The 55,759-nt window shown below is 69.5% G+C and carries 49 protein-coding genes and 6 pseudogenes (1 of these 55 cut by a window edge); 24 read left to right on the top strand and 31 right to left on the bottom strand.

What is annotated here, in order from left to right; all coding sequences use genetic code 11:
- Positions 1-342 precede the first annotated feature (342 nt).
- The gene (locus ACFXJ5_RS31430) at positions 343-906 is read left to right on the top strand and encodes a dihydrofolate reductase family protein (RefSeq protein WP_384638563.1); all 564 of its coding nucleotides are present in this window, start codon (positions 343-345) and stop codon (positions 904-906) included.
- 269 nt (positions 907-1,175) lie between these two features.
- Here the strand turns inward: ACFXJ5_RS31430 and ACFXJ5_RS31435 are convergent, their stop codons facing one another.
- The gene (locus ACFXJ5_RS31435; protein ID WP_384638566.1) at positions 1,176-1,391 is read right to left on the bottom strand and encodes a hypothetical protein; all 216 of its coding nucleotides are present in this window, start codon (positions 1,389-1,391) and stop codon (positions 1,176-1,178) included.
- A gap of 385 nt (positions 1,392-1,776) precedes the next feature.
- Positions 1,777-2,055, bottom strand: a complete 279-nt coding sequence (locus ACFXJ5_RS31440) for a hypothetical protein (protein ID WP_384638569.1) — start codon at positions 2,053-2,055, stop codon at positions 1,777-1,779.
- A gap of 54 nt (positions 2,056-2,109) precedes the next feature.
- Here ACFXJ5_RS31440 and ACFXJ5_RS31445 point away from each other — a divergent pair, with 54 nt between their 5' ends.
- Positions 2,110-2,841, top strand: a complete 732-nt coding sequence (locus tag ACFXJ5_RS31445) for a MerR family transcriptional regulator (protein WP_384638571.1) — start codon at positions 2,110-2,112, stop codon at positions 2,839-2,841.
- A 184-nt stretch (positions 2,842-3,025) separates the two neighbouring features.
- Here the strand turns inward: ACFXJ5_RS31445 and ACFXJ5_RS31450 are convergent, their stop codons facing one another.
- Positions 3,026-4,474, bottom strand: coding sequence for an IS4 family transposase (locus ACFXJ5_RS31450; RefSeq protein ID WP_459253995.1), 1,449 nt, complete (start codon positions 4,472-4,474; stop codon positions 3,026-3,028).
- 632 nt (positions 4,475-5,106) lie between these two features.
- Between ACFXJ5_RS31450 and ACFXJ5_RS31455 the strand changes: the two are divergent.
- Together ACFXJ5_RS31455 and ACFXJ5_RS31460 are read left to right on the top strand one after the other, a co-directional pair.
- Positions 5,107-5,499: pseudogene (locus tag ACFXJ5_RS31455) on the top strand (transposase); the annotation flags it as partial.
- Between the two features lie 76 nt (positions 5,500-5,575).
- Positions 5,576-5,899, top strand: a complete 324-nt coding sequence (locus ACFXJ5_RS31460; protein ID WP_384638574.1) for a transposase — start codon at positions 5,576-5,578, stop codon at positions 5,897-5,899.
- On the opposite strand, the gene ACFXJ5_RS31465 is transcribed toward ACFXJ5_RS31460, so the two are convergent.
- The 8 genes from ACFXJ5_RS31465 to ACFXJ5_RS31500 all read right to left on the bottom strand — a co-directional run bounded on the left by ACFXJ5_RS31465 (position 5,817) and on the right by ACFXJ5_RS31500 (position 12,277).
- The gene (locus ACFXJ5_RS31465; RefSeq protein WP_384638577.1) at positions 5,817-6,470 is read right to left on the bottom strand and encodes a hypothetical protein; all 654 of its coding nucleotides are present in this window, start codon (positions 6,468-6,470) and stop codon (positions 5,817-5,819) included. The genes ACFXJ5_RS31460 and ACFXJ5_RS31465 overlap by 83 nt on opposite strands.
- 109 nt (positions 6,471-6,579) lie before the next feature.
- Entirely contained in the window at positions 6,580-7,014 is a 435-nt protein-coding gene (locus ACFXJ5_RS31470) for an NUDIX domain-containing protein (protein WP_384638580.1), read from the bottom strand.
- Positions 7,015-7,170: 156 nt separating this feature from the next.
- Entirely contained in the window at positions 7,171-8,409 is a 1,239-nt protein-coding gene (locus tag ACFXJ5_RS31475; protein ID WP_384638583.1) for a SpoIIE family protein phosphatase, read from the bottom strand.
- Positions 8,410-8,732: 323 nt separating this feature from the next.
- The gene (locus ACFXJ5_RS31480) at positions 8,733-9,104 is read right to left on the bottom strand and encodes a fic family toxin-antitoxin system, toxin component (RefSeq protein WP_384638586.1); all 372 of its coding nucleotides are present in this window, start codon (positions 9,102-9,104) and stop codon (positions 8,733-8,735) included.
- On the bottom strand, positions 9,104-9,358 hold the full coding sequence (locus tag ACFXJ5_RS31485) for a hypothetical protein (protein WP_384638589.1): 255 nt from the start codon (positions 9,356-9,358) through the stop codon (positions 9,104-9,106). Before ACFXJ5_RS31485 ends, ACFXJ5_RS31480 begins: the two co-directional genes overlap by 1 nt.
- Positions 9,359-9,899: 541 nt before the next feature.
- Positions 9,900-10,961, bottom strand: a complete 1,062-nt coding sequence (locus tag ACFXJ5_RS31490) for a threonine aldolase family protein (protein ID WP_384638592.1) — start codon at positions 10,959-10,961, stop codon at positions 9,900-9,902.
- 18 nt (positions 10,962-10,979) lie between these two features.
- Entirely contained in the window at positions 10,980-11,555 is a 576-nt protein-coding gene (locus tag ACFXJ5_RS31495; RefSeq protein WP_384638594.1) for a helix-turn-helix domain-containing protein, read from the bottom strand.
- Positions 11,555-12,277: a metal-dependent hydrolase gene (locus ACFXJ5_RS31500; RefSeq protein WP_384638597.1), complete on the bottom strand. Its 723-nt coding sequence runs from the start codon at positions 12,275-12,277 to the stop codon at positions 11,555-11,557. The genes ACFXJ5_RS31495 and ACFXJ5_RS31500 overlap by 1 nt, the downstream gene beginning before the upstream one ends.
- A 135-nt stretch (positions 12,278-12,412) precedes the next feature.
- On the opposite strand from ACFXJ5_RS31500, the gene ACFXJ5_RS31505 reads away from it, so the two are divergent.
- Positions 12,413-13,291: a GNAT family N-acetyltransferase gene (locus tag ACFXJ5_RS31505; RefSeq protein ID WP_384638599.1), complete on the top strand. Its 879-nt coding sequence runs from the start codon at positions 12,413-12,415 to the stop codon at positions 13,289-13,291.
- Positions 13,292-13,451: 160 nt separating this feature from the next.
- On the opposite strand, the pseudogene ACFXJ5_RS31510 reads toward ACFXJ5_RS31505, so the two are convergent.
- Together ACFXJ5_RS31510 and ACFXJ5_RS31515 are read right to left on the bottom strand one after the other, a co-directional pair.
- Positions 13,452-13,803, bottom strand: a pseudogene (locus tag ACFXJ5_RS31510) (IS701 family transposase); the annotation flags it as partial.
- A gap of 86 nt (positions 13,804-13,889) precedes the next feature.
- Positions 13,890-15,500, bottom strand: a complete 1,611-nt coding sequence (locus tag ACFXJ5_RS31515) for an FAD-dependent monooxygenase (protein WP_384638602.1) — start codon at positions 15,498-15,500, stop codon at positions 13,890-13,892.
- 56 nt (positions 15,501-15,556) lie between these two features.
- Here ACFXJ5_RS31515 and ACFXJ5_RS31520 point away from each other — a divergent pair, with 56 nt between their 5' ends.
- The gene (locus tag ACFXJ5_RS31520) at positions 15,557-16,279 is read left to right on the top strand and encodes a TetR/AcrR family transcriptional regulator (protein WP_384638605.1); all 723 of its coding nucleotides are present in this window, start codon (positions 15,557-15,559) and stop codon (positions 16,277-16,279) included.
- Positions 16,280-16,522: 243 nt separating this feature from the next.
- On the opposite strand, the pseudogene ACFXJ5_RS31525 reads toward ACFXJ5_RS31520, so the two are convergent.
- Positions 16,523-16,615: pseudogene (locus ACFXJ5_RS31525) on the bottom strand (alpha/beta fold hydrolase); the annotation flags it as partial.
- Positions 16,616-16,750: 135 nt separating this feature from the next.
- Between ACFXJ5_RS31525 and ACFXJ5_RS31530 the strand changes: the two are divergent.
- Positions 16,751-17,158 carry a YciI family protein gene (locus ACFXJ5_RS31530; protein ID WP_384638608.1) on the top strand — a complete coding sequence of 136 codons (408 nt, stop codon included), beginning with the start codon at positions 16,751-16,753 and terminating at the stop codon, positions 17,156-17,158.
- Positions 17,159-17,166: 8 nt separating this feature from the next.
- Positions 17,167-18,312, top strand: a complete 1,146-nt coding sequence (locus ACFXJ5_RS31535; RefSeq protein WP_384638714.1) for an RNA polymerase sigma factor — start codon at positions 17,167-17,169, stop codon at positions 18,310-18,312.
- A 286-nt stretch (positions 18,313-18,598) separates the two neighbouring features.
- On the opposite strand, the gene ACFXJ5_RS31540 is transcribed toward ACFXJ5_RS31535, so the two are convergent.
- Positions 18,599-19,357, bottom strand: a complete 759-nt coding sequence (locus tag ACFXJ5_RS31540) for an alpha/beta hydrolase (protein ID WP_384638611.1) — start codon at positions 19,355-19,357, stop codon at positions 18,599-18,601.
- Between the two features lie 643 nt (positions 19,358-20,000).
- On the opposite strand from ACFXJ5_RS31540, the gene ACFXJ5_RS31545 reads away from it, so the two are divergent.
- Positions 20,001-21,641: a PucR family transcriptional regulator gene (locus tag ACFXJ5_RS31545; protein WP_384638614.1), complete on the top strand. Its 1,641-nt coding sequence runs from the start codon at positions 20,001-20,003 to the stop codon at positions 21,639-21,641.
- A gap of 130 nt (positions 21,642-21,771) precedes the next feature.
- Here ACFXJ5_RS31545 and ACFXJ5_RS31550 read toward each other — a convergent pair whose 3' ends face one another.
- The 4 genes from ACFXJ5_RS31550 to ACFXJ5_RS31565 form a co-directional block, all read right to left on the bottom strand.
- The gene (locus ACFXJ5_RS31550) at positions 21,772-22,809 is read right to left on the bottom strand and encodes an aldose 1-epimerase (RefSeq protein ID WP_384638616.1); all 1,038 of its coding nucleotides are present in this window, start codon (positions 22,807-22,809) and stop codon (positions 21,772-21,774) included.
- An 84-nt stretch (positions 22,810-22,893) separates the two neighbouring features.
- Positions 22,894-23,667, bottom strand: a complete 774-nt coding sequence (locus ACFXJ5_RS31555) for an ATP-binding cassette domain-containing protein (RefSeq protein ID WP_384638619.1) — start codon at positions 23,665-23,667, stop codon at positions 22,894-22,896.
- Positions 23,664-24,698, bottom strand: coding sequence for an ABC transporter permease (locus tag ACFXJ5_RS31560; protein ID WP_384638622.1), 1,035 nt, complete (start codon positions 24,696-24,698; stop codon positions 23,664-23,666). Before ACFXJ5_RS31560 ends, ACFXJ5_RS31555 begins: the two co-directional genes overlap by 4 nt.
- 160 nt (positions 24,699-24,858) lie before the next feature.
- Positions 24,859-25,812, bottom strand: coding sequence for a substrate-binding domain-containing protein (locus ACFXJ5_RS31565; protein WP_384638625.1), 954 nt, complete (start codon positions 25,810-25,812; stop codon positions 24,859-24,861).
- A gap of 335 nt (positions 25,813-26,147) precedes the next feature.
- On the opposite strand from ACFXJ5_RS31565, the gene ACFXJ5_RS31570 reads away from it, so the two are divergent.
- Both ACFXJ5_RS31570 and ACFXJ5_RS31575 read left to right on the top strand, forming a co-directional pair.
- A complete protein-coding gene (locus ACFXJ5_RS31570; protein WP_384638628.1) occupies positions 26,148-27,206 on the top strand; it encodes a LacI family DNA-binding transcriptional regulator in 1,059 nt (352 codons plus the stop codon).
- Positions 27,199-28,221: a carbohydrate kinase gene (locus ACFXJ5_RS31575; RefSeq protein WP_384638630.1), complete on the top strand. Its 1,023-nt coding sequence runs from the start codon at positions 27,199-27,201 to the stop codon at positions 28,219-28,221. Before ACFXJ5_RS31570 ends, ACFXJ5_RS31575 begins: the two co-directional genes overlap by 8 nt.
- Positions 28,222-28,559: 338 nt before the next feature.
- On the opposite strand, the gene ACFXJ5_RS31580 is transcribed toward ACFXJ5_RS31575, so the two are convergent.
- The 4 genes from ACFXJ5_RS31580 to ACFXJ5_RS31595 all read right to left on the bottom strand — a co-directional run bounded on the left by ACFXJ5_RS31580 (position 28,560) and on the right by ACFXJ5_RS31595 (position 31,981).
- A complete protein-coding gene (locus ACFXJ5_RS31580; protein WP_384638633.1) occupies positions 28,560-28,817 on the bottom strand; it encodes a DUF6624 domain-containing protein in 258 nt (85 codons plus the stop codon).
- Between the two features lie 35 nt (positions 28,818-28,852).
- Complete coding sequence (locus ACFXJ5_RS31585) at positions 28,853-30,325, bottom strand: dihydrolipoyl dehydrogenase family protein (protein ID WP_384638636.1); 1,473 nt, start codon at positions 30,323-30,325, stop codon at positions 28,853-28,855.
- 106 nt (positions 30,326-30,431) lie between these two features.
- Positions 30,432-31,208: a maleylpyruvate isomerase family mycothiol-dependent enzyme gene (locus tag ACFXJ5_RS31590; RefSeq protein WP_384638639.1), complete on the bottom strand. Its 777-nt coding sequence runs from the start codon at positions 31,206-31,208 to the stop codon at positions 30,432-30,434.
- Entirely contained in the window at positions 31,205-31,981 is a 777-nt protein-coding gene (locus tag ACFXJ5_RS31595; RefSeq protein ID WP_384638642.1) for an enoyl-CoA hydratase/isomerase family protein, read from the bottom strand. The genes ACFXJ5_RS31590 and ACFXJ5_RS31595 overlap by 4 nt, the downstream gene beginning before the upstream one ends.
- A 166-nt stretch (positions 31,982-32,147) precedes the next feature.
- On the opposite strand from ACFXJ5_RS31595, the gene ACFXJ5_RS31600 reads away from it, so the two are divergent.
- Positions 32,148-33,047 (top strand): LysR family transcriptional regulator, encoded by a 900-nt coding sequence (locus tag ACFXJ5_RS31600; RefSeq protein WP_384638645.1) that lies wholly within the window; start codon positions 32,148-32,150, stop codon positions 33,045-33,047.
- Between the two features lie 230 nt (positions 33,048-33,277).
- Positions 33,278-33,897: pseudogene (locus tag ACFXJ5_RS31605) on the top strand (SDR family NAD(P)-dependent oxidoreductase).
- A gap of 146 nt (positions 33,898-34,043) precedes the next feature.
- Here the strand turns inward: ACFXJ5_RS31605 and ACFXJ5_RS31610 are convergent.
- Positions 34,044-35,258 carry an RNA-guided endonuclease InsQ/TnpB family protein gene (locus ACFXJ5_RS31610; RefSeq protein WP_384638648.1) on the bottom strand — a complete coding sequence of 405 codons (1,215 nt, stop codon included), beginning with the start codon at positions 35,256-35,258 and terminating at the stop codon, positions 34,044-34,046.
- Positions 35,259-35,337: 79 nt separating this feature from the next.
- Between ACFXJ5_RS31610 and tnpA the strand changes: the two are divergent.
- Positions 35,338-35,559, top strand: a pseudogene (gene tnpA, locus ACFXJ5_RS31615) (IS200/IS605 family transposase); the annotation flags it as partial.
- On the opposite strand, the gene ACFXJ5_RS31620 reads toward tnpA, so the two are convergent.
- Positions 35,551-36,744: an ISL3 family transposase gene (locus ACFXJ5_RS31620; RefSeq protein ID WP_384638717.1), complete on the bottom strand. Its 1,194-nt coding sequence runs from the start codon at positions 36,742-36,744 to the stop codon at positions 35,551-35,553. The pseudogene tnpA and the gene ACFXJ5_RS31620 overlap by 9 nt on opposite strands.
- Between ACFXJ5_RS31620 and ACFXJ5_RS31625 the strand changes: the two genes are divergently transcribed.
- The 5 genes from ACFXJ5_RS31625 to ACFXJ5_RS31645 all read left to right on the top strand — a co-directional run bounded on the left by ACFXJ5_RS31625 (position 36,695) and on the right by ACFXJ5_RS31645 (position 42,466).
- Complete coding sequence (locus ACFXJ5_RS31625) at positions 36,695-37,210, top strand: hypothetical protein (protein ID WP_384638725.1); 516 nt, start codon at positions 36,695-36,697, stop codon at positions 37,208-37,210. The genes ACFXJ5_RS31620 and ACFXJ5_RS31625 overlap by 50 nt on opposite strands.
- Before the next feature lie 448 nt (positions 37,211-37,658).
- Entirely contained in the window at positions 37,659-38,495 is an 837-nt protein-coding gene (locus ACFXJ5_RS31630; protein WP_384638720.1) for an SDR family oxidoreductase, read from the top strand.
- Positions 38,496-38,501: 6 nt separating this feature from the next.
- Positions 38,502-39,842, top strand: a complete 1,341-nt coding sequence (locus ACFXJ5_RS31635; protein ID WP_384638651.1) for an NAD(P)/FAD-dependent oxidoreductase — start codon at positions 38,502-38,504, stop codon at positions 39,840-39,842.
- 96 nt (positions 39,843-39,938) lie between these two features.
- Complete coding sequence (locus ACFXJ5_RS31640) at positions 39,939-41,426, top strand: cytochrome ubiquinol oxidase subunit I (RefSeq protein ID WP_384638654.1); 1,488 nt, start codon at positions 39,939-39,941, stop codon at positions 41,424-41,426.
- Positions 41,426-42,466 carry a cytochrome d ubiquinol oxidase subunit II gene (locus ACFXJ5_RS31645; RefSeq protein WP_384638657.1) on the top strand — a complete coding sequence of 347 codons (1,041 nt, stop codon included), beginning with the start codon at positions 41,426-41,428 and terminating at the stop codon, positions 42,464-42,466. Before ACFXJ5_RS31640 ends, ACFXJ5_RS31645 begins: the two co-directional genes overlap by 1 nt.
- Before the next feature lie 24 nt (positions 42,467-42,490).
- Here ACFXJ5_RS31645 and ACFXJ5_RS31650 read toward each other — a convergent pair whose 3' ends face one another.
- Positions 42,491-44,071, bottom strand: coding sequence for a GMC oxidoreductase (locus tag ACFXJ5_RS31650; RefSeq protein ID WP_384638660.1), 1,581 nt, complete (start codon positions 44,069-44,071; stop codon positions 42,491-42,493).
- 235 nt (positions 44,072-44,306) lie between these two features.
- Between ACFXJ5_RS31650 and ACFXJ5_RS31655 the strand changes: the two genes are divergently transcribed.
- On the top strand, positions 44,307-45,269 hold the full coding sequence (locus ACFXJ5_RS31655) for a 2-hydroxyacid dehydrogenase (protein WP_384638662.1): 963 nt from the start codon (positions 44,307-44,309) through the stop codon (positions 45,267-45,269).
- Between the two features lie 24 nt (positions 45,270-45,293).
- On the opposite strand, the gene ACFXJ5_RS31660 is transcribed toward ACFXJ5_RS31655, so the two are convergent.
- Positions 45,294-46,238 (bottom strand): cyclase family protein, encoded by a 945-nt coding sequence (locus tag ACFXJ5_RS31660; protein ID WP_384638665.1) that lies wholly within the window; start codon positions 46,236-46,238, stop codon positions 45,294-45,296.
- Positions 46,239-46,241: 3 nt separating this feature from the next.
- Complete coding sequence (locus ACFXJ5_RS31665) at positions 46,242-48,062, bottom strand: glycoside hydrolase family 15 protein (protein ID WP_384638668.1); 1,821 nt, start codon at positions 48,060-48,062, stop codon at positions 46,242-46,244.
- 465 nt (positions 48,063-48,527) lie between these two features.
- On the opposite strand from ACFXJ5_RS31665, the gene ACFXJ5_RS31670 reads away from it, so the two are divergent.
- Both ACFXJ5_RS31670 and ACFXJ5_RS31675 read left to right on the top strand, forming a co-directional pair.
- Positions 48,528-49,448, top strand: a complete 921-nt coding sequence (locus ACFXJ5_RS31670; protein WP_384638671.1) for an aldose 1-epimerase family protein — start codon at positions 48,528-48,530, stop codon at positions 49,446-49,448.
- Positions 49,449-49,782: 334 nt separating this feature from the next.
- Positions 49,783-51,561, top strand: coding sequence for a cation:proton antiporter (locus tag ACFXJ5_RS31675; protein WP_384638673.1), 1,779 nt, complete (start codon positions 49,783-49,785; stop codon positions 51,559-51,561).
- A gap of 186 nt (positions 51,562-51,747) precedes the next feature.
- Here ACFXJ5_RS31675 and ACFXJ5_RS31680 read toward each other — a convergent pair whose 3' ends face one another.
- Entirely contained in the window at positions 51,748-52,710 is a 963-nt protein-coding gene (locus tag ACFXJ5_RS31680) for an NAD-dependent epimerase/dehydratase family protein (protein WP_384638676.1), read from the bottom strand.
- 50 nt (positions 52,711-52,760) lie between these two features.
- Between ACFXJ5_RS31680 and ACFXJ5_RS31685 the strand changes: the two are divergent.
- A pseudogene (locus ACFXJ5_RS31685) lies at positions 52,761-52,871 on the top strand (LmrA/YxaF family transcription factor); the annotation flags it as partial.
- 43 nt (positions 52,872-52,914) lie between these two features.
- On the opposite strand, the gene ACFXJ5_RS31690 reads toward ACFXJ5_RS31685, so the two are convergent.
- Positions 52,915-53,655, bottom strand: a complete 741-nt coding sequence (locus tag ACFXJ5_RS31690; RefSeq protein ID WP_384638678.1) for an SDR family NAD(P)-dependent oxidoreductase — start codon at positions 53,653-53,655, stop codon at positions 52,915-52,917.
- Positions 53,656-53,768: 113 nt separating this feature from the next.
- On the opposite strand from ACFXJ5_RS31690, the gene ACFXJ5_RS31695 reads away from it, so the two are divergent.
- Entirely contained in the window at positions 53,769-54,434 is a 666-nt protein-coding gene (locus ACFXJ5_RS31695) for a TetR/AcrR family transcriptional regulator (protein WP_384638680.1), read from the top strand.
- A 269-nt stretch (positions 54,435-54,703) separates the two neighbouring features.
- On the opposite strand, the gene ACFXJ5_RS31700 is transcribed toward ACFXJ5_RS31695, so the two are convergent.
- A protein-coding gene (locus ACFXJ5_RS31700; protein ID WP_384638682.1) for an RICIN domain-containing protein crosses the window boundary here: on the bottom strand, positions 54,704-55,759 show its 3' portion. It continues 1,728 nt past the right edge of the window; the window shows 1,056 of its 2,784 coding nt (coding positions 1,729-2,784); its start codon lies beyond the right edge, outside the window; its stop codon occupies positions 54,704-54,706.

Genomic DNA, 55,759 nt, shown 5'->3' on the forward strand with positions numbered 1-55,759 from the left:
TCCCCCCACCCCCCCCGTGCGGGGGGGGGGGGGGGCCCCCCGCCCCCCCCCCCCCCGGCGTGCCGGTCGTCGGCGATGTGCTCAATGCCGCCGGCCCGCGGCCGGGCGTCCTTCGAACTTCTCAGGGCCCGGGTTCTCACCCAGTCATGGCCTTCACCGCCCAGCTGATTGCGTGCGTGTTCCTTTACTCGCTCGACGGCCTTCTCGCCGACGAGGGCACTGAGGTTTTCTCAACGAAATGATCTCGTGAGGTGACTCGGCCCAGGGGATCCCGCGAACCGCGATGAGTCCTGCGGCGTCCGGCAGTCGTACTGTCGAACCCGTTAGCGAGGAGGACTTCTGATGCGCAGCGTGACCTATTCGATGGGCGTCTCACTTGACGGCTACATCGTCGGGCCGGACGGCGATTTCGACTGGACGGCGCCCGACGAGGAGGTCTTTCGCTTCGTCACCGACGAGATGCGAGAGGTCGGCGTCCACCTGCTGGGACGACGGCTGTACGAGACGATGCTGTACTGGGAGACCGCCGACCAGGATCCATCGCTCGACGACTCAATGCTCGAGTGGGCCGCGATCTGGAAGCCGCTCCCAAAGGTGGTGTTCTCCACCACGCTGTCGGCGGTGCAGGGCAATGCCCGCCTGGCCTCCGGCGGCCTGGCGGGGGAGATCGAGCGGTTGCGAGACGAGCCGGGGGAGGGTGACATCGCGATCGGCGGCGCGACTCTCGCCGCCGAGGCGGCCGCGTTGGGTCTGATCGACGAGTACCGGGCCAGGGTCTACCCGGTGCTGGTTGGCGGTGGCCTTCCGTTCTTTCCCCAGCGCGAGCGCCGGGTGGATCTCGAACTCGTCGAGACCCGCACCTTCAGCTCGGGAGTCGTCTACCTCCGCTACCGCGTGGCGCGTTAGCCGGCATGTCCGCGAAACCTAGGAAGAACGGGCCGGCCGGTGACGTTTTCTCAGCGAAACGACCTGCGCGAAGCGATGTGAACTACCGCCTGGCGAAGGCGAGTCGGACGGACCACACCCGACCGCAGACGGAGGACATCAGGTGTATCGGTCGGCGTTGGCCTTTGGTCCCGCACGGTGTGCCTGGGGGCGCTCTCCCGCGTCTGCGGAGGAGCGCCCCCAGGCTCTGCTCGATGGGGCTGTGGGCCGGCCGTCACGCCGGCTCAGTGTCAGCGGTAGTGACGGTTACCGTAGTGGTGGTGACGATGCCCGTATCCGCGGTGGTGGTGACGTCCGTGGTGGCCGCGGTGGCCGTGGTCCTTGTACGTAGCGTGAGTGCCCTGAGCGCGGGCCACGTCCGGTGTGACGGCGCCGGCACTTGCGGCACCGCCCAGGACAACGGCGACCGCGACACCGAGTGCTGCCGCGAAGCGGGATACACGCATAGATGATCTCCTGTCTCGGCAGGCGCATGCGGCGCCTGCTGGGTTGGGCACGGCAAGCGTCCGCCCGGTGCGTGCACCGGAAGTCGCGGCGAGGCCGTAATGTCACCCAATTTGCTGGAATACCAGGATCTACGGAACGGGGAGGCGTAGGCGATCCGTGAGCGTCCATCCGGGTGTAAACCGCCGTCGGCTGGGGAGAGAGCCCAGCTCAGGTGCTACGCAGCAGAAGTCGCCCGCCGTGCCCGTATCCGCAACCATTGAGCCGTTTCAGCATGGCCACTGATCGGGTGACGGCGTCGATGTTGTTGGCCTCGGCCCAGTCCACCACCCGCGGGCAGCGCTTGGTGGTCAGGTGCGGCGAGAAGCACCGGCCGCAGCCTGATCTTCAGTCCCGCTGTCCGTCGGCCGGTGCCTTCAGCAGCCGCTCCAGCTCGTCCCCTGCCTCGTCGTACCCAGCGTCCGAGATCCGTTGCAGCTCGCGCAGGTCGCCGGCCGCAACGGCGCGTCGCGTGAGTAGGAATCCGGCGCGCATGGATCCCTCGTCCAATAGCTCGCTCAGCTCCCCGAGGTCGCCGTCTGCGCCGGCCAGCCGGTCCAAGGCGGTCTCGTTGCCCTCGTCGGCCAGCTCGCGAAGGGTCACCCGATCGAAATTCCTGTTCGCCATGACGCCATGCTGCACCCCTGCCCCAGGGGAAAGGTCAAGTGGGACGATGGCCGGGTGATCGCCATCGGGCAGCCGGCCGGGTATGTCGGAGTGTCGACCAAGACCATCCGTGTCTATCACGACAAGGGACTGCTCCCCGAGCCCGACCGCGACGCGTCCGGCTACCGGCGGTACGTCGCACGTGAGGCCATCGACCTGATCAAGATCCGGACCCTCGCCGAAGCCGGCGTCCCCCTGGCCCGCATCCGGGACCTGAGATCAGCGACCGACGACGAGTTCCAGCAGGCGCTGCGCGAGATCGACGACGAACTCATCGCCCGCATCCGTGGCCTGCGGGCGACGCAGAGGCGCCTGCGCCAGCTCGCCGCCGGGCGTCTGGCACCGCTACCCAGCGATGTCAGCGCCCATCTGGAGCACCTGGCCCGCTGGGGATTCACGCCTCGATGGCTGGACTTGCAACGTGACCTGTGGATCCTCGTGTTCGCCACCCACCCGGACCTTGCAATCACGCTGTTCCACGACCAGGCCGAGGCCCTGGCCGACCCGGCGCTCCGGCAGCTCTTCCTCGACTACGACCACGCGCACGACCTCGACGCCAACGATCCCCGCATCGACGACCTCGCCCACAGGATCGCCGAGGCGACCCGGCAACGCTACGGCCTCGACGACCTGCCCGGGCCGGACGCGGACTCCGAGATCCCGGCCCTCGTCCAGAGCACGGTCAATGCCTCGTCCCCGGCATGGCAGCGACTCGACACCTTGATTCGCGCACAACTGGAAGCCTGAGGAGACGTGTGCGGACGCAAGGTCCCGGCTGCGTGCGGAATTCGGTCAACGCGTGCCGGGGCGTTACCACAAGGCCGGGTAGTTAGCGTTTTCGCAGGTCACGCAAGTGGGGCTGGAGACCATGGTGTTGCGGCGTAGAGGCCGGGGCCGAGCTTGTGGATGAGGCCGCTGGCGGCCCACCGATTCAGTTGTCTGTACATGGTCTCCAGGGTGACGTCGCCGAAGTGGGCAGCGATTTCACGGGGTTGCCAGAGGCGCGTGGGGTCTTCCTGGAGGAGTGCCAGGATGCGGTGTCGGCGCCGCGCGGCAGGGGTAGCGTGCCGGTCGTCCCGGGAGGCTGTGGGCAGCGCGGGTGACTGATCCACGGGTTCGAGGACGGTGACGTCGAGGCGGGTAACGGTGCGGCTGGTATCGGGCCGGCGTCGGCGTGGCGAACGCTGTAGCGGGACATCGGTGACTTGACCTTGCGGGTACTGACCCGTTGCCGCCGGGGAGGGAGCAGGCCAGCCAGGATCCGGCGGCCGATCGTCCCGAGAAGAGTGTTCCGATCGGTGTCCGCGCTGACGATGCCCGTGGCCTGGATCACCTGGTCCCGGGCGGTGTGGAACGCGATGCTGAAACAGCAGCGGTCCGGGTCGGTGCCGGGGACGGACTCGGCGGCGTCGACCATCACGGTGCGCAGGGCCTGGTAGAGCGTGAGCAGGGACCACATCTCCTGCTCGATGCCTGCCGGGTCGCCCGAGCGCAGGTTGCGCCCGTTCATGATCGTGTGGCGGAGTGCGTAGTACGCCGATTCGTGCTCCCACCGCTGGTGATAGAGACCCACCAGCGCGGCGGCGGGGTAACGGCGGGCGTCGATCAGGGTCGTGACCAGTCGGTAGGACCCGGTGAAGGACGTGCCGTCCGCGCAGGTCACGGCGATCTGTGCGTCGATGACCCGCACTTTCACGGCGCCGATCACCGGCAGGTAGGAGCCGTCGACGAGGCGGGTGAGGACCGGCGTGCGCCGGTTGCTGCGGAGTCGGCCCAGGACTTGGGCGCCGGTGTCGGTGACCGCCGCGAGGAAGGCGTTGCTGTCGAATCCCTTGTCCCACAGCACCAGCATGTCCGGCCCCAGCAGATGCAGCAGCCGGCTGGCGTAGCCTGTCTCGCCCTCGGCGGTGGGGCCGAACACCGCGCCGACCGGGGCCCGGGTGCTGGTCTCGATCAGCGTCATCAACTCCAGCGTCGGATAGCCATGATGCGAAGTCCTGCCCAGCCAGGCACGGTTCCGCTCGGAATCGGGAACCCTCAGCGAACTGCAGCCGTCGAACGACACCGTCCGGTACGCACCGAAACGCACCCCCGGCGTCGTCGGCCGGGCCAGCAACCCCGTCAGCACCTCGAACAATGCCCGCACCGGTGCGCTGCCGATCCGTCGGCGCAGGTCACGCAATGCCTTCGCCGACGGACAGACCACGGGCATCCCGGACAGACCCGCAGTCAGCTTGTCCCAGACGAGGCGATAGCCGACCTCAGGGAACAGGCACATCGCCAGCAGGAAGTAGACACCGACCCGCGACGGCAGATCACGCAGCCGTCGCTGTACTGCTCTCGTCTTCTCCAGCACCGCGTCCACGAGCTCGAACGGCACGACCACCGTCAGCTCCCCCAGATGCCCGGGAGCAAACCGGCCCGCGGCCACGGTAACCGTGCGGGTGATGGCCGTCAGAGCAGACGGCAGGACACAATGACGGGGCAACGGAGCTCCTTCGGGACAAGCTGTCTTGGTCGACTGCCTGTACCAACGAGCTCCGTTGTCCTGCGTCGGAAATCCTTCAACTGGCTTGCGTGACCTGCGAAAACGCTAACTACCCGGCCTTGGGCGTTACCCCTTGATCGTGGACACCCTGATCATTGGATCGTGAAGATCCGAAGGATGGGAGTTCCCGTTGGGGACGTCGAAGTACGCGCCTGAGAGCGTGGTGGTGAAGCGAGTGGCGTTCGGCTATCTCGGTGTGGGTGATGCCTCGCATGCAGGTGCTGGTGACGGGGTGGGCATGAAAGAGCGGGTCCCTCGGTAGAGACGTGGTTGTCGAGACCCGGCTCGTTCAAGGAGACCCGCTGCGCACTCAGTTGACCACTTCCGATGCCGCGTGGTCCATTCCGGCCACTCTTCCGTGTGACTGCTACGTGCACCTGTACGGGGCGATCGCTGCGGGGCGGCGTGCTGAGCGCTATCCCACCGACATGACCGACGCGCAGTGGACCCAGATCCGTGCGTCGATGCCGGTCCCGGCCTGGCTGGAGGGCCGCGGTGGGCGCCCGGAAGCGTTCTGCCACCGAGAAATGATCGACGCGGTCCGCTACGTCGTCGACAACGGGGCGAAGTGGCGCGCTATCCCCGCCGATTTTCCCTGGTGGCGGGCGGTATACGACTTCTTCCGACGGTGGTGCCGGCACGGCTACGTGCGCGAGCTGTACCAACGGCTGCGGCGCATCGAGCGACAGCAGCGGGGACGGCCCGCCGAGCCGAGTGCCGGGATCATCGACGCGCAGTCAGTGGACGGCGCGGACACCGTCACCGGCGACAGCCGCGGCTATGACGGCGCAAAATCGCGCGACGGCAGGAAGCGCCACATTCTGACCGACACGCTGGGCCTGCTGCTGGAAGTCACCGTCACCGCGGTCAACGTGCACGACTCGGTGGCCGCCCCGGACCTGCCGGAGCGGTTCATGGCCGCCGGGCCGGCTATTGAAGCTGGTCTGGGCCGACAGCGCCTACCAGGGCCAGGCCCTGGCGCAGGCGTTCGCCCGGCACGGCGTGAAGGTCGAGGTCGTGCGGCGAAGCGACGGGCAGAGGGGGTTCGTGGTGCTCGCGCGCCGGTGGATTGTGGAGCGCACCCTGGGGTGGCTGTCACGGGCCCGCAGGCTCAACCGCGACCACGAGCGCCGCCCCGATCACCACCAGCAGATGGTGTGGTGGGCCGGCCTGCTCACGCTGACCCGGCGGATGGCGCGGCAGCGGCTGCACTGGCCGGAGCGGCGAGCCCACCGGCTGGACCCGCCACAGCCCTGAACACCCCGCCGCGCTCGCGCAGCAGCCAGCCCCGCGCCTCCAGCGCATACGCCCGGTGCCGCACCTTCTCCACCTCGTTCATCCGTGCCGCGTCCCGGCCCAGCGCCCGCGTCAGCTCCTGCACGGTCACCGGCCCCAACGCTGCCGCGGCCACTGCGAAGACCTGCCGGTAGACCCCCGACAGCACCTCCTCGCCCAGACCGGCCCGCCAGGCCGGCGGCCGCGGATCACGGTCAGTACCCCCACCCGTCCCGGCGGGCACCGCCTGCTGCACGGTCACCGGCACCGCCGTCACCGTCCCGACCGGTCCCGCTACCGATCCTGACGGCACGTCATCCTCCCTACTCTGCGCGGATGCCGTTCCCAGTCCCTTCTCCGCGCGCCGGGTGGCGCCTTCGCCTTCCTCGGCCAGCGCACGCAGCACCTCTTCACGGGCGATGCGCGCGTGGTCCACACGCTGCCGGGCCGCGACAGCGTGCTCCTCGGCCTCCCGCACCGCCTCCAGCCAGGACTCGAGCTCTTCCCGCGCCCGTGCCTCACGGCACTCCAGCAAAGCGATCACCGACGGCACCAACACACCTCCCGGACAGACAAAACCGACCGTCCGCTGACTGCCCTGCCCCGGCCCCCACCACACCCGCCAGGCCATAAAACCGCAGCTCATCGAGCTACAGCACGGTTCACCACCACGCTCTCAGAGGATCGAACTCATCAGCCGCTGCCCACATGAGCTCAAAGCTGTTGTCCGGGCCGTGCTCGTGGGCCTCCGGTCCGGACAGGACCGGGGTGCCGGTGACGTCGGTCATGAGAAAGTACGACGCTGGCCGACCATTGTGCTGACCGGTCCACAGCAGCCGATCAATCCGCGCTACCAGAGCGGTCTCCTCATTGAGCTCACGCAGAGCCGCCGCTTCGGCGGTCTCACCCTCCTCCACATGACCACCGGGCAGGACCGCGTAGTGATGTCCGAGGCATGTCGGGCCCGCTGAGCCACCGACCTCGCACATGACGCAAGCATCGGCCGACCCGTGCCGAAGGAAGCGCTTGATGACCAGCGCACGAGATCCATCGACGACCACATCGACCGCTCTGGGAATCAGCATGCCGAAGAGCATGACAGCCCCCTCGGACAGCGGCGCCTCACCACCCCGGCCGGCCGGGAGACGGCTGGCGCTCCAGCGAATATCGTTAGCGATCTTGAACTCGGGCCCGCTGGAAGGTAACTAAACGTATCCGCCGCGTGCCGTGAGCTGCCGAGAGGCCGCGCAGGGTTAGAGGCGGATGACGATGAGGGCGATGTCGTCAGCGGCGCCCCCAACAACGTCGAGGCGGGCCAGCAGTGCGTCGGCCAGTTGCTCGGGGGCGAGGGTGCTGTTCTGGGCAAGGGCTGTGGTCAGGCGTGCCAGGCCGGCGTCGATGTCCTCGTCGCGGCGCTCGATGAGGCCGTCGGTATACAGCACGAGGGTGTCCCCCGGGGTGTATGTGAGGCCGGCCTGAGGGCGGGGGACATGGTGGGGGCGGGCGCCGAGCGGCGGATCGGTCGCCTGGTCCAGCAGTTCGCAGGTCCCGTCGCAGTGGAGCAGGACGGGCGGTGGGTGTCCGGCGCTGCTGTAGATGATCAATCTGCTGCGGGTGTCGATGAGTACCTTGACCGCGGTTGCGGCCGTCGCGCCGTCCAGGGAGCGGGCGTACAGACCGAGGACTTCCAGGGCCTGGGCGGGACTGGGAGTGGCGCGGATGACTGCGCTCAGGGCACTGCGGAGCATCCCCATGACGGCCGCGGCGTGCAGGCCGTGGCCGACAACGTCTCCGACCGCCGCAGCGAAGCGGTCGGGTGGCAGGTCGACGACGTCGTACCAGTCGCCGCACACGTTCAGTGATGTGGTCGCCGGCAGGTAGCGCACGGCGATGTTGTCGTTGTGCCGGTCCAGGTCGGGGACGGAGAGCATCGCTTCCTGCAGGGTGATGGCGACCTGCCGTTCACGGGCGTGGGCCTCACGCAGTTCCTGGTTCAGCCGGTGCAGCTCACGGGCCCGCGCGTACAGCTCGGCTGCCATGCCCTTCTCCCGCTCGGTGAACTCCTCGGCGAGCTGGCGTGCCCGGCCTGAGTGGACGAAGGCGGTGACATCCTCGGCCCGTTGAACGATCCACTTCACCTTGCCGTCAGGCCCGGGAATCGGGGTGTGGATCTCGGACCACCATCGCTCCTCGAACCCGCCTGACTGGTCGAGGGCGGGGATGTCGTACCGCTGCAGCACCAAGGTGTCCGGTTTCCCGGTGTCCAGGACCCGGCGCAGTGACGCCTTCAGGTTCTGTTGTGTGTCGTCGGGGGTGCCGGGATTTTCCGGCAGGGCGTCGAAGAAGTACTCCCCGACCAGCTGGTCTCTGGTCCGGCCGGTGGTCTGCAGGTATGCCGTGTTGACGTAACAGATCACCAGGTCCGTGTCGATCATTAGGTACGGGCTTGGTGTGGCGTCGAAGAACGCCGTGAAATCATTGTCCGCTGTCATCACGCGCTCTCCGTGGCCTGTGAGCGCCGACTGCCTGCACTCCCAATCTACGCGCGATCCAGCGTTGCGGCGGGCTCGCATGATCCACGACAGGGACCGTTCCACGATCCAGCGGCGGGGCAGCACGATGAAGCCGAGGTGTCCGGGAGGGCGGGAGACAACGTTGATGGTCAGCCCAGCTCACGCTGTTCCAACGGCCCGACCACCGACGGCATCCACGACCTCCCGGGGAGTGACAGCACGACAGGCCACTACTCCCACGAGATTTCCGACCCTGCGCCCGACCAGCGAAAACGCAGCCCTCAAGTTCGGACAACAGCTTCTCAGGTCGGCCAGGTGCGCAGCAGTTCGACGATGCGGGCGGCGGTGCTGCGGGGGTCGTACAGTTCCTCGGCGAGGGTACGCAGGTGCTGTTTGTCGGGGTGAACTGTGGTGCCGCTGGCGGCAAGGTACATGGTGGCGGCCGCGCAGGCGACGGTGAGGTTAGAGCGTTCCAGCCAGCGGCAGCGGCCCAGGGTGTGGGTCAGGGCGGCGGCGCGTGCGTAGGGGCCGCCGTAGACCGGGGTGTCGAGCAGTTCGGCCTGGTGGCGGGCGACGGCCGCGACCGGGACGCCGAGGTCCTCAGGTGCGGGGTCGCTCTGCCCGGCGCGGTGAGCGACCTCGAGGATCCACGACAGGTCGACGTGCAGCTCCATCAGGCGGCGGCGCTCCCGCCGGCAGGGCGCGGGGTGCGCTGGTCGAGTTCCTGCTCCAGGTCGTCCAGGAAGGGTCCGAAGTTGTCGATGATCTGCTGTGCTGCGGCCATGCCGCGGCCGCGGGCACCGGAGGTGTCCTCGACGATGAGGCGCTCGACGTACTCGTTGAGGTTGAGGCCGCGGGTGCGGGCTGCTTCCCTGGCGGCGTTGAGGGCTTCCTCGGCCAGCCGCAGGTTCGTCTGGGTCTTCGCCATACCCACACGGTAGCAGGGTGCTACCAGGGTGCGCCGTAGTTCACTGGTTCCCGGGCGCCGCAGCTCAAGCGCTGCTGTCCACCCAGTCAACGGCGAGCGCTGCCCGGCGGCGCGGGAGGTCGTCCAGGAGTCGCTGCAGCTTCGCCACGGGTGTACGCGGCCCCGCTGTTGCCCCGCTCGGACAGCACCAGGGAGCTCGTCCGCCGTCGGCTCCTGGCCCTGGTCTTCGACGATGCGCTGTCAGGCGGCATAGGCGCGAAGTTCCGGCCGCATCAGTGCGCGGGTTCGTTTAGGGCAGGCTGTCGGCCGTGCTTCAGGCTGATGCCTGTTCGGCACCCGGCAGCGGTGAGCGGATCGTGAGCTGAGCAGGTGCGTGCGGCTCGGGTCGATGCGCGGGTGTCGATCGGGGGGCAGAAGCTGGAGCGGCAACGGTCGCAGGACCAGCCGCCGGCGAACGGGTTGCAGATTGTCCAAGTTCGCCATGGTGGCGAGCAGGACCGACCCGCAAGACCTGACACGCCTGGTTTCTCCCGGTTGTCGGTCAGCGGGTGTGGCGGCGGACCGCGTCGAGGAGCTGGTCGATGTCGTCGGCGCTGTGGGAGAAAGCGGTGACGAACCGGACGATCCCCGGTTCCCAGCGGTCGTGGTAGAAGGCGTAGCCCTCGGCGAGGAGTCCTTCGGTGACCTGCTGGGGCAGGCGGCAGAAGACGATGTTGGCCTGCGGCGTGGCCAGAAGGCCGGTGCCGGGGATGGCCTTGAGGCCGTCGCCTAGCCGGGTGGCCATCGCGTTGGCCTGGCGGGCGTTGTGCAGCCACAGGCCGTCGGTGAGGTACGCGTCGATCTGGGCCGCATGGAAGCGCATCTTGGAGGCGAGCTGGCCGGCGCGCTTGGTGCGGAAGGCGAGCTCGGTGGCGAGTGCGGGGTCGAAGGAGACGATGGCGTCGGCGGTCATCGCGCCGTTCTTGGTGGCGCCGAAGGACAGGACGTCGATGCCGGCCTTCCAGGTCATTTCGGCAGGGGTGGCGCCGAGATGGTCCAGGGCGTTGGCGAAGCGCGCGCCGTCCATGTGGACGCGCAGTCCTGCGTCCTTGGCGATGGCGGACAGGCGGCGGATCTCCTCCAGGGTGTAGACGCTGCCGCTCTCGGTGGCCTGGCTGATGCTCACCGCGGACGGCTGCACGCTGTGCACGTCACCGGCCCGGCAGCGCGCCGCCGCCTGCAGCGCTTCGGGGTCGATCCTGCTGTCGGGGCCTGGGACACCGACGAGCTTGGCGCCGCCTGTGAAGAACTCCGGCGCGCCGCATTCGTCATGGTTGATGTGGCTGTCGGGGTGGGAGAGCACGCTGCCCCACGGCGGGGTGAGGGCGGCCAGGCTCAGGCCGTTGGCGGCGGACCCGGTGGAGACCGGGAAGACATCGACGTCCCGCTCGAAGATCTCGCTGAGCCTGCGGCGGGCGCTGTCGGTGAAGGGGTCGTTGCCGTACGGCAGGACCTGCCCGGCGGCCGCTTCGGCGACGGCCTGGGCTATCTGCGGCGATGCCCCGGCCATGTTGTCGCTGATGAAGGCACGACTGGAGGGGGTGATGGCAATGGTGGTGCTCATGAGGGGTCTTCCTTGGTCTCAGGTGCTGATGGGGGAGGCGAAGACGACGGTGATGTCCACTTCCTCGGCGCCGGTGCGGTAGAAGTGCGGGGCGTCCCCGGCGAAGGCGAGCATGTCGCCGGCGCCCAGATCCTGCGGGGCATCGACGGGGCCGGCGGTGACGTGCCCGGTGGCGATGAGCAGGTGCTCGATCGTGCCGGTGGCGTGAGGGACGCCGGGCAGCTCCGTCTCGGGCGGAATGCGCAGCCGCCAGATCTCCAGGCTGTTGCCGCTGCTGATGCGGCGCAGCAGTTCCCGGGAGACCTCGCCGGGCTCGATGTCCGTGCCCGGCCGGAAGACCGGCCCGGTGTCGGCGTCACGCGCCAGCAGGTCGGCGATCGGGATGCGCAGGGCGATGGCGATCGCATCCAGGGTGTCGATCGTCGGATTGCCGTTGCCGGCCTCCAGCTGCGACAGCGTGGCCTTGCTCAGCCCGGCGCGCCGGGCCATCTCCGCGGCGCTCATGCCGCGCTGCTGGCGGCGCAGGCGGATCTTCGCGCCGACCGCGGCTGCGGTACTGCTCACCGGCTGGCGGCCGGACGGCGGCGGCGTCATCAGCGGCTCCGGTGCGTTGCGGTGTAGGACACGCGGATGCGGCCCTTCTTGACCTTCAAGGTCGGCAGCACCACTTCGGCCAGGTTGCCGAGGCTGCGTACGTGCGTGCCCCCGCACGGCGCAGCGTGCAGCGCGTCCAGGTGCACCACGCGCCGCCCGCCTATGAGGCACCGTGCGAAGACCGGCAGATCGTCGGCGAGCGCGGCTGCCGCCGCGGCGCGCAGCGCGGCGGTCACCTCCTCCCGCCCTTCCGGGTCGGCCAGCCGCGCGTCCGTCCGGTGCGCCTGGAACTCGATGCGCGCCTGACCGGGGAAATGGTTGCTGCCGACCATCTCCCACCCCTGCATCCGCCCGACCGCTTCGACGAGGTGTCCGGCCGTGTGCAGCGCGGCGTGAGCTGTCCGGGTCTGAAGGTCGATCCGGGCTCGCACCTTCTGCCCCTCGGCGAGGGGCAGAAGGCCGCCGCCCTCGGGCGCCATCGCCACGACCAGTCCCGACTCGCGGTCCCGGACCGGGATGATCTCCGTGTCCTCCAGCCACCCTCGGTCGGCGGGCTGGCCCCCGCCCTGCGGATGAAACAGGCAGTACTCGACGGCCGCCCATGGCCTCCCGTCCCTGTCGCCGACCGCGATCACCCGCGTATCGACCTGCTCCAGGTAGGTGTCATCGAGGTAGGTGCTGCACTGTGTGCCTACCCCAAGAGTCTCGATTGAATAAACCATGCGTTCACTATACCGAACTATCGAAGTAGTGAACCCATCATTCGTTTTGGCGAACGAACCTGATCGTGATCGGTGGCGCCGGCTCATCTCAGGGCAAGTGCTCCCCCAAGTCGAGTACAGCAGGGATCATGAAGCATGCGCCCGGATGACTGGCACCTCACCGAAGACGTCGAAGACTTTCTCTCCCGAGCCGGAGCCTTCCGGCGCTCGCGCCCCGTTATGCACAACACGCCGCTGACGGTGCTCGAGAAACTGCGAACACGCGGTGCGGACGCATACGGCGCCGAAGCCACCCTCTTCGGCCGACTGGAGTCAGGGGGCGAGGTCTGCGCCATCTTTTACCGCACTCCGCGCGGCCGCCTGACCCTCACCACCCTCTCCCCCGAGCAGGCCGCCACCCTGGCCGCCCACCTGGCCAGCCTCGGCCACCCCTTCTCCGGCGTCACCGCGGACCACGACACTGCCACCGCTTTCGCCGAGGCATGGCAGCGGCACATGGGCGCAGCGCCGGTACGCGACTGGCGGGGCCGTCTCTACCGACTCGGCACGCTCACCCCGCCGGAGCCGGTCCCAGCGGGCCGGGGCCGACTCGTGGGCGAGCGGGACCATGAACAACTCATGTGCTGGTGCCGTGAGTTCGCCGCGGACGTCGGGGAAGTCGTCTCCATTGACGCCGCTTCCTGGGCCAGCACACGCTTCGCCGAGAAACGCTATACCTTCTGGGAGACCCCGGACGGCACGCCCGTCTCCATGGCGGGCGTGAACCCGATGGTCGCCGGCCAGGTCCGGGTGGACCCCGTCTACACCCCAGCCCACTTCCGGGGTCGCGGATACGCGGGTGCTGCGACGGTCGAGGTGAGCAGGGCCGCACTGGCCGCAGGCGCAACGGACGTCGTCCTGTTCACGAACCTGGCCAACCCCACCAGCAACGCCCTCTACCAGCGCATCGGATACGTCCCGGTCACCGACTTCACCGGGTACAACCTCTCCTACGACGCACCAGAAGCCGGTTAGTACTCCAGCGGTAGTTCGCTATTCCCGCTGGTCAGGGGCAGCTTTTTGAGTGCAGCGGGCTGACGGTTCGTCATGTGGTGGCAGTTCGTGACCGGCGGTGCGGCGGCGTAGTGGCAGCGTTTGGCGATGGTTTGGCGGCGTCGTCCGCAGCGGGACCAGATCAGTGCGCGGTCGGAATGCCGGTGGCGCGCCGAGCTGGGATGGAGAGCGCCCAGGAGTCTCCGGATTTCTGCCAGGGTGAGGGGCGCGAGGGCGGGGTCACGGCGGCCATCGCGCCGAGGAAGGTGTGCGCGAGCACGGCCAGGGTGATGTGCCGGTACCAGCCGACGTAGCGGCGAACTTCGTACTGGTCCAGGCCGCATTCGTTCTTCGCGGCCTGGAAACACTCCTCGATCGCCCACCGCGATCCGGCGATGCGGACCAGGCCCTGGACGGTGGTGCCGTTGGGTGCGTAGGCCAGGTAGTGGGCGATCTCGTCCGGCCTGGGCCAGGCTGCGGCGGGCCAGCACCCAACGCCGGTGGGTCAGCGTGTCGCCGTCGAAGAGGATCATCGACGTCATCCCGCAGTACATCGGGTGAGGTCGACGCGGACAGGGGTTCAGCCCGCCGGCTCGTGCTCGGGTGAGGACGACGGCGCGCCGGTCCATCGGTGCAGGGCGGCTTCGAGGCCGGTGACGGCGGCGATGTCGGTGGTGTCGGAGGCCCAGGCGACCACCCCGTCCGGGCGTACCAACACCCCGGTCGGCGTCGCGTGGTCGTCGGTCACGCTGCTCACTCGCCCGGCCCAGGCCGCGGCGAGGCGGGCGAACGCGCCGTCCGGAGTGCGGTCGAGCAGCAGGAACCCGCCGCCGTGACCGTGGTCGACCAGACGGGAGCCGTCCCTCAGCCGCAGGTCGGGGACGAACCGCCCGACCAGTGGATGGTCGCCGGGCAGGTCGATGCGCTGCGTGACGCCGGAGATCTTCTTGACCGCGTAGGTCGTGCCCGCCCGAGTGCTCAGCAAATCGCCGACGACCTCCCGGAGCGCGGCCGACTTGGCGTCCCCGCGCATCACCCCGATCTGGGCCCGCGTCCAGTCCAGCACCCAGGCGCCAAGGGGACGACGCTCGGCGTCGTAGGTGTCGAGCAGCCCTTCGGGTGCCCACCCGGCGACCACGGCACCGAGCTTCCAACCGAGGTTCATCGCGTCGCCGCACCCGAGATTGAGTCCCTGACCGCCGAACGGCGAGTGCACGTGCGCGGCGTCGCCGGCCAGAAGCACCCGCCCCGACCAGTAGGTCGCGGCCTGGCGGGCGTTGTCGGTCCAGCGGGTCGCGGCCCCGCGCAGCGCGGTCAGCGTGACGTCGGTGCCCGAGACCCGGCGCAGGCTGGTCTGCAACTCCTCAAGGGTCACCGGCGCCATGGGGGTCCCCCCGCGCGAGCGAAGCCGAGCGTGGGGGAGGTCGGCGGGAGCGCCGTCGAACTCCACGGTGACCACCCGCCCGGGCTGTGGCCCGTAGCGGTACGCCCCCCGGGTCGACCACGCCCATCCGTTCGCGAGCTTCTCCGGGTCGGCGATGTCGACGACCGCCAGGTGTCCGGTGAGTTCGGGGTCGGTGCCGGGGAAGTCGATGCCCGCGAGGCGGCGTACGGCGCTGCGCCCGCCGTCGCACCCGACCAGCCACCCGGTGCGCACCGTGCCGGCAGTAGTGCCGACGAGCACGCCGTCGCCGGTGTCTTCGAGCGCGGTGACCTCCACCCCGCGACGCACCGGTATGCCGAGTCGCGCGACATGGTCGGCCAGCAGCTCCTCCAGCTCACGCTGCGGCACCATCCTCGCTCCGGCGGCCGTGGCGTGCGCGGCGAGGTCGGCATCGGACCAGTCCACGAGGTCGGCGTCGAGGATCATTCCCGCGAAATGCCCGGTGAACCGCGACTCGTGCGCTCGCCGGCCGCCACCGGGCTGCTGGTCGTCGGCCATGCGAGCGAACGACCCCACCCGCTCGAGCGTCTCTCGCTGCACCTTTTCGGCGGCAGGCAGCAGGCCGCGGCGGTCGAGTGCCTCGGCCGTCGGCACGTTGATCGACCCCGCCTTCATCGCCTCGTCCGGCTCGGCCCGTCGCTCGAGTACCTGCACAGTCGCCCCGGAGAGCGCCAGCTCCGCGGCGAGCACGAGGCCCACCGGCCCGGCTCCGACCACGGTCACGTCCACATCCTGGTTCGCATCCATATTCACGAACAGTGTTCTATATACGAACGACGTTCGTGTCAAGTTATAGTGGTTGGGTGAACCCGAGAGAGCGACGCGCGGCGCGCCACCAGCCGCCGAACCCCGAGGCCGAAGCCGCCCCCAGGCCGAGGCGCCGCAAGGCCCCGATCACCGTGGAGCAGGTCATCGACACCGCGCTGGGCGTCATCGCCACAGAGGGCTACGAGGCACTGACCATGCGCCGGCTGGCCGGCGCGCTCGACACCGGACCCGCCTCGCTGTACGCCCACGTGGTCAACAAGGCCGACCTCGACGAGCTGCTCATCGGGCGGCTGTGCGCCGAGCTCGTACTACCCGAGCCCGCCCCCGCGGCCTGGCGGGAGCAGATCCGCGGCGTGTGCACCCAGATACGCGACCAGTACCTGAAATACCCCGGAATCTCCCGCGCCGCGCTCGCCTTGGCCCCCACCGACCTCGAGACCGTGCGCGTCACCGAAGGAATGCTGGCGATCCTGCTCGCCGGCGGCGTCGCCCCGCAGGCCGCCGCCTGGGCCATCGACGCCCTCTTGCTGTACGTGGCCGCCTACTGCCTTGAGGCATCGATCGTGCGCCAACGCTCAGCACATGATGACGCTGCTTGGGTCCTCGACCGCGACGCACTGCTACGCCGGTTCACCGCCCTGCCTGCCGAGACCTTCCCCCACACCACCCGCCACGCCGCCGAGCTCACCGCCGGCGAGGGCCACGACCGGTTCGACTTCACCCTCGCCCTGATGATCGACGGCCTTGCACGCCCCTAGCCCGACGTCGCCCTCCCACCTCGTTGGGCAGGTGAGCGGCAGGTCGGTCAGATGTCGTACCGCCTGCCATCAGCTGCGAGAACTTGGCACCGCACGGCCGTGACCTGAGCCGGCGGGATGTTGCAGAGATCCTGGCGCTGTGCTTCTTCGGGCCGCTGGGCTCGAGCCTGGGGCGACTGCCTTGGCGGCTCACCAGCCGAACCGGTCTCATCATCCATAGACGGCGACCGGCTTCCAGAGGCTTCAGGCGGGCAGGGAGGCGAGCCAGTCGGTCAAGAGCCGGTTGATCTCGGCGGGGCGCTCCTACTGGATCCAATGGCCGCAGCCGTCAAGGATGACTCATCGGTCCGAGCGCACCACGACGCGTCAGGACCAAAAAAATCGGACGGCGATGTCGAGAACCCGTGGCTGGCTCCGTCCCCGAGGTGAACGCGACCACAATGGGTCGCACCAGCACCGAGGAGAAACACGATGGCCAAGTACTTGCTGCTCAAGCACTACCGCGGCGCCCCCGCTTCGGTCAACGACGTGCCCATGGCCCAGTGGACGCCGGAGGAGATCTCGGCCCACGTGCAGTACATGAACGACTTCGCGGCCCGGCTCGAGGGGACCGGCGAGTACGTCGACAGTCAGGCACTCGCCCCCGAGGGGACGTTCGTCCGATACGACGGCGAGGGGCGCCCGCCGGTCACCGACGGCCCGTTCGCCGAGACCAAGGACCTCATCGCCGGCTGGATGGTGATCGACGTCGACAGCTACGACCGCGCCGTCGAGCTGGCCGGGGAGCTGTCGGCCGCCCCCGGGGCAGGCGGGAAACCGATCCACGAGTGGCTCGAGCTGCGCCCGTTCTACGGCGTGTCGCCCACCATCACGGAGTGACCCCGCAAGTGAACGAGGTTCTGCTCCGGAGCCTCACGCCGAGCGTGCTCGGGATCCTCGTCCGCCGCGGAGCCGACTTCGCGGCGGCCGAGGACGCCGTGCAGGACGCGCTGGTCGAGGCGGTCCGCGTCTGGCCGGCCGAGGCGCCGCGGGACCCGAGGGGCTGGCTGGTCACCGTGGCCTGGCGCCGGTTCCTCGACGCGACCCGGGCGGACGCCGCCCGCCGCCGGCGCGAGGACCGCCACGACGAGGAGCCGGCGCCCGGGCCCGCACCCGCGGTGGACGACACGCTCCAGCTCTACTTCCTGTGCGCCCACCCGTCGCTGACGCCGTCGTCCGCGGTCGCGCTCACGCTGCGCGCCGTCGGCGGGCTGACCACCCGCCAGATCGCCCAGGCCTACCTGGTGCCCGAGGCGACCATGGCGCAGCGCATCAGCCGGGCGAAGCGCACCGTCTCCGGCGTGCGGTTCGACCAGCCCGGCGATGTCGCCACCGTTCTGCGCGTCCTCTACTTGGTCTTCAACGAGGGCTACTCCGGCGACGTCGACCTCGCCGCCGAGGCCATCCGGCTCACCCGGCAGCTCGCGGCCCAGGTCGACCACCCCGAGGTGGCGGGGCTGCTCGCCCTCATGCTGCTCCACCACGCCCGGCGCACCGCCCGGACCGCGCCCGACGGCAGCCTGGTGCCGCTCGCCGAGCAGGACCGCGGCCGGTGGGACACCGAGTCGATCGCCGAGGGCGTCGAGATCCTGCAGGCGGCCCTCGCCCGCGACCGGCTGGGCGAGTTCCAGGCCCAGGCCGCTATCGCGGCACTCCACGCCGACGCGCCCACCGCCGAGGAGACCGACTGGGTGCAGATCGTCGAGTGGTACGACGAGCTCGCGCGCCTGACCGACAGCCCCATCGTCCGGCTCAACCGCGCGGTGGCCGTCGGCGAGGCCGACGGACCGCGCGCAGGCCTGACGGCACTCGCGGCGCTGGACGACTCACTGCCCCGCCACGCCGCGGTGGCGGCGTACCTCCACGAGCGCGACGGCGACCTGGCGACGGCGGCACGGCTGTACGCCGAGGCCGCCCACAAGGCACCCAACCTCGCCGAACGCGACCACCTGACGCGCCAGGCCGCCCGGCTCAACGCCCGCCGGTGTCGCTGACGGGTCGCGCCCGGATCTGCCCGCAGCACTTGGCGCGGCCCCGTGGCCACAGCGGTCGCCTCACAGTGACCAGGTGACTTCCTTGCCTGGGAGTGCGGGGGTCGTGAGTGTCCGTGGAGGAGACGCTGCGGGTGGCGATAGCTTGTGTGTCACCGGGCCCTCTCGGTCCGTGTCCCTGACAGGCGCGGCGCGGAAGGGCCCGGTTCCTGCTGCTCGGACGCTCTGTCGAGATGTGGCGGCGGTATCGGCGACCGGCCCGAAGCCGGACGCCGATACCGCCGTCAGGTCAGGCCGCTGACGTTCCGACCCGGCCGAGATGCCGGAGGAAGAACCGGGCCGAGTTGTCGACCTCGAATCCGGGCACCTGGTTATGCCTGCCCGGGTAGGCGTGCAACGCCTTTTCCTTCGAGGCGCAGGCGTCGAACAATGCGAGACCGGATTGGCGGTTGATTTCCTCGTCGTCCCACGCGAGCAGGAACTCGATCGGGATGGTGATCTGTCTGGCCGCCTCGGTCAGGGCCTCGTACACGAAGACTCCACCGAAGGCCGCGGCGGTGATCCGGGGTTCGATCGCCGTCAACAGCAGCCCGATCGCGGTGCCCAACGTCATGCCGCCGTAGCCGACCGGCGCTTCGGTGCCGATCTCGGGCAGAGCCTGGAGGGCGTCCAGGGTTGCCTGCCATTCCGGCACGGCGCGCTCCGCCAGTGAGCTGTTGTAGTCGACGATGATCGGGCCGATCGGCTCTCCTGCCGCCCGAGCCTGCAGGAGAGCGGCGACCCACTGCTCGTCCTCCGCGTTTCGCGGCCGGTCGCCGTGTCCGGGCGCGTCGATGGCGGCCACGGTGAAACCGCAGGTGGTCACGTAACGGTGTGCACGGGCCAGGATTCCTGGTGCTTTCTTGTGCAGGCCGCCACTGTGACCCATCAGGACCAGAGGTGCACCATCGGAGCCGGATGCGGGCGACCAGAGCACGCCGGTGACCTCATCCAGAGTGAAGTGGCGTTCGATGACACCGTTCGACGATGTCTCCACGGTGAAATGCATAGGTTGTTGCCTTTCAGGAGTGCCTTGTCGAGGCGCTCCCGGCGACACCTACGTCAATCGCCCGACCGTGAAGAAGAGGGGGAGCACCCAATGGATACAGCGTTCATGGGTCTCACCTCCTCGCGCGATGTCACGGTGTCCGGACGCTATCAGCCCTGACATCGTCCCGCCCAACCCTTTTTCCTGCCGACCAACTGTGTGCTCCGGCCATGAAGACAACGGTGGTACGCCATCAGCGGCATGTCACACACCATCAGATCACTTGGTACCCAGACTCGTTGCCCAAGCTCATGGCCCCACACTCACCGCCGCACCGGTCCCCCCAGAACCTGTCGAGAACAAGGTGACCCATCTGCGACGGTTCGGCTGCCCGAAAAGCGGCTTACCCAGGCTCATCTACGAAGAGCCCTACTGGCCAGCGGGGAGAGCGAGGCCTCGACACCGCAGGCTTCGCCGAACACACCCGCCACTGCCGGGAGCGGCGGGCGGTACTGGCGTGTCCGGCGCTACTCGATGATCTGGTGGAAGAACAGGACAGCCGCGGCGGCGGCCGCGGCGCCAGCGGTGACGGCCACCGGCCAGGGGCTTGCGGCAAGGAATGCGAGGACGACGGGCCCGTACCGCTCAGGCCCGTACCGCCCAGATGAGCGACGCCCATCAGGCGGTACCCCGGCCGCAGCGCCAGGACAGCGCGCCGCAGCTCACCGTCGCCGACGTGCTGGCGCTTCCGGTACTGGCCGCCGGGCAGCCGCAGGTCGTCACCGGCGAGTCCGAGCTGAGCCGCCCGGTCCGCTGGGTGCACATCACGGAGCTGACCGACCCCGCATCCTTCCTCAAGGGCGGCGAGCTGGTCCTGACCACCGGAATGCCGCTGCCCGAGGAACCCGCCCAGGTGCGCCGGTACGTCGACGAACTCGCCGGGGTAGGGGCAGCAGCGCTCGTCATCGAACTCGTACGGCGCTATCACCGCCCGCCCGACGCGCTGGTCCGCGCCTGCCGGAACCGCGGCCTGCCGCTGGTCACCCTGTCCAGGGACGTCAACTTCCTGGAGGTCACCCAGGTCGTCCACACCCTCATCCTCGGCAACCAGACGGAGTCGATCCGCAGAACCCAGCGCATCCACGAGGCCTTCACGGCCCTGACGCTGCGCGGTGCCGGCCCCGAGGAGGTGATGCGGACGGCGGCGGAGATCAGCGGGCACGCGGTCGTCCTGGAGAACCTGGTGCACCAGGCCGTGATCTGTGCGCCCGCCGATCGCAACGTAGAAGAGGCACTCTGCGACTGGGCCCAGCGTTCCCGGGCCACGCCGACCTCCGACCAGCCCGCCGTGGTCGGCCCCGGGGGCTGGTTGCTCGTCCCCGTCGAGTACCAGGGCGAACAGTGGGGCCGCGTGGCCATGCTCCCCGACCCGTCCCACATGCGGAGCTTCGGACCCGATGACGTGACCATACTGGAGCGGACGGCGATGACCCTGGCCATCGCCCGCCTCATCCACCCCGTGACGTGGGAGCGCGGAGCTCACCGCAACGCCCTTCGCGACCTCGCCGAACAGCGCTATCGCTCACCGGGCGAAGCCCGTACCCGCGCTGCGGCACTGGGCCTTCCGCCCCAGACCGAGCGCTTCCTCGCCATCCTGGTGGACACCGGCACGGACACCAACGAGCAAGAAGGCACCCGATGGGAGGACCGACTCGCCGAGGAGCTCATATCGGCAGTCGGCCCCGCCCTCGTCGGTGAACTCGCCCCAGGGCGCATCGGCATCCTGCTCGCCCTCCGCCCCTCCCAGCCCTGGCCTCCCATAGCCGAACGACTGGGCCACCTCGCCATGGACCTCAACCCGAACGCGGTCGTGTCCGTCGCATCCGAGACAACGGACATAGCCCACACCGCCCGCGCCTTCCGCGAGGCAGCTCGCGTGGCCGAAGCAGCCCTGCCCGGCTCGGCCGGCAAACCCTTCTACGAACTGTCCGACATTGGACTGCCGCAACTCCTCTACGCGCTGCGCGACAACATACGAATCCAGGACTACGTCGAACGCCAGATCGGCCGACTGGTCGACCACGACGCCAGACACGGCACCGACCTGGTGACCACCCTTCGCCATTACCTCGACTCCGCAGGCAACAAGACAACCGCCGCCCGCCAGGGCAAGCTCTCCCGCCAGACCCTCTACCACCGCCTGCAGACCATCGAGCATCTACTCGGCCGCAACCTGGAATCCGGCGACCAGCGCACCGAACTCCACGTAGCCCTCACCGCGCTCGACGCCCTGCGGCCACGCTGACCCAACCTCAGACAGGGTCGGAAGGGAGCCCGTCGCGCCACTTCCGCATCAGGCAGGGCGGTACGCAGAGGGCAGCAAGGCACCTATGATTCCGAGCTCAGAGCGCGGGTTCGATTCCCGTCACCCGCCGTCACAGAGACCACGCGTCGCTCACGCGGTTGGCCCGGTCATCCGTGGATACGTAGCTGACGCCAAAGCGGAACTGGCGTTGCTGATCGGGCTCGAGGCGTAGGGCTGAGGCGAATCCGCTGCGGTTGAACGCGTCCGTGATCGCCTCGACGGGCTCGAGCGCGATAGAGCTGCGCCTGTCTCGGGCCAGTGTGTCGCCGGTGAACACGTGCATGAATCCGCCGAGTTGCCACACTCGGAGTTCGCTGCCTGTCGCGGCGTCGCGCAGCACGGTCTCGGCCCGGCCGTCGGGTCCGGGTTTCAGATCGGCGAAGCAGGTGTCGATGACGGTCCCGCCCAGTGGCCGTGGCTGCCGGAAGTCCATCGACGGGCAATGGTCCAGGGCGAGGCGGCCGCACTCCTCGTCGAGCGGGATCAACGAGTCGTCAGTGCGTATGAGGGCGTCCGCCGGTATCCGCAGGGTCAGGTTGTCGATGGTGTCCGACAGCCGGAAGTAGGGATGCCAGCCGGCCGCGTAGGGAGCGGGCGTGGTGCCCGCGTTCGTCGCCCGGATCTCGATGTCGATCTCGTTGGCCCCGACAAGGTAGGCGACCTCGAGGTCGATCGCGAATGGGTACCCGGGGTGCTTGCCAGGCCTGATCCGCGTGGTGCGAAAGGTCAGACGAGCGGCCTCTGCCGTCGTCGTGGTGTCGGTGAGTTCGAAGGGCACGCTGCGGGCGAATCCGTGGTAGATCGTACGGTCCCGGCGGCGGCCGGGCAGCAGGTCGTGGTCGTGGCCCGCGAATCGGTAGCGGCCGTCGGCGATTCGATTGGGGAACGGCGCCAACAGGCCGTTGCGTACTCCGTTCTGGACCAGCAGTTCGGCCTCGTCGCGGTAGCCGTCGGTCAGTTCCCTGTGTTGTCCGTCCTGGCTCACCTGCCAGCTCAGCAATGTCGCACCGCGCAGCGCCACCACGACACGGGTCGAGTCGTCCGGCGCCGAGACGACGACTGTGCGCTCGGCGCCGAGCCGGTCCTCGGCGATTCGGTATTCGGTCATCGTCGGGCTCCTGACGGCGGTGCCGTACGGTTGGCCGACCGTACGTTGGGCGGCGCGCTGTGGCGTCCAGCGGCGGGGACGGGTTCAGCCGGGCTCGGGGGCGAGCTTCTTGGCGCCGGTCATGATGGCCACCGCGTCTTCCATCGAGTGCGACTTCGGCGTGATGACCCCCACGCTGCTGCCGAGACGCTGGATGTGGATCCGGTCGGCGACTTCGAAGACGTTGGGCATGTTGTGGCTGATCAGGATGACGCCCAGGCCCTGGTCGCGTAGATCCCGCACCAGTTTGAGCACCTGCCCGGTCTCGCGGACCCCGAGCGCGGCGGTCGGCTCGTCGAGGATGACGACCCGGCCACCGAAGGCGCCTGCGCGGGCTACCGCCACGGCCTGGCGCTGACCGCCGGACAGCGTCTCGACCGCTTGGTTGATGTTCTGCAGCGTGCTGATGCCGAGCCGCTTGATGTGGTCGGCGGCCTGTCGTTTCATCTCACCGGTGTCGAGCATCCGCAGCACCGAGCCCAGGGGTCCTTTACGACGGATCTCCCGGGCGAGGAAAAGGTTGCTGGCGATGTCCAGGGCCGGGGCCACCGCGAGGGTCTGGTAGACCGTTTCGATGCCGGCGTCGCGGGCGTCCTGCGGTCGTTTGAAGTGGGCCTCGGTGCCGTCGACGAGGATGCTGCCCTGGTCCGGGATCATGGCTCCGGAGAGGCATTTGATGAGGGTGGACTTGCCGGCGCCGTTGTCGCCTATGACGGCGAGGACCTCGCCGGGGTAAAGGGTGAGGTCGACGTTGCTGAGGCCGACGACCCTGCCGAAGAGTTTGACCAGTCCCTTGGCCTCGAGCACGGGTGCGGTCATGACTTCACGCTCCGGATCCACTGGTCGACGGAGACAGCGGCGATCACCAGGATGCCCACTGCCAGGACTTGGTAGTTGGGGTCGAATCCGGCCAGGGCCAGGCCATTGACGAAGACTTGGACGATGAACGCGCCGATCAGCGAGCCGAGAACCACACCGCGTCCGCCGAACAGGCTGGTGCCGCCGATGACGACAGCGGTGATGGACTGCAGGTTGGCATTCAGGCCGCTGTTGGGGTCGCCGCCGCCGACGCGGCCCACCAGGATCCAGGCGGCCACCGCGATGGCGAGGCCGGCCACCATGTAGGCGCTGAGCAACACCCGGCTGACCGAGATGCCGGCCAGACGCGCGGCCTCGACATCGTCGCCCACGGCGTAGAGGTGCCGGCCCCACGCGGTGTAACGCAGCGCGAAACCGATCACCGCGAACAGCGCGATCATCAGCAGGACACCCGTGGTCAGGTGCAGCGAGCCGATGGAGACCGTGTTCGCGCTCCACAGCAGGAAGGACCCCGGTGCCAGAGCCACCGTCTGGCCCTTGGCGTAGACCAGCGTGGCCGCCGTGAAAATGCTCAGGGTGCCGAGCGTGACGATGAACGGCGGCAGTTTGATCCGCGTCACCAGAAGTCCGTTCACGGCCTGGGCCGCGACAGCGATGAGGGCCCCGATCAGCAGCGCCAGGAGGCCGGGCACGTGGTGGTCGAAGACGAGTTTCGACATCACCAGTGAGGAGAGCACCAGGACCGCGCCGATGGACAGATCGATGCCGGCGGTGAGGATGACCAGCGTCTGGCCGACCGCGAGCGAACCGACGACGGCGACCTGCTGGGCGATGAGGGAGAGATTCTCCAAGTGGTAGAAGCGGCTGTTGAGCAGCCCGAACACCACCGCGGCGAGCACCAGGACGATCGCCGGGCTGAGCGCCGGCTGGCGGTGCAGCACCGTATGGATGCGCTGGTTGACGGTGGCGGGTCGGTTGAGGAGCTCCGCCGCCGATGCCGGTGTGGCTTCGTTGTCCACGTGGGTGGTCACAGGGGTCCTTCCGGTTGCTGACCAGTTGCTGACCTGTCGGCCCGAGGTGTGCTGGTTCATGGCGTGCGCGCCTGCAGCGCACGACGTGGCACCGGTGCGCCGACGGGCAGACTCTCCCGCCCGGCGGCGCACCTGGTCCAGAGCGCTACGTCAGCGGGGTTCAGCTGCCCCAGCAGGCGGACGCGGCGTCGGTCGGCGACTGGATGGTCAGGCCGGTCTGGGTCTTGGTGGCGACCAGACCGGTGCCGGTGTCGTAGAACGTCTTGCCGTTGGTCACGCTCGGCTTGGAGCCGCCGCGGGCCAGCTTCGCGATCGAGCTGACGCCCAGGGCGGCCATCTTGCCGGGGTACTGCACGGCGTCGGCGGCGAACACACCGCTGGTCACGAGCTTCAGGCCGGAGCAGCTGCCGTCGATCGCGTAGATCTTGGCCTGGCTCTGCTTGCCCGCTGCCTTCAGTGCGTTGTAGGCGCCCTGGCCGGCCGGTTCGTTGATCGCGTAGACCACGTTGATGTTCGGGTTGGCCGACAGGCAGTTCTCCATGGCCGTGCGCCCGCCATCGATGGCGCCCTGGGTGGGCTGGTGGCAGGCGATCGTGTAGGTGCCGCCGGAGTACTTGCCCGTCTTGGCTTCCTTGCCGTTCTCGGTGGTGCTGCCCGGGTCGATGCCCATCCCCTGCAGGAAGCCGTGGTCACGGTTGATGTCGACCGAGACGACCTGGTTGTTGAACAGGTCGAGCATGGCGATGACCGCCGGCTTGCCGCCGAGCGCCGCCGCCGCGTACTGGCCGTCGAGCTTGCCGGCGGCGGTGTTGTCGGTGGCGTAGGTGATGTCCGCGACGTTCGCCGGGTTGGTCGCGGTGTCCAGGGCGATCACGAACAGCCCGGCCTGCTTGGCCTGCTTCAGTGCGGCGTTCACCGCGTCGCCGTTGGTGGTGATCAGGATGCCCTTGTCGCCGCGCGAGATCGCGTTGTCGATCGCGGTGATCTGGGTCTGGGTGTCGCCGTCCTTGGTGCCCGCCGCCACCGTGAGCTTCACGTTGTCCTTCGCGGCCGCGGTCTCGGCGTCCTTCTGCATGCTCACGAAGTACGGGTTGGTGAGTGTCTTGAGGATCAAGGAAACACCGACCTGCTTCCCGCTGCCGCTGGACGCGGAACTGTCCGACGAGCCCGAGCTGCCGTTTGACGACCCGCAGGCTGCGAGCGCGGCCGAGAGGCAGACCACGGCACCGACCGCGGCCGCCCGGGTGCGTCGACTCCGACGGCCCGACGCCGCAGCGACACTGCTGCTTATTGGCATGTCCATGTGTGAAACCCTTCCGGAACCGCCCGAGGGGAGATTGAGACAACGTTGCCTCGACGCGATACTGCGCCGTGTGGTTGAGTGCGTCAAGACACCGATCGACGTGCACACGCAACAAGTCGGTAACGCAGAATCTCTGGGAGACAACGATGCCTCAGGGGGGACAACCACCCTTGGAACGCCAGAACCGCCCCACGATGCGGGACGTGGCGGCACTGGCCGGGGTGGCCATCAAGACCGTCTCGCGGGTCGTCAACGGGGTCACCACCGTCGACCCCGTGCTGGCCGCCCGGGTGAACGAGGCCGCCGACAGACTTGGCTACCGGCCGAATCTGACCGCCAGTAACCTGCGCCGCAGCGACGGCCGGACAGCCACGATCGGGATGCTCGTCGAGGATACGGCGAACCCCTTCTCCGCAGCGCTGACGCGCACCGTCGAGAACGCGGCACGCGAGCGCGGCGTCCTGGTACTGATCGGCAGCCTGGACGAGGACCCGGCTCGGGAACGCGAGCTGGTCGGCGCGCTCATCGACCGCCGAGTGGACGGGCTGGTGATCGTGCCCGCCGGCCGTGACCACAGTTACCTGATCAAGGAGCAGCGCGCGGGCACCTGCCTGGTCTTCCTCGACCGCGAACCGCAACTCCTCGACGCCGACGCGGTGGTCTCGGACAACCGGCAGGGTGCGATCAACGCAGTCAATCACCTGCTCGATGCCGGCCACCGCCGCATCGCCTACCTCGGGGACCGGGCTTCGATCTCCACCGCCGTGCAGCGCTTCGCCGGATACCGGCACGCCCTGGAACTCGCACATCTGGAGGTCGACGAAGAAATCGTCCGGCACCAAGCGAGCACGGTGGAAGCGGCCATCGAGGCCACTGAGCAGCTGCTGGGGCTGCCCGATCCGCCCAGCGCGCTGTTCACCAGCCAGAACCTGGTCACCATCGGCGCCAGCCGTGCGCTGCGCACGCTCGGCCTGCACCAGACGGTGGCCCACGTGGGATTCGACGACTTCCCCCTCGCCGACATGCTCCAGCCAGGGATCTCCGTCATCGCCCAGGACATCGAGGCCTTGGGCAAACTCGCGGCCGAGATCCTGTTCCGCAGGCTGGACGGCGACCAGTCGCCGAGCAGAACGTTCACCGTGCCGACCCGCCTGATCGTGCGGGGCTCGGGCGAGATAAGGACTGGGGAATCCCGCCATGACTGAACCCACCCCCCGGGCACACCCGTTCGTGGTCACCGTGATCGGGGAAGCTCTCATCGACCTGGTCCCGCACGGCAACGCTGGTGACTTCCGGGCCCGGCCCGGCGGCAGTCCGTTCAACGTCGCCATCGGCCTGGCCCGACTGGGACACCGCACATCACTGATGGCGCGACTGGCGGACAACGCATTCGGCCGGATCCTGCGCGACCACGCCGCCTCCGAGGGGATCGATCTGACCTGCGCCCCGCACGCGGCCGAGCCGACCACCCTGGCGGTCGTCTCCATGGATGCCCATGCGCAGGCCAGTTACGACTTCTACTTCAACGGCACCGCTGACTGGCAATGGACCGCCTCCGAGGCCGCCCTCGTCCCCGCGGACACCGGCATACTCCACTTCGGCTCGGTCGCCTCCTGGACGTCACCGGGGAACGAGCACATTCACGCCGCCGTACGCGAGATGCGGCAACGCGGCCGGACCCTCGTCAGTTACGACCCCAACGTCCGGCCCGTGCTGCTGCATGACCCGGCACGCGCCCGGCATGCCGTCGAACGCAGTGTCAGCGCCGCACACATCGTCAAGGCAAGCCGCGAGGACGTCGAGTGGCTCTACCCCGTCGCCGACATCGAGCAGGTCAGCGCCCGCTGGCTCGAACTCGGCGCCGTGCTCGTCGTCATCACGGACGGTGCCCACGGCGCACACGTGTTCCAAGCAGACGCGGCAAGGATGAGCCGGCCCGGCCGCAAGGTCGCGGTGGCGGACACCGTAGGAGCCGGGGACGCCTTCACCGCAGGGCTGCTCGGCGCCCTGGTGCGGCACGGCCTGCACACCCCCGAACTCGTCGCGCGGTCCTCGCCCACCGTGCTCGCCGCCGCCGTCGACGACGCAATCCTGGTCTCCGCACTCACCTGCGAACGCATCGGCGCCGACCCGCCCATCGCACTCCCCCGGCCGGACGTGCCCGTCTGCGCACCGCTGGCGGAGACAGACCTACGATTCAGCGATCAGTCGCCGGGCTGAACGCGCGTGGCCACATCCGCGCGCCAGGGAAGTCGACCGGGAACAAGCCACGAAGCAGGCCGGACGAGACCCGATTCGCCTGACGGTGCCGCCGACCAGGTCCAGCGCCAATGACTTGATGCTCCGCCATCCGCTCACGCATGGCTCACGCACCGGGCGCCAGTGGGTTGTGCCGCCACTGCCGTCCCGCCCCCCGATCAGCTCCGTGCGGTCACCCCGCCTCACGCATACGCATCGCTGATCCGACTCGGCCGACGATCGGCCCAGGACGATCACTGCGACGGCGGCGAGGTGCCGTCGGGCCATCCCGGCGAGTCGGCTCCAGTGGCTCTGGGGCCCTACCCGCCGTCACATCGGCCCGTATCACCGAACAGAGCCGCGCCGAACCGGATGCGCGCGTCGTATTCCGCGAAGAATTCCAGGCCCATCGCGGCGCGGCGCTCGTCCAGGTGCTCGGGCTCCTCGACCGGATACAGCTCCAGGACCTGGTCACCGGGCACGTACCTGGTGGCGTGTTTCTGCGGCTGTCGGGCGTGCAGGCAGCAGCGGTCGGTGAGGTAGGCAAGGTGACCGGGCGGGACCTCGCCAATCTTCACCGCCTGTTCCCCATCCGGCCGTCGGCGGGTGCGTGCTACCCCTTGTACGCCTTGAGCATGAACAGCCAGATTTCGCTGACGGTTGGGAAGCAGGCGACGGCGTGCCGCAGTCGTTTGAGGGGGATCTCGCCCGCGACGGCGACAGTTGCGGAGTGCAGCAGTTCGCTGACGCCGGGTCCGACGAAGGTCACCCCGAGGAGGGTTCCGCGGTCGAGGTCGACGACCATGCGGGCTTGGCCTTGGTAGCCGTCGGCGTACAGGTTCGCCCCCTGGGCCTGGGTGAAGTCCACGTCGACCACGGTGATGCGGTGACCGGCCCGGGTGGCCTGTTCGGCGGACAGGCCCACGGCCGCGGCTTCGGGGTCGGTGAAGAAGACCTGGGGTACGGCGTGCTGGTCGGCGGTGGTGGCGTGGTCGCCCCAGGGTCCGTTGTCGAGCGGCAGTCCCTTGGCGCGGGCGCCGATCGCGTCGCCCGCGGTCCGTGCCTGGTACTTGCCCTGGTGGGTGAGCAGGGCGCGGTGGTTGACGTCGCCAAGGGCGTACAGCCAGGTGCCCTCCACTCCCCGGACCAGGCAGGTCTCGTCGACGTCGAGCCAGGATCCGGGGGTCAGGCTCACGGTTTCCAGGCCGATGTCGTCGGTGCGCGGCGCCCGCCCGGTCGCGAACATGACCTCGTCGGCCTCCACCTGTGTCCCGTCGTCCAGGCTCAGGGTGACCGGCCCGTCCGGGTCGGTGCGGCGCAGCCCGGTCACCGAGACGCCGATGCGCACGTCCGCGCCGGCCTCGGTGAGGCGGGCGGTGACCATGTCGCCGGCGAAGGGCTCCATCCGGGGCAGCAGCGGGCGGCGGGCCAGCAGGGTGACCCGGGAGCCGAGGCCCTGCCACAAGGTGGCCATCTCGACGCCCACTCCGCCGCCGCCGACGATGGCGAGCCTGCCGGGCACGTAGCTGGAGTCGGTGCCCTCGCGGTTGGTCCAGGGACGGGCTTCCTCCACGCCCGGTACGTCGGGCAGCACGGGCCGGCTGCCGGTGGCCACCGCGACGGCGTGCCGGGCGGTGAGGGTGCGGCGGCGGCCGTCGGAGGAGGTGACGGTCACGCGGCGCGGGCCGTCGATGCGGCCCTGCCCGCGGACCAGGTCGGCGCCGATGGACTTGACCCAGTTGGCCTGCCCGGAGTCGTCCCAGTCGGTGACGTAGTGATCGCGCCGTGCGAAGACCCGGGCCGTGTCGAGTGGCCCGGTGACCGCCTGGCGGGCACCGTCCACCCGGCGTGCGTCGGCGACCGCGATGACCGGCCGCAGCAGCGCCTTGCTGGGGACGCAGGCCCAGTACGAGCATTCCCCGCCGACCAGTTCACGCTCGACCACGGCGACGGTCAGTCCTGCCGCGCGTGCGTGGTCGGCGGCGTTCTGGCCGACCGGACCGGCCCCGAGCACGATCACATCGTAGGTGTCTTCCGCGGTGTCTTTGGCGGTGGTTCCCGGAGGGTTTTCGGGTGAAGTGTTCATGATTCCATCGTTCCTCGGGACGAGACGACCCGCTCGGCTCACAGTCGGCGGTCGGCGGCGGATCGGAAGCTGTTCTGTGGGCGATCGACGGCTGATCGCTCTTCGGTCAGAAACCGGGGAAGAGCGTCCGCAGGTCGTCGAGGGTGATCGAGCCGGTGGCCGTCAGGGGGTCCTTGGGGCGGTTTCGGCCGTAGACGAGCCGCAGGACCGATTCCGCGGGGCCGGTCAGGGTGGCGGTGGGGTCGTTGGGAGGGGTCGGGTAGAGGTGGAGTTCGGTGCGGAGGAGCAGGGTCTGCTCGGGGTCGGTCAGCCGCACCTGGACGCGCTGCGGTGCGAGGCGGGTGAGGGCGTCGGCGTTGCGGAAGCGCGTGGCCACCAGGTCGATCCGCTCCCAGAGGAGCACCACGTCGGGCGCGTCCAGCACCGCCCGCTCGTCCAGCGTGACCATGACGTCCCAGGCGTGCACGACCTGCTCCGACAGCCGGTAGCCGGCGTATGACGCGAGATCGAGCAGGCCGGCGAAGTACGGGACGCGCAGGGACGCGCGCTGCCCGGCGCCGACCGAGTCCAGGAGCGCCAGATGGCGTTCGTCGGCCTCGCGCCACGCGGCGCGCTGTTCGACGGGGGACATCGCGTCCCACCGCTCCCACACCGGCAGCAGCTCCTCCCGGACCGGGCCCCGCTCATCTCCCTTGAGGCCCCGTTCCACGAGCGCGGTGCAGATCTCCGCGCCGCTGCCCAGATGGGACAGCACCTGTCCGATGGTCCAGCCCTCGGCGAACGACGGCCCGGCGAGCCGGTCGGGGGGCAGGTCGGCGACGGCCTGCCCCAGCCGTAGGGACGAGTCGTGCAGTGCGCCGATCCAGCGGTCGGCGGCGGTCACGCTCCGTCCTCGCTCCGGTAGGCGAGGTCGGCGGCGGTGAGGCCCTCGAGCGCCATGCCCAGCTGGGTGCCCTCGGCCATCCGGCGGCTGATCCGCTGCCGCAGGGTGACGGCCAGATAGCGGGTGAGCAACTGCGGCTTGGCGGCGAGCTGCTCGGCGAGTTCCTGCGCACGCGGCAGCACTCGCTCCAGCTCCAGCACCTCGGCGACGGCGCCCCACCGTTCGGCCTGGTCGGCGGTAAAAGAGCCCTGGGTGAGAGTGAGGTAGCGGGTGCGGCCGGCACCGATGGCCTCCTCCCAGGCGATCTGGATGCCGTCGCCGGGCACGATGCCGAACGTCAGGTGGGGGAAGTCGGAGAAGACGGTGGTGTCCGCGGCCACGACGATGTCGGCCAGCAGCGCGTATTCGCTGTGTACGGAGGCCGGGCCGTTGACGGCGGCGACGATCGGCATCTCCAGGTCCACCAGGCGCTGCATCACCCGGCGGCCCTCGGCGACGGTGCGGTCCCATTGCGCGGGCTTGGTGATGTCCCCGAGGCTGGCGCCGTCGATCTCGGTCATGAAGCTGTCCCCGGTGCCGGTCAGCACCAGGACCCGGTTGTCGCGGTCCTCGCCGATCTCGAACAGGGCGCGCGGGAGGTCGGTGTGCAGCTGTCCGGTGAAGGTGGCCGGGCCGCCGTCGCTGTGGAAGCGCAGGGTCAGCACTCCGGAGTCCGTGCGACTCAAGGCGATGTTCTTGAAGGCGGTGAAGTATTCGGGGGCTGCGCCGGTCATGGTCACTCCTTCGGTGGCACGGCGCCGTCGTGCGCCGCTCTTCCACACAACCACCTGAGCCGTACCACTCGCAGCGTTCGTCCAGTCGCCTCGGAAGCACCCCCCATCAGGGACGTTTATGGCGTCCCTGTGGTGTCACGGCCCGTCGCTGTGGTGCGATGGGGCCATGGAACTGCGGGACATGCGTGCCTTCGCGACGGTGGTCGAGGAGGGCGCCTTGTCCGCGGCGGCCCGCCGGCTCCACATGAGACAGCCCCGGCTCTCCCAGATGGTGCTGGCGCTGGAGCGGGAATTCGGAGTCGACCTGCTCGTCCGCAGCTCGACCGGCGTCCAGCCCACCGCCGCCGGCACCACCCTCCTTGCCGAGTCCCGCGGGGTACTGGCCCGCTACGACCAAGCCGTCGCCGCCATGGCCCGGCACGCCTCGTCCGGCGGTGGAGTGCTGCGGCTCGGCATCCCCCTCGAACTACCGTCCGGGTTTCTGACCCACCCGCTCTCCGCGCTCGCCGACGCCTATCCCGAGACCCGGGTGGAACCCAGGCACATATCCACCGCGGAGCAACTGGCGGCCCTGCGCGCGGGCGAACTCGACATCGCCCTGGTCCGTGAACGGCCGCTGGGCCCCGACCTGGACGCGATCAGGGTCATCGAAGAGAAACTGGGCGTGCTGCTCGCAGCCGATCAGGCCGCCGCGCTGGCCGGCCCGGAAGGGATACGCCTCGACGACCTCACCGGACTCCACTGGGTCGGCTTCCCCCGCTCCGGAAGTCCCACCTGGTACGACGAGGTGACCGCGGTCCTGCGCGGCCACGGCATCGACACCGATTCCTCCGCCCTCGGCGGGCAGGTACTCCTTGCCGAGGTGAAGCTGGCCGCGGTGAGCGCGGGAACGGCCTTCGCCCTGGCGCCGCCGCACTGGTTCCACCCCTTGCCCGAAAACGTCGTCTGGCAGCCCCTGACAGGCAACCCCCTGGTACGCCGCACCTGGGCCGTCTGGCAGGCCGGGTCACACCGCCGCGACCTCGGCCACTTCGTCGTAGCCCTGGGCAACCGCAACCCCGAGTGACCCGCTGTCGCCTCGGCCGCCGCCCCCTCGGGACGCCGGAGCCTCCCAGCTCCCCGAGCCAGCAGGCTGCGCAAGGCCACGCCGACCTACAGGGCAACGGTGGCCATAAGAATTCCTGATGGGCGGGCGTTGGAGGACGAATGGGCGCAGGGCACGGCGTCGTCCGCCCCGTTGGTTGTGTGACATCGCGGTGGCCACACCACCGCCACGTCACGATGGAAGGACAGATCATGGAACTTTACGAGCGGAAGGCACTCGTGACGGGGGGCGCCACCGGCATCGGCTTCGCGACGGCACGGTTGCTGGCCCGGGAGGGAGCCGAGGTCGTGATCGCCGGCCGGAGCGAAGACGCCGGCGCCAAGGCTGTCGGCGTGCTCGGGGAGCACGGCGGCCGGGCGCGTTTCCTCCAGGTCGACCTGCGCGACCCCGAGTCGGTGCGCAGGCTCGTCGACCAGGTGGGTGACGTGGACATCCTGGTGAACAACGCCGGCGCGTTCCCGTTCGCCCCGACGGCGGAGCAGGACCTGGACACCTTCCAGCAGCTGTTCGAGACGAACGTGCAGGGACCTTTCTTCCTCACCGCGGCGCTGGCGGAGAAGATGGCGGCCCGAGGTTCGGCGGCCGCGGGGTCCGGGTCAACGGCGTCGCACCCGGTCACACCCGCACCGAGAACGTCACCAGCATGATCGGCGAGGAGAACTTCGAGCGTATCGGCGCCGAAGTGCCGCTCGGCCGCCTCGCCGACCCCGAGGAGATCGCCGAGACGATCCTCTTCCTGGCCTCTCCGCGGGCCAGTTACGTCACCGGAACCGTCCTCACCGTGGACGGCGGAGCGGTGGCCCTCACCTGACCCTCTTGCACATGTTCGCTGCGCGAACATTCCCCACATCGCCGTGAAAGTACATATCCCCCATCGCCCCGCGAAGGCGGGCAATGAACCGACACCCCAGAGGAACAACCGTGACTCCTCCCTCGGCTGAAGCCGGGGGCTTCTCGTTACGCCGGGTTGGCGTCGCGACGGACCAGCCCGGCCCGTAGAACGTTGGTGGCTGCGACTGTGTCGGCGTGCGCGGTGTGGCCGCAGACGACGCAGTGGAACTTCTCCTGTGTGGGCCGGTTTTCCTTGGCGGTATGCCCGCATTCGGGGCAGGTGCGGGAGGTGTTGCGGGGGTCCACGGCGATCACTTCCCGTCCGGCGCTTTCAGCCTTGGCGTGCAGGATCGTCAGGAACACCCCCCATCCGGCGTCAGTGATGCTGCGGTTGAGCCCGGCCTTGGCAGCCGCCCCGTTGGGCAGGAACGCGCCTGTCTGGTCGGGGTTGGGCTTGGGTGCGGGGGCCTTGCTCATGTTGCGGATCTTGAGGTCTTCGTGCGCGATGAAGTCATGCACACGGACCAGGCCGAGGGCGGTCTTGTGTGCGTGGTCGAGGCGCTGGCGGCGGACCTTGCCGTACAGCTCGGCGACCTTGTCCACGGCCCGCTGGTGGTTGCGGGTGCGCTTGTCCCGGCGGACACGGGGAAACCGGCTCAGTGCCTGCTGTGCAGCTTCAAGCTTCGCGGCGGCCTGACGCCCGTGTCGCGGGTTGGGCACGAACCCGCCGTCCGAATCGGCGAGGAAGTTGGCAATGCCCAGGTCGATCCCGACCACGCTGCCGGTTGCGGGCAGCGGCTGCGGCTGGGCTTGTTCGGCGGTGAGCACGACGAACCACTTGCGACCCTCACGCTTGACCGAGATCGTCTTGACCTTGCCGGCCACGGCGCGGTGCTGGTTGACCTTCACGTGGCCGACGCCTTGGAGGCGGACGCGGGTGACCCGATCGTGCGGGGTGGAGTCCCAGCGGCAGCCGTCCCCATCCTTCGGGAAGTCCACTGTGTCGAACCAATTCACCCCGCGAAAGCGCGGGTAGCCGGGAGTGTCACCGGACTTGACCCGACGGAAGAATGCGGCGAACGCCTTGTCCAGGCGGCGCAATGTCGCCTGCTGCGAGGAGAACGACCAGCGGCCCTGACGCTCCGGGTCAAACGCCCGGATCTCCTTCAACTGCGCGGACTGCATCCCGTACTTGACGGTGGTCTTCGAGGGATGACGGTAGGCGTCGCGCCGTTCCTGCAAGGCCCCGTTGTAGAGAGAGCAGTGATCCCGCAGCATCTCGCCCAGCGCCTGCTCCTGGCGGAGGGTGGGCCGCATGAGGAATTTGTACGCACGGATCACCCAGCCCACCCCCTCCGGTCGGATTTGCTTGATCCTACTAACGTGCCGTACGTCACCGCGCTGGAAACCAGATCCTCATATCCGACGGGGAAATCACGTCATCTACCACCTGCACGCCCACTTGGTGTTTGTCACCAAGTACCGGCGTGGGATCTTCAACGACGAGATGCTGACGCGCTGCGAGGCGATCATGCGAGACGTGTGCGAGAGCTTCGGCGCGGAACTGCACGACTTCAACAGCCCAGACGATCACGTCCACCTGCTCGTGCACTACCCGCCGAAAACCGGGTCTTCAAAGTTGAGCGGTGCGGAGGTGTCCGCGGCCCCGGCGTGTGGTGACGCACTGTGTCCGTAATCGTTGGTCGTCGGCGTTGCGAAAACCGAAGGCGTTGCGAGCGACGAGCTTGATGACGCGGTTGATGCCTTCGCTCTTGGCGTTGCTGTGCCCGGTGTCGATGAATGTTTCGATCTCCGGCCACCACCGGTCGGCGGTGACGGCGAGCTGCCGTACCTCGGGGATGTCGGAGTCCGCGCACCAGGTGAGGAACTTCCAGCGGGCCTGGCCGACTTGGTGCCGGTCGGCACTGGTGCGGGCCAGGGCGAGCAGGTTGCGCAGGTTCTCCTTGGCGATCCACGCCGTCAGCAGGGTCTGTCCGATCGGTCCCTCTCCCAGCAGCGCGTTCCACATGGTGGCGAACTGTTCGTCGGTGAGGTCCTCGCGGTTGCGCAGGAGGCGTCGCCTGGCTCTCCATTCCGGATCACTTGCGCGTCCGCGCCGGCCGCGGGTCTCGGCGGTGGTGCGGCGCCTGACCATGGATAGCATTTTGTTGGCGAGTTGGACGACGTGGAAGTGGTCGACCACGACGGTGGCGTGCGGGAGACCGGTGCGGACGGCGGCACGGTAGGTGGTCGACATGTCGATGGCCACGTACTCGATGCTCTTCCTCCAGGTCAGCGGGGTGGTGGCGAGCCAGGCGAGCTCATCGGCGACGGTGCGGCCTTCGACCTGGCCGAGCAGGCCGCCGGTGCCGAGTGCATCGACGAACCCGGTGTGCCACCGATCGCGCGTCAGCCTCCACTTTCCCGTGCCGGGGTCCTGTTCCCAGCGCGGCCGTCCGCGCCGGGTCTCGTCGATGCCCAGCGCCCGCACCTCGGGCAGCGGTGCCTCGATCACCTCGCGTGCGGCGGCGCGGAAGGCGTCCATCACGGTCGGCCAGGACAGGTGCAGATCCCGGGCGGCCTGGATGACGGTGGAGGCGGCGTCGCGTATTCGCCGCCCGGCGGCACCGCGCAGTCGCATGGTGATCCGCGCGCCGGCCGGTCGCGCCGCAGGCCCTGGCCCGGCGGCAGCGAGCAGGAAGCTCAACGGCCTGTCCTTGCCGTTGTACGTAGAACCGCTGGGCGCCGAACACTGCTTTCCCGCCGACCGAGCCCGAGTGCTGGAACTGTTGCGGCGGACGGCGGCCAGCCTGCACCGGCTGCGCACGTACGTCCGGCTCGCCCCGGGCGCGGCGGTGGTCTTGGGAGACCTCAAGCCGGAGCACTTCCTCTTCCCCGACGGCCCGGACGGGCAGCCGGTGTTCATCGACCCGGGGCTGTTACGCGCCCGGCCCACCGTCGCCTCCGCCATGAACGACACCACCCGCGAGGTGGGTTCAGCCGTCGGCATCGCCCTTACGGGCTCGATCTACGGCAGCCACTACCGTTCTTCTCTCCCCGACTCCGTGAACCAACTCCCCGCGGAGGCAGCCGAGTCCGTACGTCACTCAGCAGCCGCCGGCCTCTACGTCGCCGACCGCCTCGGCGCCCAGGGCGCAGCCCTTGCCTACGGCGTCAAAACCGCCTTCATGGACGGCCTGTCCGCCTCCCTGATCGCCATCTGCATCGTCGTCCTCGCCGCGGCGATCGGCTGCCTGTTCCGCGCACCCAAGGCGACGCCCACTTCGGACTGACTTCGAGTCCGCGCCGGCCATGCGCATGCTGCGCTCCTGAGTCACTCTGGGAGCCAGCTGGGAGCCGACCTGCTCCCCCAGGCCCTTCCACGCCACGCCATACCAACCGAGGCCAAGCCTCCAGCCGGATTACGGCAGGAACGACAGTGTCCCCCTTGCTGCCATTGTCGAGCCGCTTGGCGTCCTCCTGCCCCTCGGTGGGCCGCATGACGCCAGCCGGGAAGGGCCCGTGGCGCTCGTAGCCCGACCGTGTGACGTGCCCGGCCGAAATACGGCTGCGTGGCGCGCCGATCTGTCCCACCCGAGGCGCATGGTGCTTTCGTCTGGTGGCCGGGCATGCGACGGCTCCTGTGTCTGTCCTGGCGGGTCGGCCGACTCCCGGCCTTCCTCATGTGTGTCGCCCGCGCCCTGCGGGCGTCGCGTCCGAAACGCCGAAGGAGAGATCGTGGTGGCAGCAACAGTCGAGAACCGCGGGACGACGTCCGCGCAGCTACTGAGGGGCCAGAAGGCGCTGGTGACCGGTGCCAACTCGGGCATCGGCCTGGCGACCGCCGTTGCCCTGGGCCGGGCCGGAGCAGACGTTGTGGTGAACTACGTCGTCGGTGAGCACGAGGCAGACAATGTCGTCAAGGAGATCGAAAGCTTCGGGGTCCGCGCCTACGCCCACGAGGCCGACGTGTCCGACGAGGACCAGGTGACCGCCATGGTCGCGCGGATGGTCGAGGAGTTCGGCACCATCGACATCATGGTGGCCAACGCGGGCCTCCAGCGGGACGCAGCCTTGACGGAGATGACACTCGCCCAGTGGCAGAAGGTCATCGACGTCAACCTGACCGGCCAGTTCCTGTGCGCGCGGGAGGCCGCCAAGGAGTTTATCCGGCGCGGCGTGGTGGAGGAGGTCTCCCGGGCGGCGGGGAAGATCATCTGCATGAGCTCGGTCCACCAGATCATCCCGTGGTCGGGGCACGTGAACTACGCCTCCTCCAAGGGCGGTGTGGGCATGCTGATGCAGACCCTCGCCCAGGAGCTGGCCCCCCATCGGATCAGGGTCAACGCGGTTGCGCCCGGCGCCATCCGCACGCCGATCAACCGCGACGCCTGGTCCACCCCCGAGGCCGAGGCCGAGCTCCTGCGCCTGATCCCGTACCGCCGCGTGGGCGACCCGGACGACATCGCCAACGCTGTCGTCGCCGTGGCGTCCGACCTGCTCGACTACGTCGTCGGCACCACGCTCTTCGTCGACGGCGGAATGACGCTCTTCCCCGGCTTCGCCACCGGAGGCTGATCGCGGATGCAGGATCATGTCACTCCCCGCCGGGTGGTGATCCTCGGCGGGGGGTTCGCCGGGCTGTTCGCCGCCCGCGCCCTACGGAAGTCACCGGTCGCGGTGACCGTGGTCGACCGCCGCGCCCACCACCTCTTCCAACCGCTGCTCTACCAGTGCGCCTCCGGAATCCTGTCCGAGGGGCAGATCGCGCAACCGCTCCGCGCGGTCCTGCGACGCCACCACAACGTGAGCTGCGTGCTCGCCGAAGCCACCGACGTGGATGCCGGTGCCCGGCTGGTCCACGCCCGGCGACCCGAGGGCGGGGTTGTTCAGCTGCCGTACGACGATCTGATCGTCGCGGTCGGCATGCGCCAGTCCTACTTCGGGCACAACGAGTTCGCCGCGCACGCCCCCGGAATGAAGACCCTGGACGACGCGCTGGACATCCGCCGTCGGATCTACCGGGCGTTCGAGATGGCCGAAACGGCCGCAGACGACCAGGAACGGCAGCAGTGGCTCACCTTCGCGCTCGTCGGCGCCGGGCCGACCGGTGTCGAACTCGCCGGACAGATCCGGGAGATCGCCGGCCACACGCTCGACCGGGAGTTCCAGACGATCGATTCCGCCAAAGCCCGGGTGCTGCTCTTCGAGGGATCCGACGCGGTGCTGGGCGCGTTCGGCCCCCCACTGGCCCACCGTGCGGCCCGAACGCTGCAGAGCCTGGGCGTGGAGCTCCACCTGGGCACGATGGTCACCGACATCGACGCGCACGGCCTGACGGTGCAAGACCATGACGGCGCGACAACCCGGTTCGATGCACGCACCGTGCTGTGGACGGCGGGCGTCGAAGCTCCGCCGATCGCCGCCGCCCTGGCCCGGGCAACCGGCGCCAAACAGGACCGGGCCGGACGCATCCTCGTCGAACCCGACCTCACGATCGCCGGCCACCCGGAGATCCGCATCACGGGCGACGTGATGAGCCTGAACCGGCTGCCAGGCCTGGCCGAGGTCGCCATGCAGTCGGGCGCTTACGCGGGCCGGAACGTGCGCCACGCGGTCGAAGGCAGGACGAAGGAGCCGAAGCCCTTCAAGTACTGGGATCTCGGCAGCGCCGCCTACATCGCCCGCGGCCGGGCCGTCGTGAAGGCCGGACCGCTGCACCTGTCGGGCTTCACCGGCTGGCTCGCCTGGCTCTTCATCCATCTGGCCTTCCTCACCGGATTCCGCAGCAGGCTGGGAGCGGTGCTCAGCTGGTCCGTCGCCTTCGCCACCAGCTCGCGCCGCGAACGCGCCTTCACCATGCCCGACACAGACGCGTCGGCCGCCCGGGCGGCCGGGCCGAAGGCGTCCCCGCCGCCTCCCTGAGAACGGGCCCCGGCCAACCCTCCACGGCCGCCGCCCCTCCGCATCCTGTCCCTCCTCAGCCCCGCCACCCCCGCAGGGCAGACCATCGAGGCGCACATGCTCAGCACAGCTGCCCTTCTGGCGAACAGCACCCCGGCCCAGCTCCTGCCGGCTCGAGAGCTGATGGCCTTCACCCTGGCCTCGCACATCCTGCTGGTCCCGTTCGGCGTGGCCTTGCCGTTCATCACCTTGCTCATGCACCACCGGGCGCTCCGCCGCAACGACCCCGTCGCCCTCACGCTCGCCCGGCGCTGGTCTGCGGTGATGGCCGTCCAGTTCGCCATCGGCATCATCACCGGCACCGTGTTGTCCTTCGAGTTCGGCCTGCTGTGGCCCGGCATGATGGGGCGCTGGGGCGACGTCTTCGGCCTCGGGTTCGGCGTCGAGGCATGGGCGTTCTTCCTGGAGGCCATCCTGATCGCGATCTACCTCTACGGCTGGCGCCGGCTCAAGCCCTGGACCCACTTCTGGCTGGCCGTACCGCTGCCGCTGGCCGCCCTGATGGGGGCGTTCGGCATCATCGCGGCCAACTCCTGGATGAACACTCCCCAGGGGTTCAGCCTCGACGCCCACGGCAAGCCGATCCACGTCAACGTGCAGCAGGCGATCTTCACACCGATCTTCGGCCCGGAGTACTGGCACTTCGTGGTCGCGATGCTCCTGACCGCCGGATACGTGGTCGCGGGCGTGTATGCGGTCGGCTGGCTGCGCGGGCGCCGCGACCGCTACCACCGGCTCGGCTTCACCGTGCCGTTCACGGTTGCCACGATCCTCACACCGATCCAGTTCATGCTCGGCGACTCCGCCGCTCGCTCCGTCTTCCACAAGCAGCCGATCAAGTTCGCCGCCCTGGAGATCGTCTGGAAGACCGACACCCACGTGCCCGAGTACTTGTTCGGACGGCTGAACAGCGACGGGACGATCTCCGGTGGACTCAAGATCCCCCAGCTGGACTCGATCCTCGCCGGCTTCAAGCCCAGCACCCAGGTGACCGGGCTGACGTCGGTGCCGGCCGCCGACCGCCCCACGGTTGTCCAGGCCACCATCGCCCACTGGGCCTTCGACATCATGGCCACCATCGGCAGCGTGCTGATCCTGCTCGCGCTCTGGTACGCCTGGTCCTGGTGGCGACACCGGGACAACCCGCACAGCCGCTGGTTCTACCGCTGCGCCGCCATCGCGGGAGTCGCCTGTCTGGTCACCGTTGAGTGTGGGTGGATCACCACGGAGGTCGGCCGGCAGCCCTGGATCGTCTACAACAACATGCGGGTCTCAGAGGCGGTGACCAGCACTCGCGCCGGATCGCTATGGGCGATGCTCGGCATCGTCATGATCGTGTACGTAGCCGTTTTCGGCGCGTTCCTCGCGGTCGTGCTGAAGATGCGCACCCGATGGCGCATCGCCGACGAGGGCTCGGCCGCCGCGCGCGCCGAACTGCCCCCGGAGGCCGACACCCCGTTCGGGCCCAGAAGCGAGCCTGAGCCCGTGGCCACCGGGGCCGCGCCCGGTGGCGGGTCCGACCACACCCCTGGCGGTGCGTCGTAATGGCCGAATTCATCGCATGGGTGCTGGTGCTCGCGATCGCCGCCTACGCCTGCGCCGGGGGCACCGACTACGGCGCGGGCTTCTGGGACCTCCTGGCCGGCGGCGCGGAGCGCGGCAAGCGGCCCCGCTGGCTGATCGACCACGCGATGGCGCCGGTCTGGGAGGCCAACAACGTCTGGCTGATCTTCGTCCTGGTCATCATGTGGACCGGCTTCCCCACGATGTTCCAGGCCGTCTTCTCCGCGATGTGGCTGCCGCTCGCACTCGCCGCCGTCGGCCTGGTGCTCCGCGGCGCCGGATTCGCCCTGCGTAAGCCGGCCCGCCGCCTCGCCCAACGACGGCTCTACGGCGCGGTGTTCGCCATCTCTTCACTGCTCACGCCATTCTTCCTCGGGGCCGTGCTCGGCGGCATCGCCTCCGGCCGGGTCAAGGTCGGCACTACCGCGTCCGCGGACGCCTGGGCCAATGGAACCTCCGTCCTCGTGGGTCTACTTGCCATCGCCGCCACCGCGTTCCTCGGTGCGGTCTTCCTCTGCTCCGATGCCCTGCGGTTCGGCGCCCATGACCTCGTCGGCTACTTCCGCCCGCGGGCGCTGATCGCCTTCGCCGCGGTCGTCGTGCTCGCACTCATCGGCCTGCCTGTCACCCACAACAGCGCCCGGTACGTCTGGAACGGCCTCACCGGGGGCCTGGGTCTGCTGCTGATCATCCTGGCCGCGGTCTGTGGTCTGGCCACGGTGCTGCTTCTGTGGCGCCGGTCCTACGGCTGGTCCCGCTACACCTCAGTGGCGAGCGTCGCCCTGGCCGTCGGCGCTTGGGGCTTCGCGCAGCGGCCCTACGTACTGCCCACCTCGCTGACGGTGTCCGAGGCAGCCGGCGCCCCTCACACCCTGCGCTGGCTGGTGATCGTCACGGGCATCGCGATCGTGCTGGTCGGTCCGGCGCTGGTGCTGCTCTACCGGCTCGACACGATGGGTGAGCTGGAGGAGCTCACCGACGCCGACACGCGGGCTGCCAGAACGCCGGGAGACAACCTGTAGCGGTTCTCGGCCGGTTCGCCCCCGTCAGCTCAGCCGGGCGGCGATGTGGTCGCCGACCCGCAAGGCGTTGGCGATGGCGGTCAGTGACGGGTTCACCGCGCCGATGCTGGGGAAGAAGCTCGTGTCCACGACGTAGAGGTTGTCGAGGTCGTGGGCCTTGCAGTTGACGTCGAGGGCCGAACTCTGTGGGTCGTCGCCGAACCGCACGGTGCCGGCCTGGTGCGCGGTGGCGCCGATCGGCATGCCCTTGTGCAGGTAGATGCTGTGATCCAGCAGATGCTGCTCGTGCATGCCCAGGTGCCCGAGCATCCCCCGCAGCTTGTGCTGGAGGCGCTTCAGCCCGGCGGTGTTGTTCTTCTCGTCGAGAACCAGGTGGATGGCGTCGTCCTTGTCAAGGGTGACCCGGCTCTCGGCCAGCGGAAGGTCCTCTCCGCACAGCCAGAAGTCGACGGCGTGGTGCGCCAGTACCTCGAAGGGCATGTCGGGCGCGACCGCGCCGGCCCAGCGCGGCGCCTCGCCGTGGATCTGGTCGGAGTCCGACTTGCCGAGCATCTGGATGCCGCCGAGCGGGTAGTCCCAGTCGTCCGCGCCGAGGTACCAGTCGTTCAGCGCCAGGGTCTTCTGGAATGTGGTGGGGTTCGGTTCCTTCGACACCGCCATCAGCGCCAGGTTGTTGTGACGCATGTAGTGGCGTCCCACCACGTCCGAGCTGTTGGCCAGGCCGCCGGGGTGCTTGTCGTTGGCCGAACGGAGGAGCAGGACGGCGGAGTTGACCGCGCCGGCGGCGACCACCACGATGTCGGCGCTGAATCCCTCGGTCGCTCCGTTCTTGAGCTCGGCGACGACCCTGGTGACGGTGCGTCCGGTCGGGTCGGTCTCCAGGCGCCGCACATTGGCGTTGGTCACCATCGTGACATTGTCGTACTTGAGCGCCGGGTCGACGCAGATCACCTGCGCGTCGGACTTGGCGCCCATCAGGCAGGGGAAGCCGTCGACCCGGTCGCAGCGGATGCAGACGCTGTCATGGGTGGCCCGGCCGTTCTCGTCCTGGGTGAGGTTCACACCGATGGGCAGGTGGAAGGGGTGCAGGCCGGCCTTCCCCAGATCGTCGCTGAGCTGCTGGATGCGCGCCTCGTGCTCGACCGGCGGGTAGGCGTACTGCGCGCTGGTCGGCCCTCCGGTGGGGTCCTCGCCGTGCCGGCCGTGCACCAGGTAGAGGTGCTCGGCCTGGGTGTAGTACGGCTCCAGTTCCTCGTAGCGGATCGGCCAGGCCGGTGAGATGCCGTCGTGGTGGCGCAGCTCGCCGAAGTCCTCGGGCCGGAGCCGGAAGAGCGCGGCGCCGTAGAACTTGGTGTTGCCCCCGACGTAGTAGTTCACCTCCGGGGGGAACTCGTTGCCGTGCTTGTCGTACCAGAACTCGGGGGCACGGTATTTGCCCTTGACGAAGACGGCGGTGGAGTCCCAGTTGTCCCGCTCCCGCGGCAGGTAGTCGCCGCGTTCCAGGATCAGGACCCGCTTCCCGGTGGGGGCCAGCCGGTGCGCGAGTGTTCCGCCGCCCGCTCCCGTGCCGATGATGATGACGTCGTAGTGGCGATCGTCGACCATGAGAGGGTCCCGTTCTAGGAGTCGTTGGCTGTCCTGGACGTAGCGCCCGCCCGGAGGGCCTGTCTGCTGTGCTGTTCCGGACGGACGCTCGCACAATCGGGACATTCAGTGCCAGATCCCAAACTATCGGGTGGGCCATGTGGCAGCCACCCGACGGAGTCGAACAGGTGCGTAGTCACCCGGAGGCAGCCCAGTCCGCCACGGCACTTCGGAGCGATTCGTCTAGATTTGCACCATGAGTCCGATGGACCGCCCTGCCGATCCTGGCGACGCCAGGTTTCTGCTCCCGTACCCGGCCTCCCGGGTCGGCGGCCTGCCCGAGGGCCTGCCCATCGCGGTGTGGGACGGTACCGGCGGTCCGCCCGCCGTCGAGAACCTGGCGGAGGTGGAGTTCTTCGTCATCCCCTACACCTTCGCGGATGTCGCCGTAACGCTGCTCCCGCGCCTGCCCCGGCTGCGGGTCGTCCAGTCCCTGTCCGCAGGCGTCGACGAGCTCGTGAAGTACGTTCCCACCGGTGCCGTGCTCTGCAACGCCAAGGGAGTGCACGACGCCAGCACCGCCGAGCTGGCCGTGACACTCGCCCTCGCGTCGCTGCGCGGCATTCCCGACTTCGTACGCGCCCAGGACGCCGAGGAGTGGCGGCCCGGCTTCCGCCCGGCGCTTGCCGACCGCACCGTCCTGCTCGTGGGCTACGGCTCCATCGCCGCCGCCGTCGAGGACCGGCTCACCTCCTTCGAGTGCGAGGTCCTTCGGATCGCCCGGACCGCCCGCACCGCTGCGCGCGGGGCCGTCCACGCCCTCGCCGACCTGCCCGAGCACCTGCCCCGCGCCGACATCGTGGTGCTCACCGTCCCGCTCACCCAGGACACCCGTGGCCTGGTCGATGCGGACTTCCTCGCCCAGATGCCGGACGGCGCCGTGCTGGTCAACGTGTCCAGGGGCGCGGTGGTGGACACCGACGCGCTGCTCGCCGAACTCAGAACGGGCCGGCTGAGCGCGGCCCTCGACGTCACCGACCCTGAGCCGCTGCCGGCCGGACATCCGCTGTGGCACGCGCCCAACACGCTGATCAGCCCTCATGGCGGAGGCAACAGCTCGGCCTTCCTGCCCCGGGCGCTGCGGCTGATCCGCACCCAGCTGCTGCGCTACCGGGCCGGGGAGCCGCTGGAGAACATCGTACTGCCCCGCAAGCCCTGACCTGGAGCCCCGGGGCCTGAGACGTCAGAGGACGGCGATCGGATTGACCGGTGAGCCGGTGGCGTCCGGCAGCCTCAGCGGGGCGATCACGCAGAGGAACGACCAGCGCCCCTCCGCCTCGCAGGCCGGAGCCAGGTCCTCGAACTGCAGGTAGTCCAGCAGGTGAAGGCCCATGGCGTGGACCGCCAGCACATGCACGGGGAAGTCGACGCCCTCGGTGGAGCTCGGGGCGGTGTCGTTGTTCCCGTCGCCGCCGAGCACGGCCACCCGTCGGTCCGCCAGGAACTCCATGGCGGACGGATGGAGCCCGGCGCGCTCACGTGCCGCGTGCCACGCTCCCAGTTCGGCGCGGCGTCGGCGGTGGCCGACACGGACGAACAGGAGGTCGCCCTCGGTCACATGGACGTGCTGGGCGGTCTCGGCCGCGGCGAGGTCATCGGCGGTCACGTGATCACCCGGTTCGAGCCACGGCACGCCGCGCAGCCGCGGGATGTCCAGCAGCACGCCGCGTCCGACGATCCCGTTACGTGCCGCCTCGATGGACAGCGCCGTGGCCCCGCCCGCCGTGATGCTGCTCGCGGCCACGCCGCCGTGCAGCGTGCCGTCGTAGATCACGTGGCACAGGGCGTCGATATGGCTGTCGGCGTCGCCGTGCACGTTCATCGCGAAGCTGTCCATCGCGAAGTGGAGCCCGGTGGAGGCGTCTTCCTGCGGCTGCCCGCTCATCCGGTGCCTGGCGGGTTCCGGGTTGTCCGGACCGGGCAGCGTCTCCACCGGTGCGGCGAGCGTGACCGTCCGGCCGGTCCGCACCTCCTGGGTGGCGGCCACCACCCGGGCAGGGGTGAGCGCGTCCAGAGCACCGCGGTCCCCCGACGCCCAGGCGGAGCGCGAGCGCAGGCGCCGGTACAGCACGCCGAACTCGTCCTCGGTCAGCCGTGGCGGTCCTGCCGGACGGGCGTGCGTGACCATGGGTCAGCGCCCTTGCTCCGCGTCGAGCGCCTTGTCGAGGGTGGTGGCCGCCATGATGAGCGACAGATGGGTGAACGCCTGCGGGAAGTTGCCCAGTTGCTCCCCGTTCGGACCGACCTCCTCGGCGAAGAGCCCGACGTGGTTGGCGTAGGTCTGCATCTTCTCGAAGGTGTAACGGGCCTGGGACAGTCGCCCCGCCCGGGCCAGAGCGTCGACGTAGAGGAAGGTGCAGAGACTGAAGGTGCCCTCCGAGCCGCGCAGCCCGTCCGGCGACGCCGCCGGGTCGTAGCGGTAGACGAGGCTGTCGGAGACGAGTTTGCGGTCCATGGCGTCGAGCGTGGAGAGCCACGCCGGGTCCTGCGGGGCGATGAATTCGACCCTGGGCATGAGCAGCAGGGAAGCGTCCAGGACGTCGCCGCCGTAGTGCTGGACGAAGGCGCCCTCCTTCTCGCTCCAGCCCTTTTCCATGACCTGCTCGAGGATGGCGTCCCTGGCGCTGCGCCACTTTTCCAGGTCGGCGGGCCTGCGGAAGTGCTCGGCCAGGCTGATTCCCTGGTCGAATGCGACCCATGACATCACCCGGCTGTAGGTGAAGTCCTGGCGGCCGCCGCGGGTTTCCCAGATGCCCTCGTCCGGCCGGTCCCAGGCGTCGGCCAACCAGTCCAGCGTCTTGCTCATCGCCTTCCATCCCCGGTAGGTGGCCTGCTGCCCGATCTCGCGGCCTTGGGACATCGCGTAGAGGGCCTCGCCGTAGATGTCCAGCTGGAGCTGGTCGGCGGCGCCGTTGCCGATGCGGACGGGGTAGGAGCCGCGGTAGCCCTCGAAGTGTTCGAGGGTCTCCTCCGGCAGGTCGGGGTTGCCGTCGATCCGGTACATCGTCTGGAGCGGCTCTTCCTCCTTGCCCTCCCGCTCGTGCAGCCTGTCGACGAGCCAGTGAACGAAGGCGGTGGCCTCCTCGACGAAGCCGAGGTCCAGCATGGCCCGCACGGACAGCGCGCCGTCACGTACCCAGGTGAACCGGTAGTCCCAGTTGCGCTCACCGCCGACCTGCTCGGGCAGGCCCATGGTGGCCGCGGCGACCAGGGCACCGGTAGGGGCGTAGGTGAGGAGCTTGAGGGTGATGACCGAGCGGTGCACCAGCTCGGGCCAGCGGCCCCGGTAGCGGGACTGCTGCAGCCAGTGCTGCCAGAAGAGGCCGGTGGCGTCGACCTGTGCGGTGAGTCCGTCGACCGTGAGGGGTTCTGGCGCCTCGCCGCCGGATGCGCAGACGGTGAAGACGGCGCCGCCGGACTCGCCGGCGCTCAGCGTCACTTTGCCGCGCGCGTCCCGGCCGTCCTGCTCCAGCGGGAAGGTGGTCTGCAGGTGCGCGTCCATCCCCGGGGCCCGGAACAGAGCGGCGTTCTCGCCGAGCTCCACCTGGTGCTCGGCCCGGGCGTAGTCGAAGCGCGGCCGGCACTCGAGCGTGAAGTCGACGGTCCCCCTTACGGCACGCACCACCCGGATCAGGGTGTGACGGTCGGTCGCGGTACGGGTCTGGTCCGGGGGCATGAAGTCGACGACCTCGCCCACGCCGTCCGCCGACATGAATCGGGTCACCAGAATGGCCGTGTCGGGGTAGTAGAGCTGCTTGCAGGTCACGTCGGGATTGTCGGGGGCGAGCCGCATGTAGCCGCCGCCGTCATGGTCGAGCAGGGCGGCGAAGATGCTGGGCGAGTCGAACCTGGGAGCGGCGAACCAGTCGACGACGCCCTGCGACGAGACGAGCGCGGCGGTCTGCAGGTCACCCACCAGGCCGTGCTCGGCGATGGGAGGGTAGCGGTCCATTGCTGCTCCCGAAGTCTCGAGAAAGCCCCCTGCGTCCACTATCGGACAGCCCGGTCGGCCGTGCCACGCCGCAGCGGTCGACGACCGCTCGCCCACGGTCGTCGAAGACGGCAGTCGGCCGGCCGGCACCCTTGCGGCGCAATGGGGACCGGCCGCAAACCCGCCGCCGTGGACTTGGTCAGGCGGCCCGGAGCCGCGGGCGCCGGCGCCGAGCGCCGCGCTGGGCTTACCGACCGCTCTCGAGGCGGGCGCTCGGGCGGCAGGGACGCCGTAGTCGCGTCCAGAAGGCATCGGAAGCGCCTGTGGCCCCAGTGGGCGAACGTGCCGGGCGATTCCGCCCGCAGGACGTGTCACGCTTGACCGGGCCGGTGCGGGACCGCACGCTCCCGACGAGGGGGCCGACACCGCAGGCCACCACTACGCCTGTGTCCGAGGACGCGCCCGGGCGGGCTGAGGAGGGCACGCGTGCAGGAAAGCCGCACCGGACGGCAAGTGACCCTCCGCCACGGCGCGCACAGTGCCGTCATCGTCGAGCTGGGCGCGGCCCTCCGGTCGTACTCGGTCGGTGAACGCGCCGTGGTGGAAGGATTCGCCGAGCAGGACCTGATCAGCGGCGGGCGCGGTCAGATCCTGGTGCCGTGGCCCAATCGGATCCGGGACGGTCAGTATCGCTGGGACGGCCGGGACATGCAGCTTCCGCTCACCGAGCCGGTCGGCGGCAACGCCATCCACGGGTTGCTCCGGTGGGTCGCGTGGCGGGTCGTGGAGGCGAGCGACAGCCGGGCCGTCCTTGACGTTCCGCTGTGGCCGCAGCCGGGCTACCCCTTCCACCTCCACGTCCGTGCCGAGTACGCCCTCGGCGAGAGCGGGCTCGAGGTCGCCGTCACCGCGCGCAACCTCGACGCGAGCGCCGCACCCTACGGCTTCGGCCACCATCCCTACGTCAACGCGGGCACCGCGGTCGTCGACCAGACGCTGCTGACCGTCCCCGCACGGACATGGTTGCGCACCGACGAGCGCGGCCTGCCGGTGGCCGCCGAGCCCGTCGCCGGGACGCCGTACGACCTGCGTACGCCACGGGCTGTCGGAGCGCTCCGGCTGGACACTCCGTTCGGCGACCTCGACCGGGACGCGGACGGCCGGGCCGTGGTCCGCCTGGCCCACCCGTCGGGTGCGTTCGGTACCGACGTGTGGCTCGGTGAAGGCGCGGACTACGTGCAGCTCTACACCGGCGACACCCTCCCGCCGGGCGTGCGCCGTCGAGCGGTCGCCATCGAGCCGATGACCTGCCCGCCGGACGCCTTCCGCAGCGGCACCGGTCTCGTCAGCCTCGGCCCCGGCGATCAGCACACCGTCCGGTGGGGGATCACGCCGTGGGAAGAGTGACGGCACCGTCACGGTCCCCGACCTGATCCTCATCGGGCCGAGGATCACGTTTCGATGTGGACCCCCACGGGTTTCGCCGCACTGGGGCAGCCCTGAGGACTGGTCACCGCCGCCACAGCCATGCGTCATGCGTCATGCGGGCCAGGAGCGCCACCACCGACTCGTGGGCCGTCCTATTCCTCCTCCTGTCCGGGGTGCCCTTCGTCGGCCCGCTCCGCATGGAGATCTACCCGACACTCACGTGGCCCTCCGTCGGGGCCTCACCCGGCCCGTCGCGCAGCCGGCCGGCAAGAGCACCGGCTCGACCCACCACCACGCACCGAAGGGCCCACCCGTGACGACGAACCAGGTGCTCATCGGCGTGGGCCTGATCCTGGTCCTCGCCGTCGGATCGCAGATCCTGGCGAGCCGCCTGCGAATCCCCGCCCTCATCGTCCTGCTGCCGGTCGGCTTCGCCGCCGGCGCGCTGATCGACGACGTCAACCCCGAGCAGCTGCTGGGGCCGGCGTTCTCACCGCTGGTGTCGCTGGCCGTCGCCGTGATCCTCTACGACGCGGGTCTCGGGCTGGACCTGGCGAGGCTGAAGGGGCACACCCGCCGTGTCGTCGTGCGGCTGATCTGGATCGGTGTCCTGATCACCTGGCTGCTCGGCACGCTCCTCGCCGCTCCGCTGCTGGGGATGTCCCAGCAGGCGGCCGTCATGATCGGCGCGATCCTCGTGGTCTCGGGGCCGACGGTCGTCGGACCGCTGCTCAGCTTCGTACGACCCAAGGACCGGCTCCAGCGCGTTCTGATCTGGGAAGGCTCCCTCATCGACCCGGTCGGCGGCATCCTGGGAGCACTGGTCTTCCACGCGGTCGTGGCGAGCACGGGCCACCACTTCGGCAGCGTGGCGGGAGGCTTCCTCGCCAGCGTGGGCGTCGGAGCGGCCGGGGGCGTGGTCGGGGCGGCTCTGCTGTGGGCGCTGTTCCGGTTGCTGCGGCTCGGCGAGGTGCTGGGCACCACGGCGCAGCTCGCCGCGGTGGTCGGTGTGGCGGCGTTCTGTGATGTCCTGCGCGACGACACGGGACTCATCGCCGCCGTGGTGATGGGCCTGGCTGTAGCCAACCTCCCCGGCTTCGACGTCCCTGCGCGTCGGCCGTTCTTCGAGACCCTGGTCAACCTGATCCTCGGCCTGCTCTTCATCTCGATCTCGGCCACCGTCACCCCGCAGTCGCTGCGCCACGTGGGGCTGCCCGCGCTAGGGCTCGCCGCCATTCTGGTGCTGGCCGTCAGGCCACTGGTCGCGGCCGTGTCCACCCTCGGCACCGACCTCACTCGGGGCGAGCGGGGCTTCATCGGCTGGATGGCGCCGCGCGGAATCGTGGCGGCCGCCACCGCGTCGACGTTCTCGGCCAGCCTGGTGGCCAAGGGGATCGGCGGCGCGTCGAAGATCCTCCCCGCCACATTCGTCGTCATCGTCGCGACCGTGACGCTCTACGGCCTGACCGCCTCACCTGTGGCCAGGCGCCTGCGTGTCGTGCGCCCGTCCCGCTCCCGTCCGTTGCTGGTCGGCGGTGACCCCTGGGTGGTCGACCTGGGCGTTGCCCTGAAGTCAGCAGGGCTGGAGGTGCTGATGTGGGCAGGGGAGGAGGAACAGCGCGAACGCATCCGGCAGGCCGGGATCGAGCTCGCGCCCGGTGAGCTGCTGGCCGCCGCCACCGGTGGGGCCGCCGAGCTGGAGGGCATCACGGCGGTGTACTTCCTCACCGCCGAGGACGACTTCAACGCCCTGGCGGCTGCGATGCTGCGCGGCAGCGTGGAGGGGACGGTCCACCGCCTCAACGCACCCCCCGACAGCCACGGCGTGGTGGCGCCGTTCATCGGCGGCGAGGTCCTGTTCGGCGCGGATCTGACCTGGCCCACTCTCTCCCGCCGGTACGACGACGGGGCGGCCGTCCTTGCCCAGCCCGCCGGCGATGCGCTGCCGCTCGGCTCCGATCTGTTGTTCCTGGTACAGCGGGACGGCCGCCTCGAACCGGTCACGGAAGGCAGCACACCGCTCCCCCGGCCCGGGGACGTGCTCGTCCTGCTGGCCCCGGGCAGGCGAGGTGCCGCGCGTCCGCCGGAGTAGGCCGGCCCGAGATCTGCACTTGCCCGGACAGCCGGGCCCATCGAACGAATTCACACCGCTCTCTGGTCACACCCGAAGCCGGGCACGTGAGCAAACGGAATCAGCGGCCGGTGACCGGCGTCGCGCCGGTGGCCAACGTGCCGATCGGCAGGCGGCTCAAGTCACGGCTCTGACTCCTGTCCGGCGTCAGCGCAGTTCGGCCAGTCCCTGCTGCTGGGTCTTGATGGGCTGGTAGCCGAGTTCGGCGCGTGCTTTGGTGATGTCGATGGTGCACTCGCGGCTGGACACCCACATGCTCAGGTAGTCCAGCGGGGGCGCGCCCTTGAGTGGCAGGTTGCGCCAGAGTGTTTCGCCGGCTGCGGCGACCGTCTTGGCCACGGCGTAGGGCAGGGATCGAGTTGGCGCGGAGACGCCCTGGGTGGCCAGCAGCTCGGTGAGGAAGTCGCGGAAGACGACGGGCGCCCCGTCGGTCACGAAGTACGCCTGGCCGGGGCGTCCCCGCTCAGCCGCGAGCATCAGCCCTTCCACGACGTTGTCGACATGCGTGGTTTCGGTGAGGTGCCGGCCGCCACCGATCCATGCGAAGCGGCCGCTGTTGACCACGGCCACCAGTGTGGGCAGCACCGAGGTGTCTCCCGCGCCCCAGACGAAACGCGGACGCAGCACGACGGTCTCCAGGCTGCCGTTGGCCGTGATCACGACCTGTTCAGCGGCTGCCTTGGACGCGGCGTAGTGGGCGCGCGAGTCCGGCCGCAGCGGGGCCGACTCGTCCACATTGACCAGCGGCTGGCCGTTCATGAGGGCTGCCTCGGTGCCCACGTGGACCAGTCGTCGCACCCCGGCCTCGCGCACGGCGCGCACGAGGTTGGCGGTGCCGTCGACGTTGTCGGCCCAGAACTGCTTGCGGGTGCCCGGGCCGGCGACGCGGGCTGCGGAATGGAAGGCCAGCTCGCTCCCTGCTGCGGCGGCGCGCAGGCCGGCCACGTCTGTCAGGTCCCCCCGCACCGGGACGGCGCCCAGGTCTTTGACCTTGCCGGCCGCAGCGTCACTGCGTGCCAGTGCGCGGACGGCGTACCCGTGCTTGATCAGGCGGGTAATCAGCCGGCTCCCGACGAACCCTGAACCGCCGGTGACGAAGACGGTAGTCATGACACGACTCCTTAGTAAAACGATCGGCACAGCTATGTCGGCTCTGCAAAACGGGCCTGGAAGGTTATGGAGTCTCCTCCACGGAACAGGCCCGCGGGCTCGCCACGCTCCTGCTCAGCACATGGGAAGGCGCCATGATCCTCGCCCGCGCCCACCAGTCCCTGGATCCCTTCCCTAAAGGGGAGTTCGTGGGCACCGGCAGGCTCAGGCGACCGGCGCGAGCTCGACCGTCGGGTTCACCCGCTCGACCCCGTCGCGTCGGGTGTACATGTCCCAGTACTGCGCGGCGAGGTCGTCGGGGTCGACGACCGGGAATTCGGTACCCTGCGGCAACTCGAAGGGCATGTCGCCGGAGGTGATGGCCCGGTGACCGGCGCTGCGCGCGATCACGGCCCCGACGGTCAGGGTCCCCACGTAGATCCCCTTGTCGGCCAACTCGCCGTGGAGGGAGTAGAGGTAGTTGCGGGTGGCCGCCATGGCCGGGCCGAGGCCGCTCATGTTCGGGATCGGCTGGGCGGCCGTGGAACCGTGGGTGACCAGGATGGCTCCGTCGCCGCGTTCGATCATCTCGGGCAGGACAGCCTGGACGACCGTGACTGGGGTCACCGTGAACAGGTCGAGCAGCGTCCGCAGCCTCTCCCCGGACAGTTCTGCCGCGGGCGTGAACAGCAGGTCCAATCCGATCGGGGCGTACTGGACGACGTCGATCCGACCGAAGCGCGCCTTGATCGACGCCACCAGGGCGGGGACGGCTGTGAAGTCCGTGAGGTCCACGGGGAAGGCCGCCGCCTCGATGCCTTCGTCGGCCAGTTCCCCGACGAGCGCGTCCAGCCGTTCCTTGCGGCGGGCGACCAGGGCAACGCGGAATCCCTCGCGGCCGAAGCGGCGGGCTACGGAAACGCCGAGGCCAGGGCCTGCGCCGAGGATGGTGATCACCTTGGACATGAGATGCTCCCTGCAAAGAAGACATTACTTGAGGCATGCCTCAAGTTAATATTGAGACCATAGCAGCTGATCCTGAGGAATACCTCAACTTCAGAGGCGGGGAGGGTGCAGCCATGGCCGATCGGCAACCGGACAGCGCAGAGGCGAAACCAGCACTGCGGCGTGACGCTCAGCGCAATCTGGAGAAGCTGACGGCCGCTGCTGTCGACGTCTTCCAGGTGCGCGGGCTCGGCGCGCCGCTGGAAGAGATCGCCCAGCGGGCGGGGGTCAGCATCGGCACCCTCTACAACCGGTTCGCCACCCGCGAGGCGCTCATCGACGCGGTGATCCCGGAGTTGGTGACCCCCCGACTCGAGGCCGCCGCCGAGCATGCCCGTGCCTGCGCGGACCCCTGGGAGGGCTTCGTACTCTACGTCGAGGAGATCGGTGAGATGCAGGCCGGCGACCCGGCACTCAACGACATCGTGTCCCGCCGATTCCCCTACACCGCCCGCCTGATGGAGGTCTGCGACCAGCAGATCGCCCAGACGAAGCAGCTCGTCGAGCGCGCCCAACACCACGGGTCCCTGCGCCCGGATTTCGTCCCCGAAGACCTGCCCTTGCTGATCTGGTCGAACGCGGCCATGATCCACGCCGCCGGCGGCGTGCGCCCGGACATCTGGCGGCGCGGTATCCGATTCATGCTGGACGGGCTACGGACCGACGCCGCCCCCCGGCCCCTGCCCGTCGGGCCCATGACGATGGATCAGATGCATCGGGCGATGCAGGAACGCGGATAGGCCGCTCCTGCCGATCAGCCGAGTCGTTCCGCGAGCTCACGCAGTGCGACCTGTGGTCCCGCCGGAGGACATTCCACTCGGCCCTGGCCAGAGCGGACGCCTCCCTGGCCAGGTGAGCCGATCTGTTTGGCCTGCGACCTCGCAGGCCCAGCACGGCTCTCGAGCTCGCGAGGTAAGTGACGGCGGCGGTTGCGCAGCGCGATGCCCGAACCCCGGGGTGGAATTCGGGCATCGTGTTCCGCCATCGCGGTGGGGGCAGGCTTGCGGAGTCAGGCTTGCGGGGACAGGAGGAAGGACTGCGCGGTGCCGCCGTTGCAGGTGCTGACCTGGAACTGGGCGTTGTTGGCGGTGCTGGGAGCGGTCAGGCACAGGCCGTTGTTGCGGGCGACGAGCGTGAAGGTGCCGCCGGTCTCGGCGACGGCCTGCCATTGCTGGTTGGTTTCCGCGTGGTAGGACCAGGTCTGGAGCTTGGCTCCGGAAGTGGCCGCGGCGCCGCCGATGACGTCCCATGCCTGGGTCTGGGCCGCGGCGTTGCGGTTCAGCACCTCGGAGTAGCCGGAGCCGGCGGAGACGAACTGCCATTCCTGGTTCGCGACGGCGGCGACGCAGGTGTACTGCTGGACGACGGTGCCGTTGGCGGTGCCGGAGCCGGCCGCGTCCACGCACTTGCCGCTGCTCTGGTTGACGACCTCGTACCAGGCCGACGAGTTGACGGCGGACGCGCTCTTGTCGGCGAAGGCGAGGGAGTTGATGTTCCAGCCGGCCTTGTCCTCGTTGAGGGTCAGGACCTGCTGGCCGGCCGGGAGGGTGACGGTGGCGGTGACGTTGGCCCACTTCTGGTAGTCACCGGTGGCGGGGATGTTGACCGCGCCGCTGAGGTTCGTGCCGGCGGAGTTGGACAGGTGCAGCGCGCCGGTCACCGCCGAGGGCGCGGCGACGCGGAGGGTCACCGTGTACGTGCCGGCCGCCAGCGGCTTGACGGTGTAGCGGAACCACTGGGAGCTCGCCGTGAAGCCGAGGTTGTAGCCGCCGCCGGTGTCGGTGGTGGTCATGAGGTTGACGCCGTCGGAGCGGTAGGCCTGGCTGTTGTTGACGGAGGAGACGCTGTAGCCGACGCCCTGGCCTCCGGTGTCGTAGTTCTCGGCCTGCACGGTGCCGGGCAGTGCGGCGGCGGTCCCGCCGTACGGCGCCTCGGCGGTGGTGCCTCCCTGCCAGCTGTTACCGGTCACCGTGGCGGTGAAGGTACTGGAGTTCTTCGCGTATGCCGTTGTCCCGGACTTCAGTCCGGTGACGGTGTTACCGGTGATCGTGGCGGACCCGCTGGG

Source organism: Streptomyces sp. NPDC059373, from assembly GCF_042751495.1.
In the GTDB taxonomy this organism is placed as follows: Bacteria; Actinomycetota; Actinomycetes; order Streptomycetales; family Streptomycetaceae; genus Actinacidiphila.

Excerpts from the sequence above, each read along its gene's own strand:
- ACFXJ5_RS31430 (WP_384638563.1), top strand. The coding sequence starts at position 343 with ATGCGCAGCGTGACCTATTCGATGGGCGTCTCACTTGACGGCTACATC.
- ACFXJ5_RS31435 (WP_384638566.1), bottom strand. The coding sequence starts at position 1,391 with ATGCGTGTATCCCGCTTCGCGGCAGCACTCGGTGTCGCGGTCGCCGTT.
- ACFXJ5_RS31440 (WP_384638569.1), bottom strand. The coding sequence starts at position 2,055 with ATGGCGAACAGGAATTTCGATCGGGTGACCCTTCGCGAGCTGGCCGAC.
- ACFXJ5_RS31470 (WP_384638580.1), bottom strand. The coding sequence starts at position 7,014 with ATGCTCTTCGGCATGCTGATTCCCAGAGCGGTCGATGTGGTCGTCGAT.
- ACFXJ5_RS31475 (WP_384638583.1), bottom strand. The coding sequence starts at position 8,409 with ATGACAGCGGACAATGATTTCACGGCGTTCTTCGACGCCACACCAAGC.
- ACFXJ5_RS31480 (WP_384638586.1), bottom strand. The coding sequence starts at position 9,104 with ATGGAGCTGCACGTCGACCTGTCGTGGATCCTCGAGGTCGCTCACCGC.
- ACFXJ5_RS31485 (WP_384638589.1), bottom strand. The coding sequence starts at position 9,358 with ATGGCGAAGACCCAGACGAACCTGCGGCTGGCCGAGGAAGCCCTCAAC.
- ACFXJ5_RS31490 (WP_384638592.1), bottom strand. The coding sequence starts at position 10,961 with ATGAGCACCACCATTGCCATCACCCCCTCCAGTCGTGCCTTCATCAGC.
- ACFXJ5_RS31495 (WP_384638594.1), bottom strand. The coding sequence starts at position 11,555 with ATGACGCCGCCGCCGTCCGGCCGCCAGCCGGTGAGCAGTACCGCAGCC.
- ACFXJ5_RS31500 (WP_384638597.1), bottom strand. The coding sequence starts at position 12,277 with ATGGTTTATTCAATCGAGACTCTTGGGGTAGGCACACAGTGCAGCACC.
- ACFXJ5_RS31505 (WP_384638599.1), top strand. The coding sequence starts at position 12,413 with ATGCGCCCGGATGACTGGCACCTCACCGAAGACGTCGAAGACTTTCTC.
- ACFXJ5_RS31515 (WP_384638602.1), bottom strand. The coding sequence starts at position 15,500 with ATGGATGCGAACCAGGATGTGGACGTGACCGTGGTCGGAGCCGGGCCG.
- ACFXJ5_RS31530 (WP_384638608.1), top strand. The coding sequence starts at position 16,751 with ATGGCCAAGTACTTGCTGCTCAAGCACTACCGCGGCGCCCCCGCTTCG.
- ACFXJ5_RS31540 (WP_384638611.1), bottom strand. The coding sequence starts at position 19,357 with ATGCATTTCACCGTGGAGACATCGTCGAACGGTGTCATCGAACGCCAC.
- ACFXJ5_RS31545 (WP_384638614.1), top strand. The coding sequence starts at position 20,001 with ATGAGCGACGCCCATCAGGCGGTACCCCGGCCGCAGCGCCAGGACAGC.
- ACFXJ5_RS31550 (WP_384638616.1), bottom strand. The coding sequence starts at position 22,809 with ATGACCGAATACCGAATCGCCGAGGACCGGCTCGGCGCCGAGCGCACA.
- ACFXJ5_RS31555 (WP_384638619.1), bottom strand. The coding sequence starts at position 23,667 with ATGACCGCACCCGTGCTCGAGGCCAAGGGACTGGTCAAACTCTTCGGC.
- ACFXJ5_RS31570 (WP_384638628.1), top strand. The coding sequence starts at position 26,148 with ATGCCTCAGGGGGGACAACCACCCTTGGAACGCCAGAACCGCCCCACG.
- ACFXJ5_RS31575 (WP_384638630.1), top strand. The coding sequence starts at position 27,199 with ATGACTGAACCCACCCCCCGGGCACACCCGTTCGTGGTCACCGTGATC.
- ACFXJ5_RS31585 (WP_384638636.1), bottom strand. The coding sequence starts at position 30,325 with ATGAACACTTCACCCGAAAACCCTCCGGGAACCACCGCCAAAGACACC.
- ACFXJ5_RS31595 (WP_384638642.1), bottom strand. The coding sequence starts at position 31,981 with ATGACCGGCGCAGCCCCCGAATACTTCACCGCCTTCAAGAACATCGCC.
- ACFXJ5_RS31600 (WP_384638645.1), top strand. The coding sequence starts at position 32,148 with ATGGAACTGCGGGACATGCGTGCCTTCGCGACGGTGGTCGAGGAGGGC.
- ACFXJ5_RS31635 (WP_384638651.1), top strand. The coding sequence starts at position 38,502 with ATGCAGGATCATGTCACTCCCCGCCGGGTGGTGATCCTCGGCGGGGGG.
- ACFXJ5_RS31640 (WP_384638654.1), top strand. The coding sequence starts at position 39,939 with ATGCTCAGCACAGCTGCCCTTCTGGCGAACAGCACCCCGGCCCAGCTC.
- ACFXJ5_RS31645 (WP_384638657.1), top strand. The coding sequence starts at position 41,426 with ATGGCCGAATTCATCGCATGGGTGCTGGTGCTCGCGATCGCCGCCTAC.
- ACFXJ5_RS31650 (WP_384638660.1), bottom strand. The coding sequence starts at position 44,071 with ATGGTCGACGATCGCCACTACGACGTCATCATCATCGGCACGGGAGCG.
- ACFXJ5_RS31655 (WP_384638662.1), top strand. The coding sequence starts at position 44,307 with ATGAGTCCGATGGACCGCCCTGCCGATCCTGGCGACGCCAGGTTTCTG.
- ACFXJ5_RS31660 (WP_384638665.1), bottom strand. The coding sequence starts at position 46,238 with ATGGTCACGCACGCCCGTCCGGCAGGACCGCCACGGCTGACCGAGGAC.
- ACFXJ5_RS31665 (WP_384638668.1), bottom strand. The coding sequence starts at position 48,062 with ATGGACCGCTACCCTCCCATCGCCGAGCACGGCCTGGTGGGTGACCTG.
- ACFXJ5_RS31680 (WP_384638676.1), bottom strand. The coding sequence starts at position 52,710 with ATGACTACCGTCTTCGTCACCGGCGGTTCAGGGTTCGTCGGGAGCCGG.
- ACFXJ5_RS31690 (WP_384638678.1), bottom strand. The coding sequence starts at position 53,655 with ATGTCCAAGGTGATCACCATCCTCGGCGCAGGCCCTGGCCTCGGCGTT.
- ACFXJ5_RS31695 (WP_384638680.1), top strand. The coding sequence starts at position 53,769 with ATGGCCGATCGGCAACCGGACAGCGCAGAGGCGAAACCAGCACTGCGG.